Origin of the sequence: Sphingobium terrigena (assembly GCF_003591655.1) — a bacterium.
Lineage (GTDB): Bacteria > Pseudomonadota > Alphaproteobacteria > Sphingomonadales > Sphingomonadaceae > Sphingobium > Sphingobium terrigena.
Genome location: NZ_QVRA01000006.1, coordinates 222,405 through 273,413, shown reverse-complemented (window position 1 = coordinate 273,413; position 51,009 = coordinate 222,405). Strand labels below are relative to the sequence as shown.

Sequence of the window (51,009 nt, the reverse complement as noted above, 5' to 3'; positions counted from 1 at the left end):
GCGCCCGTGAGCGACAATCCCATCGTCATGCTGTCGGCTGTACCCGGCACATGATCGGCTCAAACCGATGCCGAAATCGGCGGTGGCTCCTATAAGCTACACCATCCCGTGGGACACGATCGCGGTCGATAAATGCGAGAAAATGCTCGCTGAGGATAACTGAGCGTCTGCCTTGAGCCATGATACGACAGGCTCTCACAATTTTGAGTTTAATTCAACCAAAGGGCAGCAGCGCATCATAAGCCTCCAACCCCGGCTTCCCCTCGACCATCACGCCCCGCCGCAACAGAAATGCGTGCCGCACAATCTCCGCCTGCTGCTCGATGCCATAGCGCGTGAACGGCTTGCCCGGCACGACATCATAGCCATAGCGGCAGAAGGGATGACGCATCAGCGGCAGCCACCACCGCCCCGATCGCTGGGCCTGCCACACATGGGTCATCTCATGGATGAAATGCCCCTGTATATGCAGCGGGCTTTCGCAAAAATCCGCACAGAACAGCCCGCCGTCAGGATGAAACCACAAGTCGCCATCGGGCGCCATCGTCACGCCCCTGGGCTGCAACGGCCACCATTTGCGCTCATGCACCCGCACCCGGCCATAATCGATCGCTGCGCCGAACACGCCCCGCGCCAGCGCAACCTCATCGCGCGTCAGGTAACGGCTGCTCAATGGCCCTCATGCTCGCCAGCGGGCTTGGCTGCCGCTGCGCCTGTACCCGCCGCCTCCGGCTTGCGGATCACCGCGTCCACCAGCAACCGGTCGCCATTGGCCATCAGGAAGGTCAGCTGCATCTTGCCCCGGCCGATCGCGGTGTCGTTGACCCCCCACAGCATCAGATGCTTAGCCCCAGGCGCGAAGGCGACCTCGCCCTTGGCCGGAATATCGACGCTGTCGATTCGCGCCATCGTCATCATGCCGTCCTTGTCGATGCTTTCATGCATCTCGACCTTGAGCGCATAGTCGGTCAGCACTCCGCGAATCTGCCCGCCCGCGTCGCCGCCATGGGCGACGAAATAACCGGCCGAGGGCGTCTCCTTGTTAGGGCTCAGCCGCACATAGGCCTGGTCGATATAGGTCGGTGCCGGGTCGCCGCACGCGGCCAGCGCCAGTGGAGCCAAAAGGGCGAAAAGGGCAAAGGGCGCGCGCATCAACTGGTTCCTGACTGTCTCGTTTCCGGTCGGTAAGCATAGCTAATCGCCCCAGCTTCTTGTGCCAAGCAAAAGCGCCCCTATATCGCCCATGCAAACCGGCCTTGCCTTGGCGCTTTCGTGAGGTATGGGGCCATCAACCGCTGAATAGAATTTGGGGTTCAAAGAGGACACAATGGCAAAAGTTATCGGTATCGACCTTGGCACCACCAACAGCTGCGTCGCCGTCATGGACGGTGGCAAGCCCAAGGTAATCGAAAATGCGGAAGGCGCGCGCACGACGCCTTCGATCGTCGCCTTCGCCAAGGATGGCGAGCGCCTGATCGGTCAGCCGGCCAAGCGCCAGGCAGTGACCAACCCGGACAGCACGATTTTCGCGGTCAAGCGCCTGATCGGCCGCCGCTTCGACGATCCCATGACCAAGAAGGACATGGAACTCGTCCCCTACGACATCAGCAAGGGTCCGAACGGCGACGCCTGGGTCAAGGCCGGTGGCCAGGATTACAGCCCCTCGCAGATCAGCGCCTTCATCCTGCAAAAGATGAAGGAAACCGCCGAATCCTATCTCGGCGAAACCGTCACCCAGGCGGTCATCACCGTCCCTGCCTATTTCAACGACGCCCAGCGTCAGGCGACCAAGGACGCCGGCCAGATCGCCGGCCTTGAAGTGCTACGCATCATCAACGAGCCGACTGCGGCGGCGCTGGCCTATGGTCTCGACAAGCAGGACGGCAAGACGATCGCGGTCTATGACCTTGGCGGCGGCACGTTCGACATCTCCATCCTGGAAATCGGCGATGGCGTGTTCGAAGTGAAGTCGACCAACGGCGACACCTTCCTGGGCGGCGAAGATTTCGACGCCAAGCTGGTCGAATTTCTGGCCGCCGACTTCCAGAAGTCCGAAGGCATTGACCTTACCAAGGACAAGCTGGCGCTCCAGCGTTTGAAGGAAGCCGCTGAAAAGGCGAAGATCGAGCTGTCCTCGGCCCAGACGACCGAAGTCAACCTGCCCTTCATCACCGCCGACCAGAACGGTCCCAAGCATCTGGTGAAGTCGATCACCCGCGCCGATCTGGAGCGTCTGGTGGCCGATCTCATCAAGCGCACGATGGAACCCTGCAAGAAGGCGATGGCTGACGCAGGCGTGTCCGCCAGCGAGATCAGCGAAGTCGTCCTTGTCGGCGGCATGACGCGGATGCCCAAGGTGCGCGAAGCCGTGAAGGAGTTTTTCGGCAAGGAACCGCATACCGGCGTGAACCCGGACGAAGTCGTCGCCATGGGCGCGGCGATCCAGGCGGGCGTGTTGCAGGGCGACGTCAAGGACGTGTTGCTGCTCGACGTGACGCCGCTGTCGCTCGGCATCGAAACGCTGGGTGGCGTGTTCACCCGCATGATCGACCGCAACACCACCATCCCTGCCAAAAAGTCGCAGGTCTATTCGACCGCCGACGATAATCAGCAGGCGGTGACCATCCGCGTGTTCCAGGGTGAGCGTGAAATGGCGGCGGACAACAAGATCCTCGGCCAGTTCGACCTGGTCGGCATCCCGCCAGCCCCGCGCGGCGTGCCGCAGATTGAGGTCACGTTCGACATCGACGCCAACGGTCTGGTCAACGTGTCGGCCAAGGACAAGGGCACCGGCAAGGAACAGCAGATCCGCATCCAGGCATCGGGCGGCCTGTCCGACGCCGACATCGACCAGATGGTCAAGGACGCTGAACGCTTCGCCGAAGAGGATAAGAAGCGTCGCGAATCGGCCGAAGCCAAGAACAACGCCGAAAGCCTGGTCCACACGACCGAGCAGCAGCTGTCTGAGCATGGCGACAAGGTCGATGCGAGCCTGAAGGGCGAGATCGAAACCGCCATTGCCGACACCAAGGCCGCGATCGAAAGCGGCGATGCTGAAGCGATGAAGGCCAAGGCGCAGTTACTCGCCACGGTCGCGATGAAGCTGGGCCAGGCCATTTACGAGAAGGAGCAGGCTGCGGCCGCCGCTCCGGGTGCCGACGCGCCCAAGGCCGACGATGATGTCGTCGACGCCGAATTCTCCGAAGTGGACGACAACAAGGCGTAAGCCGATGCCTGACCTCCGTCATTCCAGTGCAAGCTGGAATCTCTCTTCTTCTGCCCATGTGTTGAAGGATAAGAGAGACCCCAGCGTGCGCTGGGGTGACGGAAGGGGATCGCCGGGGGCGATATGACGACCGAAATCGACTATTACACGCTGCTCGAAGTCGAGCGCACCGCCGACGCCGGGGTTCTCAAGAGCGCCTATCGCAAGCTGGCGATGAAATATCACCCGGACAAGACCGGGGGATGCACCGACAGCGAAGCGAAATTCAAGGCGGTGTCGGAAGCCTATGAGGTTCTGAAAGACCCGCAGAAGCGCGCCGCCTATGACCGTTTCGGTCATGCGGCCTTCAAGCAGCAGCAACAGGGCGGCGGCGGTGGTTTCCACGGCGGCGGCGCTGGCGGCTTTTCCGACCTTGGCGATATATTCGAGACGATTTTCGGTCAGGGCGGCGGCTTTGGCGGCGGCGGTCGCCAGCAGCAGCGGCGCGGCGCGGACCTGCGCTACGATCTCGAAATCACCCTCGACGAAGCCTATCATGGCAAGCAGACCGAGATTCAGATCGAGGTGTCGGCCGCCTGCGACAGCTGCGAAGGGTCCGGCGCGCAGCCCGGCACCGGCGCCAAGACCTGCCATACCTGCAAGGGGCATGGCCAGGTTCGTGCGCAGCAGGGCTTTTTCGTGGTCGAACGCACCTGCCCCTCCTGTCATGGCGCGGGCAAGGTGATCGAAAGCCCCTGCCGCTCGTGCCGGGGCGAAGGGCGGGTGGACAAGCCCAAGACTTTGTCGGTCAACATCCCGGCGGGCGTCGATGACGGCACCCGCATCCGCCTGTCGGGCGAGGGCGAGGCTGGCGCGCGCGGCGCACCGGCTGGCGACCTCTACATTTTCCTGCACGTCAAGCGCCATGCGCTGTTCGAGCGGGACGGCACGACCCTCTTCTGCCGCTGCCCGGTCAGTTTTACGACCGCAGCGCTCGGCGGCACGATCGAGGTGCCGGGCCTCGACGGCGTGCGCCACGCCATCAAAATCCCGGTCGGCATCCAGTCGGGCAAGCAGATCCGCCAGCGCGGCGCGGGTATGCCGGTCCTCAACGGACGCGGGCAGGGCGACCTCGTCGTCCAGATCGACGTCGAAACCCCGACCAGGCTGACCGCGAAACAGAAGGAACTGCTCGAAGCCTTCCGCGAAACCGAAACCGGCGAAGAATGCCCGGCCTCAACCGGCTTCTTCGGCAAGATCAAGGATTTGTGGGGGGATTAATCTAAAATCCGCTCGCCCTGAGCGAAGTCGAAGGGCACGCCTGAACGCAGTGAAGGCACTTCGCTTCGCTCAGTAGAAGGCTTCGACTTCGCTCAGCCCGAACGGTTGTTGGAACGGTGCGGACTATTCCGCGCCCACCAGTAGAACGGCAGCCCGGCCGCCATCAGCAGCACGCTCGACCCGCTCGCCACAATCCCCGCCCCCCACAGCGTCCACAGCGCGTAGCCCAGCCCCACGACTGCTGCCGGCACCACCACCCGAAACCGCATACTCGCCAGCGCGCAGCCGACATAGAGCCATAAGGTTGCCGACGTCGCCAGCAGCGCCATCGCGGTGAACAGCGCCACCAGCCCCTGCAAACTATTGGCGACCAGCAACAGGCTGGCCAGCGCCGTGGACAATATCAGCCCGCGCACCGGCGTCCCCCTGGCATCGGTCCCCGCCAGCCAGCGCGGCAATTCGCCCGCCCGCGCCATCGCCAGCGGCACTTCCCCCATCAGCAGCGTCCAGCCATTCAGCGCGCCCAGACAACTGATCGCCACGAACAAAGCGATGAAGCGGGCCGGGCCGGGCGACCAATAATGGCTGACAAACGCGCCAAACGGCGACCCGGTCTGCGTTTCCGCCGCAGGCAGGGTCAACGCAATCCCTGAACAGACCAGCAGATAGATCAGCCCCGTCGCTGCCGTGCCGATCAGCGTCGCGCGCGGGATGGTGCGCGCCGGATCACGCACCTTGTCCGCCGCTACGCTGGCCGACTCAAACCCCAGCAGCGCCCATAAAGTCAGCGCCGCCGACGCGGTAATGCCCGCGCCGGTCAACCCCTCCGCCGGGAACGGCGCGACCTGCGCCGTGCCGCTCCCCACCGTCACCATCAGCAGCACCAGCACCACGGCAATAGGGATCAGCTTGATGATGGTCGTGACGATCTGCGTCATCCCCGCCGCCCGCGCGCCGATCAGGTTGATCCCCGTCATCGCCCACAAAAAGCCGATCGAACACAGCGCTCCGACACCCGGCCGCGCCAGCATCGGCATAACGCTCGACAGGTTCGCCGTCGCCGCCACCGCAATCGTGACATTGGTGATGATGATCGACAGCCAGTAAATCCAGCCAATCGCAAACCCCGCCAGCGGCCCATAGGCCCGCGCAATCATCTGCGACGCGCTCGTCCCCGGCAACGCCACCGTCAGCCGCGCAATGACAAAGGCCAGCACCAGCGACCCCGCAATCGTAAACCCCCACCCCGCCACCGCATCCCAGCCAAAGGGCGCCAGCGCGGCAGGCAACAGGAACACGCCCGACCCGATCATATTGCCCATCACCAGCGCGATACAGGCGGCAAGGCCCAGCGTGCGGGTGGGGCTGGGGGCCGCGGCGGTGGGAGGGGTCATATCGTCCTGCACATCTTCCTCCACAGCCGTCGCGCCACGCTATCGCCGCCGGAACGGGATGGCCAGAATGGAAATGGTCGGGCCGGGCAGGAACCAAAAACATTGCCGGGCCGTTTCTGGACCACAATAAAGCTTAGGAGGGACTGATGGTTGACGTTCGCAACGACGGATATGATGATCGCCGCGTGATTGTCGAAAAAAGAGGGTCGGGTCGCACGATCGGCATCGTGCTGATCGCCATATTGGCGATTGTCGGCCTGCTGTTCGCGACCGGCTTCTGGAAAGCGGACGTTTCCGGTGGCGACATGCCCGAAGTCAGCGTCAAGGGCGGTGATCTGCCCAAGGTTGACGTCGATTCCAAGGAAGTCGTTGTCGGCACCAAGAAAACGACCGTTGAAGTCCCCACCGTAGGCGTCAAGGATAATGGCGAGGAATAAGCCCTTCTCTCGCAGAAACGAAAAAGGCTCCCCCGCACCGGCAGGGGAGCCTTTTTTGTTGGGCCTGCAGGCGACTTACGCCGCCAGGAACATGTCCGGGTCCAGCGCCATCAGAGCGTCGGCACCGCCCTCGATCTTGCGCCGCAGCGACCCGGCGTCGGGCATGATCCGCTCGGCAAAGAAGCGCGCCGTCACCAGCTTGGCTTCCAGAAACTTCGCGTCCCCTTCGCCCGCCGCCAGCAGCCCGGTCGCGGCCTTGGCCATGCGCAGCCACATCAGCCCGGTCGCGACGATCCCCAGGATATGCATATAATGATGCGCGCCTGCGCCTGCATTGTCGGGGTTCTTCATCGCATTCTGCATCAGCCACATGGTCGCGGCCTGCAATTGGCCGGTCGCCTTCTCCAGCGCTTCGGCCAGCGCCGCCAGCTTCGGCTCGGCCTTGGCATCAGCCACTTCGGTCGCGATGATCTTCAGGAACGCCTGCAACGCACGCCCACCATTCATCGCCAGCTTGCGGCCGACCAGATCCATCGCCTGCACCCCGTTGGTGCCTTCGTAAATCTGGGCGATGCGCGCGTCGCGGACATACTGTTCCACGCCATTTTCCCAGATATAGCCATGGCCGCCAAACACCTGCTGGCTGGACACCGCGACGTCAAAGCCCTTGTCGGTGCCATAGCCCTTGATCACCGGGATCAGCAGGCCAATCAGGTCGTCGGCCATTTGGCGCTCTTCTTCCGTGGCGGCATAATGCGACAGGTCGACCTGCAACGCCCCCCACAGGATCAGCGCGCGCAGCCCTTCGGTGATCGCCTTGCCCTCCATCAGCATCCGGCGCACGTCGGGATGAACGAACAGCGTATCGGCCTTCTCCTCCGGCTCCTTCGGCCCGGTCAGCGCGCGGCCCTGTCGCCGGTCGCGGGCATAATGGACCGCATTCTGCAAGGCGATTTCCGCCTGCCCAAGCCCTTGCAGGCCCACGCCCAGCCGCGCCGCGTTCATCATGATGAACATCGCGGCCAGCCCCTTATTTTCCTCGCCGACCATCCATCCGGTCGCCCCGTCATAATTCATGACGCAGGTGGCGTTGCCATGGATACCCATCTTATGCTCGATCGAGCCGCAGGACACCGCATTGCGCTCACCCAGCGACCCGTCATCATGCACCATGATCTTGGGGACGACGAACAGCGAAATCCCCTTGCTGCTGTCGGGCGCGCCGGGCGTCTTGGCCAGCACCAGATGGATGATATTGTCCGACAGGTCATGCTCGCCCGCCGAAATGAAGATCTTGGTGCCGGTGATCGCAAAGCTGCCATCGGCATTGGGTACGGCCTTGGTCTTGATGAGGCCCAGATCGGTGCCGCAATGCGGCTCGGTCAGGTTCATCGTGCCGGTCCATTCGCCCGATACCATCTTGGGAATATAGCGCTGTTGCAGCGCGTCGCTGCCCTTGGCGATCAGCGCCGCGACCGCGCCTGCGGTCAGGCCATGATACATTTCAAACGCCTGATTGGCCGACAATATATATTCGTCGACTGCCGTCGCCACCACGGTCGGCAGCCCCTGACCGCCAAATTCGGTCGGCGAATGCAGCGTGGTCCAGCCGCCCGCGACAAACTGGTCGAACGCATCCTTGAACCCCGTCGGCGTGGTCACGCGGCCATCGGGATGGCGGGTGCAGCCTTCCTTGTCGCCCACGGCGTTCAAAGGGAACAGCACTTCCGACGCGATCTTGCCGCCTTCGGTCAGGATCGCCTCGACCAGATCGGGGGTCGCATTTTCAAAGCCGGGCAGGTTGGCATAGCGGTCCAGCCCGACGACATGCTCAAGCACGAAACGTGTGTCACGGACGGGGGGCGTATAACTGGGCATGATCGTCTCCGGGCGTTTTTGTTATCGGGGGGGGGGGAGGGGGGTCAGTCTTTGGCGATGGCGGCGACGAAATTCGCCAATTCGGCGATGGCTGCGTCAATATCGTCCTTCTGCCGGGTCAGCAGTTCAATCCGCGCCTGACATTTGGCGGCGGTCACGCGACGCTGCTCCTCATGTTCCTCATCGGCATCATAGAGGTCGATCATCTCGCGAATCTCGGTCAGGCTGAAACCGACCCGCTTGCCGCGCAAAATCCACGCCAGCCGCGCGCGGTCGCGCCGCGAATAGATGCGGGCCAGACCCTGCCGTTCCGGCGCGATCAGCCCCTCATCCTCATAGAATCGCAGGGCGCGGGCGGTGACGCCGAACTCCTCGGAAAGGTCGGAAATACTATAGCTCTGCTGGTCCCGATGATCGGGTAGCTCGATGCCGGCGATGCTGCTGCGCTTGTCCATGGCAGGTGATGTAATGCAGCTTTACGTTTACGTCAAGGTGAGTGAGGGCAGCGCGACATGGACCAAATGTCCTGGTGACAGGCCGGACGCTTGCCGCTAGGGCGACCGGGTCATGACGGGGGCCATCAGACATTCCAGCACCGCACGCGGCCTGCTTGCCGCATTGGCTCTGCTCGTCTTGGCCGTCCAACTGCTGGTGCCGTCGGGCTTCATGCCGGTGCGCACAGACAAGGGCGTCATTGTGACCCTTTGCACCGGGCAGGGCGCCATCAACATCCTGGTCGATCGCGACGCCGCACCAGGCAAGGGCGATCATGCGCCCGACGACGGCGTGGCGGGCCAAATGCCCTGCGCCTTCGCCGCCTCGCTCCAGCCCGCCGTGCCGCCTTTGCTGTTGGCGGACCTGCCCTTGCCGGCCTGGCAATTGGCTTATGGCCCAATCGCCTTCGCGCTCAAAACCGGCCTGATCGCCCGCCTCGCCGCACCCCCGCCGCCTTCATCAGGTCCGCCTGCGATCATGTAATCCTCCCTTTTGGGGGAGGGCTGTCGCGTATGAGCCGGACCTTAATTTATTTCGTCATGCTGAACTTGTTTCAGCATCCATCGTGCCCCAACAGCCGCCGCTGGGGACGAGAAATGGACCGTGAAACAAGTTCAGGGTGACGAATAAAGAGGGCAGGGCTTCCTATGCAATAGCCCCGCCCCACACGGGGGAGGACGCAATTTGCCCGTCCCCATCCTGACCGAATAATGTCAGGATAAAATACACTATATCAACAGGTTATACCCATGCGTATCACCCATGCCACACGCAGCGCCCCGCTGTGCGCCATCGCCTGCGTTCTGTCCGCCGACCCCGCCTTCGCCGACGAAGCCGCTGATCAGAGCCGCATCATCGTCACCGCCAGCGCGCTTGCCCAGGAAGCCGCCGCCCGCGTCCAGCGCACCCCCGGCGGTGTCGATGTCGTGACTGCCGACGATTATGAAAACAAACTCGCCGTCTCCCTGCGCGACGCGCTGACCTTCTCCCCCGGCGTCTATACCCAGCCCCGTTTCGGGCAGGAGGTCCGCATCTCGATCCGCGGGTCCGGCCTGTCGCGTGGCTTCCATATGCGCGGCCTGACCCTGTTGCAGGATGGCATCCCGATCAACATGGCCGACGACAATGGCGATTTTCAGGAATTTGACCCGCAAGTCTTTCAGCATCTCGAAGTCTATCGCGGCGGCAATGCGCTGCGCTTTGGCGGATCGACGCTGGGCGGCGCGATCAATGCCGTGACCCCGACCGGACGCAGTGCGCCGGGCGTCGAACTGCGCGTCGATGGCGGCAGCTTCGACACCCTTCGCACCAAGGCCGCCTATGGCTATGCCGACGAAACCGGCGATGCTTTCGCCGCGATCACCAGCGACCGGTCGGATGGCGACCGCGACCATGGCAAGCGCAGATCCTATCGTTTCAACACCAATGTGGGCCTCAAGATCAGCGACCGCATCGAAACCCGCTTCTACGCCAGCGCCCAGACGATCCGCCAGAAACTGTCCGGCTCGCTCAGCGAAAAATCCGTCCTGACCGATCCGACCAGGGGCAATTTCATCGGCGATCAGGCGCGCGATATCGATTCGATCCGCCTGCAAAACCGCACCACGATCCAACTCGGCAGCGGCCAACTGGCGGTCGGCGTCCATTACAGCGCCAAGCAGCTCTTCCACCCCATCTTTCAGGTCATCGACCAGAAATCGGAAGATCGCGGCGCTTTCGCCAGCCTCGATCTGGCGGGCGATCTGGGCGGACTGCCGGTGGAGGTGACGCTGGGCAGTCAGGCGCGCTTCGGCAAGGGGACGGCGCGCCAGTTCGTCAATGTCGCGGGCCAATCCGGCGCACCCACTGCTTATGCCAGGGTGCGCGCGCAGACGATCAACAGCTATGGCGAAGTCCGCGTCGCCCCCACGCCCGTCCTGTGGCTGATCGCAGGAGGCCTCTACACCCATGGCGAACGGCGGATCGACAATCGCTTCGCCCCGCAACGCAGCGGCGACGCCAGCTTCGACGCCTTCTCGCCCAAGATCGGCCTGCTCTACCAACCCGACGACACGCTCCAATTCTACGCCAATTATAACCGATCGGTCGAACTGCCCGGCTATAGTGAACTGAGCCAAACGCCCGCAGGCGGCGCGCCCGGCTTCACCCCGGTCGGCGCGCAAAAGGCGTGGACCGCCGAAATCGGCACCCGTGGCCGCATCGGCATCGCATCCTGGGACGTCAGCCTCTACCGCGCCGATATCCGGGGCGAAATGCTGCAATATAGTGTGGTCCCCGGCGTCATTCCCGCTGCGACCTTCAACGCGGACAGAACCCGCCATCAGGGCGTCGAAGCCGGTCTGGACCTCAGCCTCACCCCCTGGGCATCGCTCCGCCAGGTCTATCAGTATAGCGATTTCCGCTTCCGCAATGACGCCATCTATGGCGACAATCGCCTGCCGGTGGTGCCGCGCCACTTCTATCGCGCGCAACTCAGGCTCGGCACTGACCGGCTCAGCATCTCCCCCTCGGTCGAATTGTTGCCGCAGGGTACGTGGGTCGATTATGTCAACAGCAAGCGGGTCGGCAACTATGCCCTGCTCAACCTGGGCGCACAGGCGCAGCTGCGCGATGGCATCACCCTGTTCCTCGATGCGCGCAACCTGACGCAGAAGCGCGCGGTCGGCGACATCAGCGCGCTGGTTCGCTACACGCCCGACGTCGCGGCAACGGCAGCAGACGAAGGCAGCGTTGCCTTCTACCCGCTCGAACGCCGCGCCATCTATGGCGGCGTGCGCGCGCGTTTCTGAACCGGGGGGCAGGACGATGAATGAAACAGGCTTCTACCGGGCGATGTGGCGCTGGCATTTCTATGCCGGTCTCATCGTCCTGCCGGTGCTGGCACTCATGGCGGTGACAGGCGCGCTCTATCTCTACAAGCCGGAGATAGAGGCGATGCTCTATCCGGTGCATATGTCGGGCGCGCCATCGGCCTCGTCTCTCCCGCCTTCACGTCTGATCGCGACGGTTGAAATGGCGGTGGGGGAAAGTGTGACCCAGATCGTCCGCCCTGCCAACCCGTCGGAAAGCTGGCGGGTGATGACGAAGGCGGACGCTGGCCCGTCCACGGTCCATTTCGTCGATCCCCGCAATGGCCGGATATTGGGTGAGATGCGCGGCGGCGGCGTCATGAAGGTCATCAAGGACCTGCACAGCCTCGCGCTCACCGGTCCGGTCGGCAACCGTCTGGTGGAGGTGGTCGCGGGCTGGGCGATCCTGCTCTGCATCACCGGCCTCTATCTGCGCTGGCCCCGGCGCGGCCAGCCCGCCCTGGCGATTCGCGGCCGGGCATCGGGTCGCCTCTTCTGGCGCGACCTGCACGGCACGCTGGGCTTCCTGTCCGCTGCTGTCATCCTGTTCCTGGCCGTCACCGGGATGCCATGGACGGACGTATGGGGTGGCGGGTTACGCGCGGTGGTCGCGGCCAATGACTGGGGCCGCCCGAAAATGGCGGTGACCCCCTGGAGCGCTCCGGCTAAGGACGCGCTGCCTTGGACGCTACGCGAAGGCGGCGCGACAGCGGGCAGGGCAGGCGACATCGGCGTCGGTGAAGCGCTCCGCATCGCCACTACGCGCGGCATGGGTGGCGTCCAGCTGATCCGCCCCGCCACCTCCGGCGCGCCCTATCTGGCCGCCTCCATCGTCACACAGGCGCAGGACGCCCGCGCCATCACCATCGACGCAGCGTCCGGCGCGGTGGTGCAGGACATGGACTGGCGCATGTTCGGTCCCGGCGCAAAAGCAGTCGAATGGGGCATCGCCACCCATCAGGGCCAGCAATATGGAGAGGCCAACCGGCTGCTGATGCTGGCGGGCTGTCTGTGCCTGCTGCTGCTCTGCCTGACCGCGCCGCTGCTGTGGTGGAAGCGACGGAAGGAAGGGCGGCTGACTGCACCGCCCGCCGCCACTCCGGCGGCGCGCCGGATGGTGGCAGGACTGATGTTGCTGATTGGCCTGCTGTTTCCGTTGACCGGCCTCAGCATGGTCGCCGCATTGCTGGGCGAATGGATCATCGGCCAGCGCCGGACGGCCTGACACAGCTTCCGTTTGCCGGGGAGAGGGACTACAGCCCGACCATGATCCGTCTCTCCGGCCTGCAACTCCCGCTCGACCACCCTGCCGAAGCGATCCCCGCCGCCATTTGTGCCCGGCTGGGCATCGCCGCGTCCGACCTTCTGTCCCACAGCCTCATCCGGCGCGGCAATGACGCACGCCGTCGCAGCGCGATCCAGCTAGTCTATACGTTCGACATTGCCGCCACGGATGAACCCGCCATCCTTACCCGCTTCGCCGGTGACAAGGATGTGCGCCCGACGCCCGACACCAGCTACACATTCGTCACCCATGCCCCTGAAGGCGGCCCGGCGCTGCGTCCCGTGGTCATTGGCGCAGGCCCCTGCGGCCTGTTCGCGGGCCTCATCCTTGCGCAAATGGGTTTCCGCCCGATCATCCTCGATCGCGGCAAGGTCGTCCGCGAACGCACCAAGGACACATGGGGGCTGTGGCGCCGCGCCGAGTTGAACCCCGACTCCAACGTCCAGTTTGGCGAGGGCGGGGCAGGCACCTTCTCCGACGGCAAACTCTATTGCCGCGTCAAGGACCCCCGCTTTCTGGGCCGCAAGGTGCTGGAGGAATTTGTCGCGGCGGGCGCGCCCGACGACATATTATGGGAAGCCCACCCCCATATCGGCACCTTCCGCCTCGTCACCATGGTCGAATCCATGCGCCGCCAGATCGAGGCGCTGGGCGGCGAATATCGCTGGCAAACCCGCGTTGATGACATTGCGCTGGAGCCAGCGGGCGACGGCACGCAAAAGCTGCGCGGCCTACATTTACAAGATGGCAGCTTCCTCGAAGCCGACCATGTCGTCCTCGCTGTCGGCCACAGCGCCCGCCCGACCTTCGAGATGCTGCACGCCCGCGGCGTCCATATCGAAGCCAAGCCTTTCTCGATCGGCGTGCGGATCGAACATCCGCAAAGCTGGGTCGATCGCGCCCGCTATGGCCAATGTGCGGGCCACCCGGATCTGGGTGCCGCCTCCTACAGCCTTGCCCATCACTGCGCCAATGGCCGCACCGTCTACAGCTTCTGCATGTGCCCCGGCGGCCGCGTCGTCGCCGCCACGTCGGAGGAAGGCCGCGTCGTCACCAACGGCATGAGCCAATATAGCCGCGCCGAATTCAACGCCAATTCAGGGCTGGTCGTCGGCATCGACCCGGCACGGGATTATCCCGACGGACCATTGGCGGGCATCGAGTTGCAACGCCGCTGGGAATCTGCCGCCTTTGTCGCGGGCGGCGCCTCCTATTTCGCGCCGGGCCAGACCGTGGGCGATTTCATGGCCGGTCGTCCCTCCACCGCGCTGGGAGAGGTCGTCCCCTCCTACAAGCCCGGCGTCACCCCGACCGACCTGTCGCTTTGCCTACCCGATTATGTGGTGGACGCCATCCGTGAGGCACTGCCCGCCTTCGGTCGCCAGATCAGCCATTATGACCACCCGGACGCGGTCATGACCGGCGTGGAAACCCGCACATCCTCCCCCATCCGCACCACCCGCGGCAAGGATTTTCAGAGCCTCAACGTCGCGGGTCTCTATCCGGCAGGCGAAGGCGCGGGCTATGCGGGCGGCATCCTGTCCGCTGCGATCGACGGGATCAAGGTGGCGGAGGCGGTGGCGCTGGGGATGATGCGATAGGCTGGCAAAGCCTGGTGCGCAGTATATGCTCTACCCCGACATCGCATAATGGGAGAGACAGGCATGACCAATGACGTTCGCGCAGCCCTTGATCGGTTCGAGAGTTTTACCGGCCGTTTCAGTCAGAGCGGGATCATCGACCCCATAAGTGGCTTCACCACCAGCGATGCGGCCCTGCTCATTGGCGAAATCGAATTGGCCGACGCCCAACGCCGCATGGAAGATCATTCCCCGCACGACGATGCGTGAGGCGGCTGCCGAATAATCGGCGCTGGAGATAACATCGGTATGGAAAATGGATGCCCGACAAGGACTCGAACCTTGATTGACGGAGTCAGAGTCCGCTCTCTTACCATTAGAGGATCGGGCATCAATCCTTAGCGCCATGCGCTTGGGAGGCCGCAGATAGGCGGGGGCAGGGGGCAGGTCAAGAGCATTTTAGCCCAAAAGATGCCGCAAAAAGAAAAGCCCGCCGGCGCGTCAAACGCATCCGGCGGGCATTTGCATCGCCCGGTCAGGGGCAACGCGCTTGGGAGCCGGTCCATGTACAGGAAACGGCCCCCGCGCTTTCAAAATGTCAGTCCATGTCCTGCGTGGTGAAATCTTCACCCTGCACGGCACCCAGCGGATCGTCGCCGATCGCGGCTTCCGGTCCCTGGCGCAGTTCGGCGGCATGTTCGGCCGCCGCGCTGGCGGGCGCGATCAGGTCGACCTGGCTCGACGCCCGCAGCGCGGCGCGCATCGCTGCGTCCCGCGAGGAGGCGGCGACGCGCAGGCGGTTCATCCCCGCGCCCGTGCCTGCCGGGATCAGACGGCCGACGATGACGTTTTCCTTCAGGCCAACCAGCGTGTCTTTCTTGCCCTGAACCGCCGCTTCCGTGAGGACGCGGGTGGTTTCCTGGAAAGACGCCGCCGAGATGAAGGAGCGCGTCTGGAGCGAGGCCTTGGTGATGCCCAGCAGCACCGGCTTGCCGGCAGCAGGCAGGAAGCCCGGCGCCAGCTTGGCGTTGATCTCGTCCATTTCCTCGCGATCGACCTGCTCGCCCACCAGCAAGGTGGTGTCGCCGGACTCGATGATCTCGACCTTCTGCAACATCTGACGAACGATCGTCTCGATATGCTTGTCGTTGATCTTCACGCCCTGCAAGCGATAGACTTCCTGGATTTCCGCGACCAGATATTCGGCCAGCGGCTCGATGCCGAGAACTTCCAGAATGTCGTGCGGATCGGGCGAACCGCCGATCAGATTGTCGCCACGCTTGACATAGTCGCCTTCCTGAACGTCGATCACCTTGCTCTTGGGGATCAGATATTCGACCGGCTCGCCGCCATCCTCAGGGTTGATGGCGATCTTGCGCTTCGCCTTATAGTCCTTGAGGAACTGGACGCGGCCGGAAACCTTGGCGATGATCGCGTTGTCCTTGGGCTTGCGCGCCTCGAACAGCTCGGCCACGCGCGGCAGACCGCCCGTAATGTCGCGGGTCTTGGCGGCTTCGCGGCTGACACGCGCCAGCACGTCACCGGCCTGCACCGTCTGGCCATCCTCGACCGAAAGCATCGCGCCCACGGCCAGCATGTAGCGGGCTGCTTCGCCCGAACCATCGTCCAGCAGGGTCAGGCGCGGACGCAGATCCTCCTTGGTGCGGCTGGAGCCACGATGCTCGGTGACGACCTTCTGGGAAATGCCCGTCGCTTCGTCGGTCTGCTCGGTCAGCGTCTTGCTGTCGATCAGGTCGACATATTTGACGATGCCCGGACGTTCGGTGATCACCGGCATGGTGAAGGGATCCCATTCGGCGATCCGGTCACCCTGCTTCACCGGCGCATTATTCTCGAAGAGAATGGTCGCACCATAAGGCAGGCGATGCACTGCGCGCTCGCGGCCCTCATTGTCGATGATCGCCAGTTCGCCGTTGCGGGCGAGCGACAGGCGGCGGCCACGGCTGTCCGTGATCGTCGGCATGTCACGCAGTTCCAGCGTCCCGTCGGCAATCGCTTCCAGGTTCGATGTTTCATTGAGCTGCGCCGCGCCGCCGATGTGGAAGGTCCGCATCGTCAGCTGGGTGCCAGGCTCACCGATCGACTGCGCCGCGATGACGCCGACCGCTTCACCGATATTGACCGGCGTACCACGGGCCAGGTCACGGCCGTAGCATTTGCCGCACACGCCCATCTTGCTTTCGCAGATCAGGGGTGAGCGGATCTTCACCGCCTGCGTGCCGATCGCCTCGATCTTGGCGATCATCGGCTCGTCGAGCAGCGTGCCGATCGGGATGATGACGGTGCCATCCTTGCTGTCGACAATGTCCTGCGCCGTGGTGCGGCCCAGGATGCGTTCGCCCAGCGAAGCGATGGTCGAACCGCCCTGGACGATCGCCTTCATCTCCAGCGCGCGGTCGGTGCCGCAATCTTCCTCGACGATGGTGCAATCTTGGCTGACGTCGACCAGACGGCGGGTCAGGTAACCCGAATTTGCCGTCTTGAGCGCGGTATCGGCCAGACCCTTGCGGGCGCCGTGGGTGGAGTTGAAATATTCAAGGACGGTCAGGCCTTCCTTGAAGTTGGAGATGATCGGCGTTTCGATGATCTCGCCCGAAGGCTTGGCCATCAGGCCGCGCATCCCAGCGAGCTGCTTCATCTGCGCCTGGCTACCACGCGCACCGGAGTGCGCCATCATGTAGATCGAGTTGATCTGCGCCAGGCGACCGGTCTGCGGGTCCTTGGGCTGGGCGCGGATCTCGTCCATCATCGCGTTGGCGACGCGATCGCCGCAACCCGACCAGGCGTCGATCACCTTATTGTACTTTTCCTGCTGGGTAATCAGGCCGTCCTGATATTGCTGTTCATAGTCGGCCACCAGCGCCTTGGTCTCGTCAACCAAAGTCACCTTGCTGTCGGGGATGACCATGTCGTCCTTGCCGAACGAAATGCCCGCCTGGAACGCGTGCTTGAAGCCCAGCGCCATGATGGCGTCGGCAAACAGCACCGTGTCCTTCTGGCCGGTGTGACGATAGACCTCGTCGATCACGTCGCCGACGTCCTTCTTGGTCAGCAGGCGGTTGACGACGTCGAACGGCACCTTGTGGTTCTGCGGCAGACATTCGCCCAGCAACATGCGGCCCGGCGTGGTTTCATAGCGCTTGAGGTAGCTGTTGCCCGCCTCATCGGTCTGCGGCACGCGGCTGATGATCTTGCTGTGCAGCGTCACCGACTTGGTGAACAGCGCCTGATGCACTTCCTGCATGTCGCTCAGCAACATGCCTTCGCCCGGCTCGCCTTCGCGTTCCATCGACAGATAATAGATGCCCAGCACCATGTCCTGCGACGGCACGATGATCGGCTTGCCGTTCGCAGGGCTCAGGATGTTGTTGGTCGACATCATCAGCACGCGCGCTTCCAGCTGGGCTTCCAGGCTCAGCGGAACGTGGACGGCCATCTGGTCACCGTCAAAGTCGGCGTTGAAGGCCGAGCAGACCAGCGGGTGCAGCTGGATCGCCTTGCCCTCGATCAGCACAGGCTCGAACGCCTGGATGCCCAGACGGTGAAGCGTCGGCGCGCGGTTCAGCATCACGGGATGCTCGCGGATCACCTCGTCCAGGATATCCCAGACTTCCTTGCGCTCCTTCTCGACCCACTTCTTGGCCTGCTTCAGGGTCATGGACAGACCCTTGGCATCCAGACGGGCGTAGATGAACGGCTTGAACAGTTCGAGCGCCATCTTCTTGGGCAGGCCGCACTGGTGCAGCTTCAGCTCAGGACCGGTCACGATGACCGAACGACCAGAATAATCGACGCGCTTGCCGAGCAGGTTCTGGCGGAAGCGGCCCTGCTTGCCCTTGAGCATGTCGGACAGCGACTTCAGCGGACGCTTGTTCGCGCCGGTAATGACGCGGCCACGACGACCATTGTCGAACAGGGCGTCGACCGCTTCCTGCAACATGCGCTTTTCGTTGCGGACGATGATGTCTGGCGCACGCAGTTCCATCAGCCGCTTCAAACGGTTGTTACGGTTGATGACGCGGCGATAGAGATCGTTGAGATCCGACGTCGCAAAGCGGCCACCGTCCAGCGGCACCAGCGGGCGCAGTTCTGGCGGGATCACGGGAACGACGTCCAGGATCATCCATTCGGGGCGGTTGCCCGAATCGATGAAGCTTTCGACGACCTTCAGACGCTTGATGATCTTCTTGGGCTTCAGCTCCGACTTGGTCGTCGCCAGCTCTTCCAGCAATACCTGCTTCTCGCCCTCAAGGTCGAGGTCCATCAGCATCTGCTTGACCGCTTCGGCGCCGATCCCGGCGGAGAAAGCGTCCTCGCCATATTCGTCCTGCGCGTCGAGCAGTTCGTCCTCGTTCAGAAGCTGATATTTCTCCAGCGGGGTCAGGCCCGGCTCGATAACGATATAGCTCTCGAAATAGAGGACGCGCTCCAGCTGCTTGAGCTGCATGTCGAGCAGCAGGCCGATGCGCGAAGGCAGCGATTTCAGGAACCAGATATGCGCAACTGGGGCTGCCAGTTCGATATGGCCCATGCGCTCGCGGCGCACCTTGCTCACCGTGACTTCGACACCGCACTTCTCGCAGACGATGCCCTTATATTTCATGCGCTTGTACTTGCCGCACAGGCATTCATAATCCTTGATCGGGCCAAAGATGCGCGCGCAGAACAGGCCGTCACGTTCCGGCTTGAACGTGCGATAGTTGATGGTTTCGGGCTTCTTGATCTCGCCGAAGGACCAGCTGCGGATGCGCTCTGGCGAGGCAAGGCCGATCTGGATCTGGTCGAAAGTCTCGGTCTTGGCGACCGGATTGGCGAAGTTGGTCAGTTCGTTCATTTTTCATTCCCTCATGAGGGCAAAATTCTGGTGCGGAAGGGGGCAGGGGCGTCGCTCGCAAGCGACGCCCGCAAAACCCTTATTCCGCCGCTGCCGCGAAGCCGCCTTCGTCCTCTGGGATCTCGTCGAGCGTGTTCAGCTCCACGTTCAGACCCAGCGAGCGCATTTCCTTGACGAGCACGTTGAAGCTTTCGGGGATGCCCGCTTCGAACGTATCGTCGCCCTTGACGATCGCTTCATAGACCTTGGTGCGGCCGACAACGTCATCGGACTTCACCGTCAGCATTTCCTGCAACGTATAGGCGGCGCCATAGGCCTGGAGCGCCCAGACCTCCATTTCCCCGAAGCGCTGGCCACCGAACTGCGCCTTACCACCCAGCGGCTGCTGGGTGACGAGCGAGTAGGGGCCGATCGAACGGGCATGGATCTTGTCGTCGACAAGGTGATGCAGCTTCAACATGTAGATGATGCCGACCGTGACCTTGCGGTCGAACTTGTCGCCGGTGCGGCCGTCGAACAGGTCGCTCTGACCCGACGTGTGCAACCCTGCCAGCTCCAGCATGGTCGACACGTCCGCTTCGCGCGCGCCGTCGAACACCGGCGTTGCCATCGGCACACCGCGTTCCAGATGCTCGGCCAGATCGATGATCTGTTCGGGCGTCCGCGCTTCGATCTCGGCGGCATATTGCGGGCCATAAGCGGTCAGCAGCCGGTCCTTGACCGCGTCGGGCATGTCGCCCGCCGACGGGTTCGGATTGGCCTCGCGCCATTCTTCCAGCGCGTGCTTGAGCTGCTGGCCAAGGCCACGGGCAGCCCAGCCCAGATGCGTTTCGAAGATCTGCCCGACATTCATGCGCGACGGCACGCCCAGCGGATTGAGCACGATGTCGACATGTGTGCCATCTTCCAGGAACGGCATGTCCTCGACCGGCAGGATGCGCGAAATCACACCCTTGTTCCCGTGACGACCGGCCATCTTGTCGCCCGGTTGCAGCTTGCGCTTCACCGCGACGAACACCTTGACCATCTTGAGCACGCCCGGCGGCAGCTCGTCGCCACGCTGCAGCTTGTCGACGCGATCCTCGAACTTGTCGACGATGATCTTCACCGCTTCGTCATATTGCGCCTTGACGGCTTCGATGCCCGCCTGACGGACATCGTCCGCCACCGCGAATTTCCACCATTCATGACGCTCGACTTCGCCCAGCAGAATCTCGTCGATCTCGACGCCCTTGCGCACGCCCTTGGGCGCGGCGGTGGCGGTCTGGCCGATCAGCATTTCCTGGAGGCGGTTGAAGGTCGCACGGTTCAGGATGGCGCGTTCGTCCTCGCGATCCTTGGCCAGGCGGTCGATTTCCTCCCGCTCGATCGCCATGGCGCGCTCGTCCTTGTCGATGCCGTGGCGGTTGAACACGCGCACTTCAACGACCGTCCCGGCAACGCCCGGCGGCAGACGCAGCGACGTGTCACGCACGTCGGACGCCTTTTCACCGAAGATCGCGCGGAGCAGCTTTTCTTCCGGGGTCATCGGTGATTCACCCTTGGGGGTGATCTTGCCGACCAGGATATCGCCCGGCTCGACTTCCGCGCCGATGTAAACGATGCCCGCCTCGTCGAGGTTGCGCAGCGCTTCTTCACCGACATTGGGGATGTCGCGGGTGATATCCTCTGGCCCCAGCTTGGTGTCGCGGGCCATGACCTCAAACTCCTCGATATGGATCGAGGTGAACACGTCATCCTTCACGATCCGCTCGGAGATCAGGATGGAGTCTTCATAGTTGTAGCCGTTCCAGGGCATGAACGCGACCAGCGTGTTGCGGCCCAGCGCCAGCTCACCGAACTCGGTCGAGGGACCATCGGCAATGACGTCGCCAGCCTCGATCAGGTCGCCGACCTTCACCAGCGGACGCTGGTTGATGCAGGTGTCCTGGTTGGAACGCTGGAACTTCTGGAGCGTGTAGATGTCCACGCCCGACTGGCCCGGCGCGATGTCGCCGGTGGCGCGGATGACGATACGGGTCGCATCGACCTGATCGACGATACCCGCGCGCTTGGACGCGACCGCCGCGCCGGAGTCACGGGCAACCGTGCCTTCCATGCCGGTGCCAACGAACGGCGCTTCGGCGCGGACCAGAGGCACCGCCTGACGCTGCATGTTCGATCCCATCAGCGCGCGGTTGGCGTCATCGTTTTCCAGGAACGGAATGAGCGACGCGGCAACCGACACCAGCTGCTTGGGGCTGACGTCCATCAGGGTGATATGGTCGCGCGGCGCCATCAGGAACTCGCCAGCTTCGCGGCTGGAGATGAGATCCTCGACGAAATGGCCCTCGGCATCGACTTCGGCGTTGGCCTGCGCGATCGTGTGCTTGGCCTCTTCCATGGCGGACAGGTACACGACCTCGTCCGTCACCTTATGGTCGATGACCTTGCGGTAGGGCGTTTCGATAAAGCCGTACTTGTTCACCCGGCTGAACGTGGCCAGCGAGTTGATCAGACCGATGTTCGGGCCTTCGGGCGTTTCGATCGGGCAGATACGGCCATAATGGGTCGGGTGAACGTCGCGGACTTCAAAGCCCGCACGCTCGCGCGTCAGACCACCCGGCCCAAGCGCCGACACGCGGCGCTTGTGGGTGACTTCCGACAGCGGATTGGTCTGATCCATGAACTGCGACAGCTGCGAGGAGCCGAAGAATTCACGCACCGCAGCCACGGCGGGCTTGGCGTTGATCAGGTCGTTGGGCATCACGGTCGATACATCGACGCTCGACATACGCTCCTTGACGGCGCGCTCCATGCGCAGCAGCCCGACGCGATACTGGTTTTCCAGCAGCTCGCCGACCGAACGGACGCGACGGTTGCCGAGGTTATCGATATCGTCGATTTCGCCCTTGCCGTCCTTCAGGTTCACCAGTTCCTTGACGACGGCCAGGATATCCTCGGTCCGCAGCGTGGTGACGGTGTCCTCTGCGTCCAGGTCGAGACGCATGTTCAGCTTCACGCGGCCAACCGCCGACAGGTCGTAGCGCTCAGGATCGAAGAAGAGGCCCGCGAACAGCGATTCGGCGGTTTCCTTCGTCGGCGGTTCGCCGGGGCGCATGACGCGATAGATATCGCTCAAGGCCTGGTCGCGCTCTTCGGCCTTGTCGGCCTTGAGCGTATTACGGATCCACGGACCGGTGCCGACATGGTCGATGTCGAGCAGTTCGAGACGGTCGATGCCCGCCTTGTCCAGCTTCTCCAGATTTTCGGGCGTCACTTCGTCACCGGCTTCGATGTAAATCTCGCCAGTGGTTTCGTTGATCAGGTCGTAGGCGCTGTAGCGGCCATAGACTTCCTCGGTCGGGATCAGCAGCGTGGTAAGGCCGTCCTTTTCCGCCTTGTTGGCGGCGCGGGGGCTGATCTTGTGACCGGCGGCGAACACGACTTCGCCCGAATTGCCATCGACAATGTCAAAGGCAGGCTTCAGGCCGCGCCAGGCTTCGGCCAGATAGGGAATCTGCCAGCCGCCTTCGCTGCGCACGAAGGTCACCTTATTGTAGAAGTGACCCAGGATTTCCTCGGCGGTCAGGCCCAGCGCATAGAGCAAAGCCGTGACCGGCAGCTTGCGCTTGCGGTCGATACGGACGTTGACGATGTCCTTGGCGTCGAACTCGAAGTCCAGCCACGAACCGCGATAGGGGATGACGCGCGCTGCGAACAGATATTTGCCCGACGAATGGGTCTTGCCCCGGTCATGGTCGAACAGGACGCCCGGCGAACGGTGCATCTGGCTGACGATGACGCGCTCGGTGCCGTTGACGATGAAGGTGCCGTTGCCCGTCATCAGGGGCATGTCGCCCATATAGACGTCCTGCTCCTTGATGTCCAAAACCGAACGGGTTTCGGTGTCCTGGTCCACCTCGAACACGATCAGGCGCAGGGTAACGCGCATCGGCGCTGCATAGGTGATGCCGCGCTGACGGCATTCCTCGGTGTCGTATTTCGGGTCTTCCAGCTCGTAATGGACGAAATCCATTTCGGCGGTGCCGGCGAAATCGCGGATCGGGAACACGCTGCGCAGCGTCTTTTCCAGGCCCGACACATAGCCGATCGACGGGTCCGACCGCAGGAACTGTTCATAGCTTTCGCGCTGAACCTCGATCAGGTTCGGCATCTGCACCACTTCGTGGATGTCGCCGAACACCTTTCTGATGCGCTTCTTCGCGCCGGTGTTGCTGATGGAGGGAGCCTTGGTCGCCATGCGTTGTCCTTGCCTTCGTTCGTCGCGTATTTTTCGCATCGCAGCGAAAATTCAGCCTGAACGCGAATGGGAAGGGGTGATTCGCACCCCTGCATCCACGCAAAAAAGTGCGGGTCGGGACTGTCCGAACCGCACTGTCAGCGTCTTGTAACCCGCCAAATTCGCCCCATACTGCCAGTGATCGTGCGCAATGCGACCCTGTACCCCGGACGATTCGGGAGACGGTTCCTGCCATGCCGTAAAGCTGCCTGAACCGGATTTCGAAGGGCGCATATAGGACAGGCTCCACCCTTTGTGAAGGGGGTAAGCGCCGCCGCTGCGCCAGAGTCATGGCCCCGTTTTTGCCCGCACCTTCCCTTTTGCTGCAACAGCTGCTATATGGAATTTGCTTACGTCGCCTTTTGACGGATATCGGACTGCCTCAAGGCTTCTCCTCTTGTCCCCCATCGCGCCTCATAAAGCCGGGATGTGCGAATAGTCGCGCATCCCTCTCATATCATGCGCAATGCAGGACAGATTAGAACGAATGCTGAAATATAAGGAACCCGATTTTCAGGAACGCAGGGCGCTCGCCACCCAGGCGCGTGACAAGGCGCTTGCCAAGCTGCGGGCCAAGCCCCCGGTTGATCCGGTGCTGGCGGCCGAACGCGCCGCCGCTGCAGAGGCGAAGGCCGCTGCCGAACAGGAAAAGCGTCGGCTGGCCAAGCTCGCCCGCGAAGAAGAACGCGCCGCCAAGGTGGAACGCGCGCGTCTGGAGGCGGAAGCTGCCGCTGCTGCGATCAAGCCGGAACTGACCGACGAAGAACGCAAGGCTGCGCGCGACGCGCGCTACCTGGCCCGCAAGAGCCGCAAAGGCGGGCGCTGACAGCGCCCCAGGTCGCGCCCGATGGCGCGCGGCTGACATACTTATGGTCGCATGGCCGGCATGGTGCCGCCATGGACCCAAATCACTTGTTACGCGGCATTGGCCGCGAGGAATAATTTTGCATAACCATTCACCCAGAAGCCCACGTCCCACGCTCTCGCTGTTCGACAGGAAGCGCCCTTATCATCCCGGCCTGACGCCGGGCGGCACCCTGTCCGCTAACCAGCTCAAGCAGATCGTTGCGGATATGGTGGGCTAAATATCGATCATGTCGGGGGAGCGCCGGTTGGCGCTCCCCTTTTTTCTGTCATTTACAAGGAGGCATTATGAGCCGCGCAGCAATCCGACCCTTCCTGATCAGCAAAGATGAAGAAGGCCATTTCCGCCTGACCGTGCGGGAAACCCGCTATAATTCGCAGGGCTATCCGCTGACCTCGTCACTGCTCCAGGACGAGAAATTCAAGACCGCGACCGCCGTCCGCGCCTTCGCGCGCGACATGTTCAAGGCCGAAGCCGGCCAGTTCGCGACGAAATAATCATTGGTTTTCAGGGCTGGCCGGCGTCGCTTGTCGACGTTTCCGGCATTGGCGCAATCTTTACCGTTTCAAAACGGTCCATGCGCCGCACCCCGGCCAGTCCGGTTGGCGCTGGCGGCACCGGCATGGCGACCGGCACCCGCCGACGCATACAGTCGCCTTTGTCGGTGCGCGGGATCTTGTCGCAGTTCCACAAGGCCCGCTGCAATCCATTCTGCGTATCGTGAATGTAGGAAAACCGCATTGCGGCCAGATTGGCCAGCGTCAACGGCAATTCCTTCGGCGCGTCATGTGCCGTCCACCCCATGATCCGGCATTGTGATCGCCCCGCGCAGAAGGTGCGGGCGCTTTCGGGCCAGCTGTCGGGTCTGCTGCCGCGTGGTAATTCGACCAAAAAACTGCGGATGTCAGCCAAAGCGATCAGCCTGACGCCGCCCACGCTCTTGCCGATCTGGTCAAGACCGATCGCCTGCCGCGCCTGCGCGGCGATCGCGTCGGCGCTGTCGGCCATCGGCGTGATGGCGCTGGGCAGCGGCAGGCCCGCAATGCCGTGCGCAGGAGACAGGCGCGCAATCCGCTCGATCAGCGGTTCGCCACCGCTGGTGCCATAAGCGCGAAAGGCAGGCGCCGTCCCCCACCAGCCGCGCCAGCGGAAGAAGAGATGCGTGCCGACGCGTGCCAGCTTGTCCAGGCTGCCGCTCCAATAGGGAACGACCCAGTCGGTATGATAATGGGTAGCATAGCCCACCGGCGCGAACACGTCGCCCGCCAGCGCGCCGCGCGCAATGGCCCGCGCCCGATCCCAGACAGCGGGGGAGGGCGTGCGGGCCAGTGCGCCGTCGCAACTGAAGGTGAACTGGCAACCAGTGGCCCGTTCCTGCCCCTGAAAGACGACGCCGCACACTGTTTTGGGGAAGGCGGGATGGCGTACGCGATTGAGCACGACCTGCGCGACAGCCCGCTGCCCGACGGCATCATCACCCGCTTCATAGATTTGCGCGGCGGCCAGGCAATCCACGGCGCGGGCCAGGTCGGTGGCAGACCCTTCAAACCGGAATGGTCGCGCCGCCGGGTTGGACAGTCGGGAAAAGGGGATGGTGGCATTGAGCGCCCGCGCGCGATCGGCAGGCAGCGCATAGACGGCAACCGGTTCGACGGTCGGGGGCGGGGTAGACGGCCTGATCGCGCGGGATGAGGCCGCATGGGCAAAACGCGCCGCCGTCCCCTCGCGCGGCGCACGCGGTTCCCATCCCGCCACAGCGGCCGGCAGGCCGACGAACAGCGCCAGCCAGACGAGCCACACCCAGGGATGCGGCTCGTTGGAAACGGATCCATTCGTCATAATGTGATGATCATTCCGGCAGGAAATCGGGCACGGACAGATAGCGTTCGCCCGTATCATAGTTGAAGCCCAGCACCCGGCTGCCCGCAGGCAGTTCCTTCAGCTTCTGCGCAATCGCCGCCAGCGTCGCGCCCGAAGAAATGCCCACAAGGATACCCTCCTCGCTGGCCGACCGCCGCGCATAGTCCTTCGCATCGGCCGGATCGACCTGGATCACCCCGTCGAGCAACTGGGTATGCAGGTTGGCCGGAATGAATCCCGCGCCAATCCCCTGGATCGGGTGCGGGCCGGGCTGGCCGCCGCTGATGACATGTGACAGGGTCGGTTCGACCGCATAGACCTTGATCCCCGGCCAGGCCTTTTTCAGCACCTCCGCCGTGCCGGTAATATGCCCGCCAGTGCCGACGCCGGTAATCAGCACGTCGATCGGCGCGTCGGCAAAGTCGGCCAATATCTCCTGCGCGGTGGTGCGGGCATGGATCGCGATATTGGCGGGATTCTCGAACTGCTGCGGCATCCAGCTATTGGGGGTCTGCGCCACCAGCTCCAGCGCGCGCTCGATCGCGCCCTTCATCCCCTTTTCGCGCGGGGTCAGGTCGAAACTGGCGCCATAGGCCAGCATCAGCCGCCGCCGCTCGATCGACATGCTTTCGGGCATGACCAGCACCAGCTTATAACCCTTGACCGCCGCGACCATGGCCAGTCCCACGCCGGTATTGCCCGAAGTCGGCTCGATGATAGTGCCGCCCGGTTGCAGATCGCCCGAAGCCTCCGCCGCCTCGATCATGGCCAGCGCGATCCGGTCCTTGATCGACCCGCCCGGATTGGAGCGTTCCGACTTGATCCAGACTTCTGTGCCCTCAGGCGCATCGCCAAACAGCCGGTTCACCCGGACATGGGGGGTATTGCCGATGGTTTCGAGTATCGTGGCAGCTTTCATGGGGCTTTCTCCTGGCTGAGGTCCGCCGCCCTTATGTCGGGTGGGTCGAAGGTGCGTGCAAGGCGCAATTCGGGAAAGAGCCGCGCCCAGAACAGGGTGATGACGATAGCACCGATGCCGCCGCCAATGACAGCGGCAACCGGCCCGACCAGCGCGGCAAGGAAGCCACTTTCCGCCTCGCCCAGCTCGTTGGAGGCCGAAATCGTCAGCTGCGACAGGCTCGACACCCGCCCGCGCATGGCGTCGGGGGTATGGAGCTGGACCAGCGACTGGCGCACGAACACTGAAATCATGTCCGCCGCGCCCAGCACGACCAGCGCGCCGATGCCAAATTCCATCGCGATGCTGCGCGGCAGGAAGGCGGTGCAACCGAACGCTATGGTGGCCATGCCGAACAGGATGACTGCCCCCAGCATCTTGACGCCGACGTCATTCTTCAATGGCCGAAACGAGAACCACAACGCCACCAGCCCCGCGCCAATTCCCGGCGCCGCGGCCAGATGCCCCAGTCCCGCCGATCCCACATGCAATATGTCGCGGGCATAAACCGGCAACAGCGCGGTCGCCCCCGCCAGCAGCACCGCGAACAGGTCCAGCGTGATCGTCGCCAGCACCAGCCGGTTGGTTCGCACATAGGTCAGCCCGTCGATCATCTGGCGGATCGGGTGGCGGGTGATGTCGCGTTCGGGCTGCGGCACGGGGCCGATCAGCATCATCGCGCCCAGCGCCACGGCATAGAGGATCGCCGCCAGCGCATAGGCGCCCCAGGGCGTCGCCGCATAGGCGTATCCGCCCAGCGCTGGTCCTACGATCGACCCGGCCTGCCACACTACGCCCGATATGGCGATGGCATTGGGCAGCACCTCGCGCGGCACCAGATTGGGGGCCAGCGCGCCATAGGCCGGGCCATTGAAAGCACGGGCTATGCCGACGATGACCGCAATGCCAAAGATCAGCGGCAGGCCAACCCAGCCCTCAAAGGTCGCAAAAGCCAGCACTGCCGCCGCAGCGGTCAGCAATGTCAGCGTCAGCCGGGTGATGATCCGCCGGTCATAATGATCCGCGACCCATCCGGTCAGCGGCGTCAGGAAAAACAGCGGCAAAAATTGCGCCAGACCGATCAGCCCCAGCTGCGCCGACGCGCCCGCCGTCGTCATCGTTTCCCGCGCGATATTATAGGCTTGCCAGCCCAGCACGATCATCATGCTGTACTGCGCCAGCACCGCCGTCATCCGCCCGATCAGATAGGCCCGAAAATCGCTGAAATGCAGAGGATGGCGATGCGGGGAGGGGGCTGTCATGCCAAAGGCTTTAGCCGCTGTCCCCGCAAACAGGCAACCATGGCGCCAGGCAAAGGACGCAGCTTTTCTTGGCGGTGCGATGCCATGGCTTTACCTGAACAAGCTGCCCAAAATCCCCCGCACCAGCTTCCCCGCAATCCCGCCGCCCGACGATTTGCGGCTTGATCCGCCGAACACCGCGCGGCCCAGTTCGTTGGCGACCTGCCGTCCGACCGAGGAACCGGCGGCGCGGGTGGCGGACTGGATCGCCTTGTCAATCGCCGATGGCTTGGCGGCCTCGCGCGCAGCGGCAGCGTCCGCGCGCGCCTGTTCCTTGATCTGCTGTTCGCGTTGCTTGGCTTCGGCCTTGGCCTGCACGGCGGCGGTCCGCTCGGCCTCATCCTGCGCCTTCTTCGCCTCCGCGGCCGCCGCTGCGGCATTGCCGCGCGCAGCTAATATCTCCTCCGCCGATTCCCGGTCGATCGCCTCGTCATATTTGCCTGTCACTGGCGAAATCGACTGGATGATCGCCCGCTCTTTGGGCGAGACCGGCCCCAGTCTTGATCGCGGCGGCGCGATCAGCGTGCGCTGGACGATGCCGGGCGATCCATCCTCCTGCAACAGCGACACCAGCGCCTCGCCGACCTTCAATTGCGTGATCGCCGTCTCGACATCCAGGTCGGGATTGATGCGGAACGTCTCCGCCGCCGCCTTGATCGCGCGCTGGTCGCGCGGGGTGAAGGCGCGCAGCGCGTGCTGTACCCGGTTGCCCAATTGCCCGGCGACTTCCTCTGGTATGTCTATCGGGTTCTGGGTCACGAAATAGACGCCCACCCCCTTCGACCGGATCAGCCGCACCACCTGCTCGATCTTGTCGGTCAGCGCCTTGGGCGCCTCGTCGAACAGCAGATGCGCCTCGTCAAAGAAGAAGATCAGCACCGGCTTGTCGGGATCGCCCACTTCGGGCAGCGTCTCGAACAGTTCGGACAAGAGCCACAGCAGGAAGGTCGCATAGAGCTTGGGACTCTGCATCAACTTATCGGCGGCCAGCACATTGATATAGCCGCGCCCCTGATCGTCCACTTTCAGAAAATCATGAATGTCGAGCGCCGGTTCGCCAAAGAAATGGTCGCCGCCCTGCGAATCAAGTTGCAGCAACTGCCGCTGGATCGCGCCGACGCTCGCCTTGGTGACATTGCCGTAGCGGGCAGACAGCGTATCGGCATTCTCCGCGCAATAGGCCAACATCGACTGCAAATCGCCAAGGTCGAGCAGCAGCAACCCCTCCTCATCGGCATATTTGAAGGCGATGGTCAGCACGCCTTCCTGCGTTTCGTTGAGGCCCATCAACCGCGCCAGCAGCAGCGGTCCCATCTCGCTGACGGTGGTGCGAATGGGGTGACCCTGCTCCCCGTACAGATCCCAGAAGATCGCCGGATTATCGGCATAGCTATAGTCGGAAAGGCCAATCTCCGCTGCCCGCGCAACCAGCTTGTCGGCATTTTTGAAAGTCGGGGAGCCTGCCATGGCAATGCCGGACAGGTCGCCCTTCACGTCGGACAGGAACACCGGCACGCCCAGCGCGGAAAAACTCTCGGCAATGCCCTGCAACGTCACGGTCTTGCCCGTGCCGGTCGCCCCAGCGATCAGCCCGTGGCGATTGGCCCGGCGCAGGTTGAGCAACTGGCGGACCCCGCCATCCTTGTCCGGCGCGCCCAGACCAATGAAAATGCCGTCGCTCATCCGCCCAATCCCCTGACAAAAAACACCCGTTCGCCCTGAGCCTGTCGAAGGGCCGTTCTTCTTGAGAAGAAAGACAAGGCTTCGACAAGCTCAGCCCGAACGGGTCTGATATGGCTGCATCCACCCTACAGAGCGGAAGCACGTTCCGGCAAGCGCGGCGCTTATTTATCGCGCAAACGCACCGGCAGGAAAATCGGCTGCTGGCCGCGACGCAGCACCTGGAGCAGGATGGCGTTGCGGTTCTGTGCCGCCACCGCCTTGACCTGCGCGTCCAGCTCCGCCTGGCTGGTGACCGGGCGGTTGTTGGCGCTGATGATGACATCGCCACGCCGCAGCCCCTTGGCCCCGGCATCGGTCGAACCGTCAACGGCAGTGATCACCACGCCGCGCGTATCGGCGGCCACGCCCAGCTGGCGGATGATGCTCGGCGTCAGCGGGATCGCCGAAATGCCCAGCGATTGCTGCGCTGCCTGACCCGGATTCTGGTCCTGCTGGCTGAAATCCTCATCCTGTTGCGGGGCGAAGTTGTTCAGTTCATCTTCGGTTGGACGCTCACCGACGATCGCGGTCACCGTCTGGCGCTGACCGCTACGGATCAGGACGATCGGCACCTTGCTGCCGATCGGCTGGCTGGCGACGATCGAGGACAGATTCTGGTCCGGGTTCACTTCCTGACCATTGACCGCGACGATCACGTCGCCAGCCTTGATCCCGGCCTTGTCCGCACCCTTGCCCGGCTCGACGCCCTGGACGAATTCGCCGCGATTCTTGGCCAGACCCAGCGAGTCGGCCAGATCCTCGCCCAGCGGGCTGATCTGCACGCCCAGATAGCCGCGCTTGACGCTCTGCCCCTGACGCAGGGTCGCGACGATCGGCGCAGCCTGTTCGGACGGAATGGCAAAGCCGATGCCGACATTGCCGCCCGACGGCGACAAAATCTGGCTGTTGATGCCGATCACATTGCCGCGCATGTCGAACATCGGGCCACCGCTGTTGCCCTGATTGATCGACGCATCGGTCTGGATAAACTTGTCATAAGTGCCGCCAGTGCCGCGATGCAGGGCGGAGATGATGCCCGCCGTCACCGTGCCGGACAGGGCGAAGGGATTGCCGATAGCGACGACCCAGTCGCCCACGCGCGCCTTGCTGCTGTCGCCGAACTTCACGAAGGGCAGGGGCTTTTTCGCGTCGATCTTCAGCACCGCCAGATCGGTCGCGGGATCGCGGCCCACCAGCTTGGCGCTATATTCTTCCTTGTTGGTCAGCGTCACCGTGATCGAATCGACGCTGGCGCCTTCCGCGCCTGCCGACACGACATGGTTGTTGGTGACGATATAGCCATCAGCCGAAATCAGGAAGCCTGATCCCAGCGACTGGGCCTGCCGCGTCTGAGGCCGTCCGCCCGGCGCCTGGCCCTGGCCGAATAGGTCGCCAAAGGGGGTGCCGGCAAAGGGGTTTTGTGGAACCGCCACCCGCTGCTTGGTGGAAATGTTGACGACCGCGGGTTGCAGCTTTTCGACCATGTCGGCCAGGCTTGCGGGCGCGCCCGCCGGGGCGGCGGCCTGCAATCCTTCATTCTGCGCAGTCTGCGCGCCGACGATGGGGGATGTGATGGCTATGGCGGTGCCGCCCAGCAACAGGGCGCCGGTAATGGCATAAGCGTAACGCACTCGTGACGGTCCTCTCATGATCTTCAGGAAATGGAAGGCGGGACTCTCGATGGAGAGCCGGACATGCGCCGCCTTGCCTTAACCCTCATTGAATGATGCTGGTTCCGAAATGATCCGGCATGATTAGTTTCGCGCGACATTATCAATCCTCCCCTGCAAGGGGAGGGGGACCGTCGGCGTAGCCGATGGTGGAGGGGTGTCACCCTCTCGATAGCTTGACACCCCTCCGTATGGCCTGCGGCCATCCACCTCCCCTTAAAGGGGAGGATGATTTCGGGCAGATCAGCCCCTGTCACTTACGTCCCTGAAATTGTTGCAGAAACTCGTTGTTCGGCGACAGGATGATGTTGGTCTGCCCGGTGCGATCGGGCGAGAAGGTATAGCGATAGCTCTGCATCGCCCGATAGAAATCATAGAAGGACGGGTCTTTCCCGAAACTTTCGGCATAGATGCGCGCGGCGTTGGCGTCCGCTTCGGCGCGGATGATCTGCGCCTGCTTGGCCCCCTGCGCGCGGATCGTCAGCGCTTCCTGCTCACGCGCCGTCCGCATCCGGGTGAAGGCGCTTTCCAGCGGCGTGCCATCGGGCAGGTCGGCGCGCTTGATCCGCACATCGACAATCTCCGCCCCATATTGGCGCGCGACCCGGTCCAGCCCGGCCTCGATATTCTGCATCACCTGGCCCCGTTCGGGGCTGAGCAGCGCGGCAAAGGGCCGCTTGCCCAGTTCGTTGCGCAGCGCCGACCCCAGGATCGGGCGCAGCGCGTCCGACACCCGTTCCTCATTGCCCGCGGCAATATACATGCGCAGCGGGTCGACGATGCGATAACGGGCGAAGGCATCGACCTGCAAACGCAGCTGGTCGGTGGACAGCACCTGCTGCCGCTCCATCTCGACCGACAGCACCCGCTTGTCGATCCACACGATCTGGTCGATAAACGGCCAGCGCAGGATGATGCCGGCACCGGTATTGCCGAACGTCTCATTCTGGCGATAGCGGTTGATGATCGCCTTGGGATCGCCAAAGCGCACGATCACGCCCTGCCGGGTTTCCGGCACGATCGTCACCGTGCTGCCGACCACGATCAGCAGGAACAGGGCGATCAGCGCAAGCGCTATGGGCTGGCGAAATAGGACTGGCATCACTGGCCTCCCGTAACGGTCGTCGCGCCGGGGGCAGGCGTCGCCTCCGCGCGGCGTTTGATTTCGGGCAGCGGCAGATAGGGCGTTACATTGCCGCCTTCCACAATCGTCTTGTCGACGTTCGACAACACGCCCTCCATGGTTTCATAATACATGCGGCGGCGGGTCACGTCGGGCGACAGGCGATATTGCTCATAGACCTTGTCGAACGACGCAGCCTCGCCCTGCGCCTTGGCCGTCACCTGCTGGGCCGCAGCGCGCGCTTCGTTCAGATAGGTTTGCGCGGTCTGCTGCGCCGCCGACACGGCCTTGAACGCATCATTGACCGCGCTTGGCGGATCGGCCTGCTTGATCGCGACACCCTGAATACGGATGCCCGAACGGTAGCCGTCGAGTATCTCTTGCATCCGCTGCTCGACCTGCTGTTCGATTGCGGTGCGGCCCGCGCCGAGCGCATCGTCCAGGCTGACGCTTGCCAGCACGGACCGCATCGCGCTTTCGGCGACTTCACGCACGGCGGCGTCCGGGTCCGACAACTGGAACAGATACAGCTCCGGGTTGCGGATATTCCAGCGCACCGAATAAGCGAGGTCGATGATATTCTGGTCGCCGGTCAGCACCAGATTTTCGCTTTCCGCATTAGTCGATCCGACGTCGATGGTGCGGATTTCTTCCACGTCCACCGTCGACACCGTCTCGAACGGGGCGGGCATGGTCAGGCTGATACCCGGCGACAGCGTGCGGCTATATTTACCAAGGAAGGTCACAACGCCGCGTTCCTGCGGGCCGACCCGATGGAAACTGGTCAGCACCAGCCACAATACCACCAGCAGCGCGACCGCCGCAGGCCACAACGCCTTGCCATTGGCGCGCGGGGGCAGGCCGCCAAAGCCGCCACCGCCGCCGCCCTGGCCAAAGCTTTCGCGCCCCCGCCGCAGCAGTTCGTCGATCGCCGACGGACCTTTCTGGCCGGTGGGCCGGCTGGGCTGGGTCCATGGGTTGCGCGGGCCGCCATCGCCGCCCGGACCTTTCCCGTCATTGCCATCCGGCCCGTCGCTTTTTCCGCCCCAAGGCCCTTGAGCCATGCTCATGATGCCGGGCATCCACCCGAAAATTCTTTTCATCGCTCTTCTATAGGAAGGCTTATCCACGAAAAACAGTGCCAATGGCTGCGATTATTTCCTACAGGGCGTCGCCATGACCGATATCGCCGATTTTACCGCCCGCCTGACCGCTCTGACCAATGGCCGCGCCAGCGCGCCGCGCGTCAAGGACGGCATCATGACCCTCGCGCTCGACGTGGGCGGGCTTGGTCCCGACCAGCGTGACGCGATCCTCGCCGCGATCCGCGACGGCGGGATGACCGTGCCGGGCGTCACCGATGTCCGCATCGCCCAGACGGCTGAACGCCGCCCGCTGCGCATCATCGCGGTCGCGTCGGGCAAGGGCGGGGTGGGCAAATCCACCCTCTCGGCCAATCTGGCAGTCGCGCTCCACCGCCTTGGCCACAAGGTCGGCCTGGTCGACGCCGACATTTACGGTCCCTCGCAAGCCCGGCTGATGGGCAGCGAGGACCAGAAGCCCCAGGCGCGCGAAAAGAAACTGATCCCCGTCACCGGCGTGGCCGGCATCCCGATGCTGTCGATGGCGCATCTGGTCGAACCGGGCAAAGCGCTGGCGTGGCGCGGGCCTATGGTTGGCAATGCCCTGTCGCAACTGATCGACGCCGACTGGGGCGAAACCGAATTGCTGGTCGTGGACATGCCGCCCGGCACCGGCGACATTCAGCTGACCATGGTGCAGAAGCATAAGCCGGCGGGCGCGGTGATCGTCTCCACCCCGCAGGATCTGGCCTTGATCGACGCGACCCGCGCGGTCAGCCTCTTTACGCAGGTCGGCGTGCCGATGATTGGGCTGGTTGAAAATATGGCGGGCTATGCCTGCCCCCATTGCGGCGAAATCTCCGATCCGTTCGGGACTGGCGGGGCGGAAACCGCAGCGGGCGAGATGGCGATGCCGTTCCTCGGCCGCGTCCCGCTCGCCATCGACATCCGCCGCCAGTCAGACGCTGGCGATCCTCCCGCTGCTGGCGAAGGCATCCATGCCGATGCCTTCCGCGCCATCGCGCAAAAGGTCGCCGACTGGCTCGGTCGCACGGTTTGACTGTCCTACAGGCGGACGGCGCTGTATAATCTGACTGACATTGCGATAGGATCAGCGCCACGTAACATTATGTCGCATTTGCCGGGAAATATGCGAAGTTAAGCGATAATTCCCCTATCGCCGGGAACGCCGCTGCCGCCTGCTTCGTCCTAGCCGCAAAGGAGAAAACCCATGCCGCTGACCGCCCCGCAGGACATTGCCTCCCTGCTCAACGAAACCCGCACCATCGCTTTGGTCGGCATATCCGACCGGCCCGACCGCGCCAGCAATCATGTCATGCAAGTCCTTCAGGCCCATGGCTATCGCGTCCTGCCGGTCAACCCGCAGATAGCGGGCGAGCATGTCCATGGCGAATTTGTCTGGGGCCGCCTGTCCGACATCGGTGTCCCCATCGACATGGTCGACATCTTCCGCAACAGCGCGGCTGCTGGCGAAGTCGTGGACGAAGCCATCGCCGCCGGGGCCAAAGCGGTCTGGATGCAGCTCGGCGTCATCAACGAAACCGCCGCCGCCCGCGCGGAAGCCGCAGGCCTCAAGGTCGTGATGGACCATTGCCCGGCGATCGAAATCCCCCGTCTCGGCATCGCGCCGATCGCCGCGGAATAACGCTTTCCAGCCCGCGCCTGCCTCTCTATCAGGCGGCTATGGCCCGCTTCCCGCGAAAGAAAACAGACCGGATCAAGGGCATCGACCGACGCACGCTGCTGGTTGGCGGCGGCGCTGCGGCAGGCCTGCTGATAGCCTGGGGCGCATGGCCCCGCCGCTACGCGCCCAACCTCAACGCCGCGCCCGGCGAAACCATCGTCAACGCCTTCCTCAAGATTGACCGCTCCGGCCAGATCATCGTCATCGTGCCGCAGACCGAGAGCGGGCAGGGGGTCACCACCATATTGCCCCAGATCGTCGCCGACGAACTGGGTGCAGACTGGCGCACCGTCGCGGTGCAGAGCGCGCCGATCAGCCCGCTCTACGCCAACACATTGCTGGCTCGCGATTGGCTGGCGAGCGACTGGACCCGGCTGCTGGGCGATGCAGGCGACTGGGCGCTCGGCCAATATGCTACCCGCAATGCGCTGATGCTGACTGGTGGTGGCACGTCGGTCCCCATGTTCCATGACGCCTGCCGTGACGCCGGGGCAGCGGCCCGCATATTGCTGTGCAAGGCGGCGGCGGCGAACTGGGACATCCCTTGGGAAAGCTGCGACATCCAGAATGGCCTCATCACCGACGGTGGCGACCGGAGGATGAAGATCGGCGATGTGGTAGCGGACGCGGTAGGATTCGACCTGCCCGCCATCTTGCCGTTGCGGCAGGGGCAGGACGGGCGCCTGTCGGGGCAGGATCTGCCCCGGCTCGACACGCCGTCCAAGATTGACGGCAGCCATAATTTCGCCGCCGATATCCGCCTGCCCGACATGGTCTATGCCTCGATCCGGCAGGGACCGATTGGCGACGCGACCCTCGCCGGACTGGACGAGCGGTCCGCCAGCAGCGTCACCGGTTTCCTCAAGCTGATCCGGCAGGACCGCTGGCTCGCCGCCGTCGCGACCAACTGGTGGGCGGCGAACAAGGCGCTCGACCTTGCCGACCCGATCTTCACCCTGCGCGGCACCCCCGTCAGCAGCGCGACCATAGACGATACGCTGGAGGCAGCTTTCTCCAGTTCATCGGGCCGCCGCCTCTATGCCCAGGGCGATCTGTTGCCGGTGTTCGAGGGCGCGACCATCCTGGCCAGCGAATATCAGGTCGATGCCGGGCTGCACCTCGCCCTCGAACCGCTCTGCGCCACCGCCCGCGTGACTGATGAGGGCGCGGAAGTCTGGATGGCGACGCAGGCACCCGGCTTTGCCATCGCCGCCATTGCCGATGCGCTGGACCTGCCGGAAAGCGCCGTCACCCTCTATCCGCTCCACGCCGGTGGCTCCTTTGGCCGCAAAATGGATTGGGACGTCGGTGTGCAGGCGGCATTGATCGCCCGCGGCATGGGCCGCCCGGTGCAACTGCTCTGGTCGCGGCTGGAGGACGTCATTCAGGACCGCCCGTCCGCGCCAGCCCATGCCCGCATGGCGGCAAAACTCGGCCGCAACGGCGCGATCGAAGGCTGGCTGGCCAAGGTCGCCGCCCCCTGCGCCATGACGCAGACATGGGCACGCATCGCCGACGGCGCGCTTCCCCATGAAGCGGCGGCCGCCTCAGCGGACAAGGCGACCCGGCTGGCGATAGCGGGCATGGTGCCCCCCTATGCGATTCCCAACTGGGCAGTGGATCATTATCCTTGCGATGTCGGCCTCCCGCTCGGCTTCACCCGCGGCAACGCCCATCTCCACGGCACTTTCTTCACTGAAAGCTTCGTCGACGAACTTGCCCATCTGGCGGAGATCGAGGCCATGTCCTTCCGCATCCAGATGCTCGGCGGCAATCCGCGCCTCGCCCATTGCCTGTCGACTGCTGCCGCCATGGGCGGCTGGCAGGGCGGGATAGCGGGCAGCGGGCAGGGGATCGCCACCCATATGATGAACGGCGCCTATGCTGCCGTGATGGTCGAAGCCGCCATGCGCGGCAACCGTCTGAGCGTCGGCCGGATCATCGCTGCCGTCGATGTCGGCGATCAGGTCAATCCCGACATCGCCCGGCAACAGATAGAGGGCGGCCTGATCTATGGCCTCGCCTATGCCATGGGCGCATCCGTCCCCTATGAGCGCGGCCTGCCGACCCGCGCCATATTGGGCCGTATGAACCTGCCGCGTCTGGCCGATATTGGCGAAGTGACAGTGGAACTGATCCGCAGCACCGCGCCGCCCGCTGGCGTGACCGATCTTGCCGCGCCGCTGGTCGCGCCTGCCATCGCCAACGCCCTGTACACATGGACAGGTCAGCGTTTGCGCAGCCTGCCGCTACTGGGAAGCTCATGACCCTGCCACCAGACCATCCCGCCATCCCCGCGCCCAAAGTCGGCGTGCTCCTCATCAACCTTGGCACGCCCGATGCGCCCGACGCCAAATCGGTGCGGCGCTATCTCGCCGAATTTCTGTCCGACCGCCGCGTGGTGGAAATCCCGCCCTTGCTGTGGCAGCCGATCCTGCGCGGCGTCATCCTGACCACCCGACCCAAAAAATCCGCCCATGCCTATCAACAGGTGTGGACCGATCAGGGATCGCCGCTCGCCTTCCACACACGCGATACCGCCCATGCGATGCAGGCGGCGATGGGCGATGGCGTGGTGATCGACTGGGCGATGCGCTACGGCAATCCCTCGATCGCCTCGCGCCTTGCCGTGATGAAAGCGGCAGGCTGCGACCGCATCCTCCTCGCGCCGCTCTATCCGCAATATAGCGGCGCGACCACCGCCACCGCCAATGACGCCGCCTTCGCCGCGCTCAGGGCGATGCGCTGGCAACCGGCCATCCGCACCCTGCCGCCCTATCATGACGATCCGGCCTATATCGCGGCGCTCAAAGTCTCGATCGAGGGCAGCATCGCCGCGCTGGACTTCACCCCTGACGCCCTGCTCGCCAGTTTCCACGGTATGCCCGAACGCACCCTGCATCTGGGCGATCCCTATCATTGCCAGTCGGTCAAGACGGTGCGCTTGCTGCGCGATGCGCTCTCGCTACCGGTGCATATGAGCTTCCAGTCGCGTTTCGGCCGGGCCAAATGGCTGGAGCCGGAAACCGAGGCAACCCTCGCCAAACTGGTACAACAGGGCGTCCGAAACATTGCCGTAGCAACGCCCGGATTCTCGGCCGATTGCCTTGAGACACTAGAGGAAATCGCCCTGCGCGCGAAAGAGGTTTTTTTGTCCGAAGGGGGTGAAAATTTTGCCTATTTGCCCTGTCTAAACGCCTCTGCGGCGGCTATCACTCTGTACCAGAGGCTGTTGGACCGTCAGCTTGCGGGCTGGATCAACCAGCCCGGTTAGTCAGGGAAGGATGCGCATATGTCGAGAGTAGCGATCGTGACGGGCGGGACACGCGGCATCGGCGAGGCGATCAGCCTGGCGTTGCGCGACATGGGTTATACCGTGGCGGCCAATTATGGCGGCAATGATGCCAAGGCGCAGGCCTTTACCGAAGCCACCGGCATCGCAGCCTTCAAATGGGATGTGGGCGATCATCAGGCCTGTCTGGATGGCTGCGCGGCGGTCGCCGACGCTCTTGGTCCGGTCGATATCGTCGTCAACAATGCGGGCATCACCCGCGACGGCGTGCTGGCCAAGATGAGCTTTGACGACTGGAACGAAGTCATGCGCATCAATCTGGGCGGTTGCTTCAACATGGCCAAGGCGACCTTTGGCGGGATGCGCGAGCGTGGCTGGGGCCGGATCGTCAATATCGGTTCGATCAACGGCCAGGCGGGGCAATATGGCCAGGTCAATTATGCCGCCGCCAAATCCGGCATCCATGGCTTTACCAAGGCACTGGCGCAGGAAGGCGCCAAGGTCGGCGTCACCGTCAATGCCATCGCACCCGGCTATATCGACACCGACATGGTGGCCGCCGTACCGCCCGCGGTGCTGGAAAAGATCGTCGCCAAGATTCCTGTCGGCCGTCTGGGCCAGGCGCATGAAATCGCGCGCGGCGTCGCCTTTTTCTGTAGCGAGGATGGCGGCTTCGTGACCGGCAGCACGCTGTCGATCAACGGCGGCCAGCATATGTATTGATGATGAAGGGCGACGCCATGGACGGGCCGGAAGGCGGCCCCCTGGCGTCGCCCTTCGCCCCGCCGGTCAAGCGCAGCGTGACCATTGCGGGCCATCAGACCGCGATCAGCCTGGAACCGATTTTCTGGGACGCGCTGCGCGACCACGCCCAGCGTGACGGCCTGCCGATCAACGCCCTCATCGCCCGCATCGACCTTGCCCGCATGGGCGCTCCCGATCCGCCCAATCTGGCCAGCGCGATCCGCTGCTGGCTTTTTTGCGCAGGCAGGTTGCGACAAAGATAATAATTATTCGCAATAGCGTTGACTCTGAGAAGGGTTCGCAATAGCAGCTTCCCCAACATCAAAGGGGATTTGCTGCATATGTCCAACTCACTGTCGCGTTCGTCTTTCCTCGCTCTCGGCTGCGTCGGCGCCATGGCCTTTGCGACCGGGGCCCATGCCCAGCAGGAAGCCCCTGCACCCAAGCTGGGCGGCATGACCGTCACCGACACCGCGATCGACGAGCCGACCGTCAAGGTCGAGAAGGCGGAATCGCCCAAATATGTCCGCGACCTGCTGAACACGCCCCAGACGATCACGGTCATCGGCAACCAGACTATCAGCAAGCAGAATCTGCTCACCCTGCGCGATGTGCTGTCCACCATTCCGGGCATCACCTTCGGCGCGGGCGAAGGTGGCGGCGGCTATGGCGACAGCATCAACCTGCGCGGCCAGAGCGCCAATACCGACATCAGCATCGACGGCGTCCGCGACAGCGCGCAATATAGCCGCACCGATCCTTTCAATGTCGAACAGATCGAAGTCACCAACGGCTCCAACTCCGTGTTCGGCGGCTCCGGTTCGATCGGCGGCAATATCAACATCGTGACCAAGCGGCCCAAGGGCTATGACGAAACATTGGTCCAGGCAGGCGTCGGCACGTCCGACTATTATCGCGCGACCATCGACAGCAATGTCCGCGTCTCCGACTTCATCGCCGTGCGCCTCAACGCCATGTATCATGAAAATGACGTGCCGGCCCGCGACGTCGATCGCTACGAGCGCTGGGGCGTCGCCCCGTCGGTCAAGTTCGGCGTGGATGGCCCGACCTCGCTGACATTGCTTTACACGCATCAGGAGGACAAGAATACGCCGCTCTATGGCGTGCCTTATTATAAGAACGCGCTCTATGACGGCCCGCTGCCCGGTGCGATCTACAGCGGCTATTATGGCTATAAAAATCTGGATCGTCAGGATCAGACGATCGATCAGGCCACCGCCATTTTCGATCATCGTTTCAGCGACCTGCTGGCTGTTCGCAACCTGTCGCGCTGGCAGCGGGTCGAACAGAAGCTGATCGTCAATCCGCCGCAGGGCGCCTTCTGCCTTGCCAATGGCCAGACCCCCACGGGGCTCGCTTGCGCGGCCGGGCAGGTCCCCGGCACCTATTATCCCAGCGGACCGCGCGGTGGCTTCCGCAATTCGGTCAACGACACGCTCTATAACCAGCTCGACCTGACCTTCACGATTCCCGGTGGCCACTCGCTGGTCCTCGGCACGTCGATGTTGCAGGAAGATTATGCGCTGGATAATGGCAATGTCCTGCGCAATGCGGGCGGCGCGCTGCCCAACCCTGTGCTGGACCCGATCAGCATCAGCAACCCCAACGGCATCTATACCGGCCCGGTCAACGCGATCCGTTCCGGCCATCAGGATGGCGACCTGTTCAACATCGCGGCTTATGCCTTCGCCGCGGTCAAGATCGTCGATCAGCTGGAAATCAATGGCGGCGTCCGCTACGAACATAATCGCGCCCGCTTCCGCACCGATACGATCGCAACCCCGGCAACGGGCGGTGCCTACACGACCGGGGTGTCGCAGAACGCAACCGACAATCTCTTCTCCTACCGTATCGGTCTGGTCTACAAGCCAGCAGAGAATGCCAGCCTTTATGTGGCCTATGGCAACAGCAAGAACCCGACCGCCACGACCGTCCGTGCAGGCTGCGGCCTGGCAACCGCAGCAAATATGTTCAACGACCCGTGCGAGGCGAAGCCCGAACAGGCCGTCAATTACGAGATTGGCGGCAAAATCGACCTGTTCGATGCGAAGTTGCAACTGACGGCTGCCCTGTTCCGTAACGAGCGCACCAATTACCGCGTCGCCACCAACGACATTCTCGTCGGGACGCTGCCGGTCAATGACGGGCGCAACCGGGTGGATGGCATTACGCTGGGCGCATCGGGAAATATCACGGATAGCTGGACTGTGTTTGCCAACTATACCTATCTGGATACTAAGGTGATCCAGAGCATTTCCAACGTCCAGAAGGCGGCGGGCGTGGTGGATACTCAGGCGGGCAACCCGATGACGAACAATCCGAAACATTCGGGCAGCCTGTTCACCACCTACAAGCTCCCCTTCGGTCTGGAGCTGGGTTACGGCCTGACCTATCAGGGCAGCTGGTATCTCGCCAACGTCACCGGCGCACCGATGTACAAGGCGGACGATTATCTGGTCCACCGCGCCATGCTGTCCTACCCGATCACGGAAAAGTTCAGCGCCCAGTTGAACGTCCAGAACTTCACCAACGAAAAATATTATACCAGCGTCCGCAACAATGGCTGGGCCAATCCCGGCGAGGGGCGCTCCTGGGTGCTGACCCTGGGCTACAAGCTGTAACCTGCAAATCCCTTTCCCCCGGCATTTGTCCCTTGCCGGGGGTAGCGGACGGGCGGCGATACACTCCATCCTCCTCGGATCGCCGCCCGTCCCACCCTTAAGTAAATAACGCAATTGATTCGCATTATGGTTCGCGTTATCGAGGCGGTGATCGGGTCAAGGGAAGGAAGGCGCTGCCATGCTCCATGCTGCAAGTCGGCCAGCCGACGATTTCCTGCCCGACCTGACGCATGATCATGTTCGCCCGTCCGTCATCGACATTGCCAGATCGCAGCCGCAACAGCCCGCACCCGGCCGCTACGGCGCACGATCACGTCCCAACATCCCCGTCATCGCAGCCATCCTGATCCTGCATATCCTGCTGATCGGCGCGCTGATCCAGATGCGCAGCCATGCCCAGCGCGTGCAGGAGGCCAAGTTGACGGTGGTTAACCTCTCGCCACCCCCGCCACCGCCATCGGCAGAAACCCCGCCACCGCCGCCCTCGACCCCCGAAATCGTCGCCCCGCCGCCGATCGTCCAGACGCCGGTGCCGCCGGTCCAGACCGTGCAGACGACGCCCGATCCGGTGCCGGTGCCAACGCCGCAGCGCGCTGTCGCGGCAACGCCCACCCCGTCACCCGCCGCTGTGTCGCCAGCCCCGCCCAGCCTGATCCAGGGCGGCGACCTTAGCGCCCAGATGATTGCGGGCAAACCGCCGCGCTACCCCATCGAAAGCCGCCGCAAGCGGGAGCAGGGGACAGTCGTGCTGACGCTGACACTGGGCGTCGATGGCGCGGTCGACAGCATCACCGTGTCCCAGAGCAGCGGCTTTGCCCGGCTGGACGAGGCAGCGCGCGACGCGGTGCGTAAGTGGCGCTGGTCGCCCGTCATCCGCAATGGTCAGCCGATGCGGGTCAAGGGCGTGGTCGAAATCCCCTTCGTCCTGCGCAGCGACGCGGCCTGAAACGCGGCGCCAATCATGCTCATTGCCATTCCCGACCTGATCGACGCTGCCGGTGTCGCCGCGATCCGCGCCCTGATCGACGGCGCGGAATGGGTCGACGGAAATGTCACCTCCGGCCCGCAATCCGCGCTCGCCAAACGCAACCTGCAATTGCCGGAGGAGGCACAAGCCGCCAAACAGGCCGGGCAGATGGTGCTGGACGCGCTGGGCCGATCGCCCCTGTTCATCGCCGCCGCGCTTCCGCTCAAAATATTCCCGCCCTTGTTCAACAGCTATGCGGGCGGGCAGGCATTCGGCGTCCATGTCGATAATGCGGTGCGGATTCAGGCGGGGACGGGCTTTCGCGTCCGGTCCGACCTGTCGATCACCGTCTTTCTGGAACAGCCGGACGCCTATGATGGCGGCGAACTGACGATCGAAACCAATTTTGGGGTGCAAAGCGTCAAGCTGCCCGCGGGCCATGCGGTCCTCTACCCGTCATCCTCCCTCCACCGGGTCGAACCGGTCACGCGCGGGCGGCGGGTGGCTAGCTTCTTCTGGCTCCAGTCGATGGTCCGCGACGATGCCGCCCGGCAGATACTGTTCGACCTGGATCGCAGCGTGCAGGAACTGGGAGGTACGCTGGGGCAGCAGCATGGCGAAGTCATCCGCCTGACCGGCATCTACCACAACCTGCTCCGCCGCTGGGCCGAAAGCTGACGCCTAATTGCCGTCGGCATCAACCGTGAACACCATCGGCTTGCCGCGCGATGCCGGTTCCCATCCGGCCAGCAAGGCGGCGCGGATGCCTCTCGCGATAATGGCATCGTTGATCTGGAGGCGGCCCCGCTGCAAGCCTTTGAGCAGACGCTTGGGCGGCGGAAATTCCAGCACCGCGCCGCGCTGGCAATCCTGCTGCGACAGGGCGACAGTCATGCCCTTCCAGCCTTCGGCATCACTCCATTGCGGCTCGCGCCGGAGTTCCCATTCATATATGTCCCCATCGACGGAGACGGTCCCGGCCAGATTCTGCATCAGGCTCGCATAGCAGCCTTGCGCCCGCACACCACCCCTTCATTCCAGCATCGCGGCCAGCACGGGGGTCATATATTCCTGCGCGCCATCCCCCGTGCGCAGCACCAGCCGGGCGGGTAGGGCGTGGCGGGTAGCTAGCGTCATGCCTTGGTCCGCCCCCAGCACAGTGATCGTGGTCGCCCATGCGTCGGCCTGCATCGCGCTGTCATGCAACACGGTGACCGACGCGACCCCCGCCGCGATCGGCGTGCCACGCGCCGGGTCTATGCTGTGCGACAGCCTGGCCTCGCCCTCCATGCGGAAGCGGCGATAGTCGCCAGATGTCGCGACCGACAGGCCACATAATGCGATCCGCAGCATGGGAATGGCAAGGCCGGGGGGCGGCTCGACATCGACCCACCATGGCTGCATGTCGGGCTTCACCCCTTCGCCACGTAATTCGCCGCCGATTTCGATCAGGAAGTTGGCAACGCCCAGTGTGCGTAGCTCCGCCGCAACGGCATCGACCGCAAACCCCTTGGCAATGCCCGAAAAATCAAGCGCGACATCGGCGAGACGGCAGGCCTTGTCACCCTCCAGCGCAATCGTCTGCCATGGTGAACGGTCAAGCAGCTGGGCAGGGCGGGGCAGGGTGGCGGGACCAAAACCCCATTGATCGACCAGATGGCCAATCGCCGGATCAAATGCGCCGTCCGACAGTCGCGCCATCTCCAGCCCCGCCCGCAACACCGTCAGCATGTCCGGCGGCAGGGTCATCCATTCCCCTACCGGTGCGCGGTTGAAGCGGCTGATGGCGGACTGCGCCTCCCAATTGCTCATCTGGTCGATGATGCGGGCCAGCACATCCTCGATCGCGGCGAGGCAATGGGCGGGTGGATCGACCAGATGCGCGGACCAACTGGTCCCCATGGTCGGCCCGCCCAGCGTCACAACGCGACCCGCCCGCGCCCGCCCGGCAAACTGGTCGGGCGACAGGTCGGGCGGGATCGCGATGCGGATGGCGGCGGTCAGGGTGCCAGCACTTCCAATGTGCTGACATAGGCCGCGCGCCGCTGCGGCGGACCAGCCGGGCGGGCAGGGCGTGGTCCGGGCGCTGCGCCCGGCGCTGCACCGGGACCACCAGCACCACCGCCTCCGCCGCCCTCACGACCGCCGCCGACACTGGCGTTCAGCCAGTACATGCCCGGCTGCGGCCAGGTGATCGCGACCTTGCCATCCTGATCGGCAACCAGATCCATCTGGCCCAGCGCATCGCGATAACGGATGCCGCCGGGAATGACGGTGACCTTCAGGCCCGCCGCAGGCTTGCCGTCCAGCAGGAACTGGAAGGTCGCGGCTTCGCCCGATACCAGATCATTGGGGTGGGTCACCGGGACCAGCTCGATGCCCGATCCGGTCGGCTTGAATATGCCGGTGCTGGGCGCGCCCAGCGTCACGAAAATCTCGTTGCGGTTGGACGCTTCAGCCACCTGCACATCGGTCGCGCCTGCGGGGATGACACTGGCCAGTCTGTCCTTGGTCGTGCCGCGCGGCAACCGCTCCTGCTTGCCGTTCAGCATATAGCTGCCCATCACATTCGTTGATGCGCTGCCGATACGGTAGGTGCCGGGCTGGGTCAGATGCACGTCGAAGGTGGAGCGATATTTGCCGGTCGCGGCATTTTCGATCTTGCCTGTGCTGCCGTCCGGCTGGGTCACGACGATGCCGTCAGTCCGCATCGGCACATGCTCGAAATAGAAAAGGTCGTTGGACACCGCCGCATCGACCGTGATCCAGCTTTCGGTGCCGGACAGGGTGGTGGAGGAAGGCATCATCCACTGGCGGTGCGCCTGCGCGGTGGCGGGCAGCATCAGGGCGGCCAAGGCGCCCGCGATCATCAGTCTGGCTTTCATCATCCTATCCCCTTATTTGCCGAAATTCAGGGCGACGGCGCCCAATTCTGCGCTGCCCTGCGCCTTGACGCTCGCGCCGGGCTTTGGCGGCCAGGCGAAGGGCAGGCGGACGACTTCGCGACCACCGACTTCGCGCGCGGCTTCCACGATCAGCGTGTAATTACCGGGGCTGAGCGTACCGAGCGGTCCCTTGCCCGCCACGAAGGCAATCTTGTTGTCACCCGGTGCGCGGGTCGCACCCGTCACGCCATCGGCCGGAAAGCTCATCGTCCGCCCTGACGCGCGCCACCATTGCCGCACGTCGCGCAGCCATTTGGTGCCTTCGCCCTTCTTCATGTCATAATCATACCAGACCGACAGGGTGCGCGGGGTCGCCCCCTCCTTCTCGACCCAGATCGCCACATAGGGGCGGTGATATTCGGCGACCGACAGGCGCGGGATGCCGACTGACAGGTTGAGCGTCTGCGCGACGGCGGGTGCCGCCATCGTCCCCAGCGCGGCGGTGCCGGTCAGCAGCAGGCGATAGCTGATCTGCATGGAAAATTCCCCTTAATGGATGAAGATGATGGCCAGCACCGCTGGCAGGGCCAGGCCGATGGCGACCAGTGGCCAGGTGCTGGGGCGCTTCTTGGCGTGCAACTGGAGCAGGAGCAGCCCGGTCAGCGCGAACAGGAAACAGGCGACCGAGAAGATGTCGATAAACCACTTCCACACCGTGCCGGTATTGCGGCCCTTGTGCAGATCGTTGAGGTAGCTGACCCAGCCCCGGCTGGTCGCCTCGCTGGTCACCGCGCCGTCATTCCGGTCGATCGAGACCCAGCCATCGCCGCCGGGGCGGGGCAGGGCCAGATAGATTTCGTCAGCAGTCCATTCCGCCTCTCCCGTCCCGCGCTGGCCGACCGCCTTTTCAACCCAGGCCGCGACCGGCGCAGGCAGCGGCTTTTTGGCGTCGGGCGCATCGTCAGGCGTAACCAGCCTGCGCAGGTCGGCGGGCAGGGTCGCGCTCTTCTCGATCGTCTGGGGCGATCCTTCGACATCGGCGGCATGGTTGAGCGTAATGCCGGTGAAGGCGAACAGCAGCAGGCCGATCAGGCTGACGGCCGAGCTGATCCAGTGCCAGCTATGCAGCTGCTTGAGCCAGAAGGATTTGGCGCTCTTTTTCTTCTGCTGCTGAATGCGGGCGGTTCCGTGCATCGGAAGGGGGACTGGTCCTGCGAGAATGGGTGTCGATCGCATACCGCGAACGATTCGCAATTGCAAACGAGTCGCAGGAAGAAATTTGTATCAAAATGTATGGGTCGGCAAAGGACCGGTCAGTCGTCGCTGTTCGGCTCCGCCAGCGCGATGTCCATGTCCGCCAATGCCAGCCGCAGCAGCTCCGCCATGGTCGCCCGCGCCGCTGCCGTGTCACGCGCGGCGATCGCCTGAAATACGGCGCGATGATCGGGCAGGGGATCGCGTGGCAACAGCTTCTTGCGATGCTTGAAGGTGGTCGTCCAGCTGACCGCCGCGCCGACCGAACTGGCCAGCGCCTCCAGCGCGTCGTTGCGGGTCGCGGCCAGGATCATATTGTGGAAACGCTGATCGGCGGCGCGGCCTTCGGGGGTGGAAAGCCCATAGCGGCCCATTTCGGCGAGCGCCGCCTCCATCACCGCCAGTTGCTCATCGGTGCGGCGGCGCGCGGCAAACTCCGCTGCGGCAGGCTCTATGACGCCGCGCAGCTCGAACAGGTCGCGGATGAAATTGGCGTCCGGCTCACCCGCAAACATCCAGGCGAGCATTTCGGGGTCCAACACGTTCCAGCGATTGCGCGGCAGGACGCGGGTGCCAGCCTTGGGGCGACTTTCCAGCATCCCCTTGGCGATCAGGATACGCACCGCCTCACGATAGGCGGTGCGCGATACGCCCAGGCGGTCGGACGCCTCAATCTCGCCTTCGAACAATTCGCCGGGCTGGTGACGGCCGGTCAGGATAGCGGTGCCCAGATCGCGCGCGATCGTCTGGTGGATGCGCAGCCCGCTCTCTTCCGATCCGACCTTGCGCCCGCTAGCCACTATTCCCGCTCCCGTTTCAGTCCTCGAATATAGCCGTAGGGCAATGCCGCCCGCAAAGGAAGGCATCCGCTACCAGCCGGAGCGGCGCAGTATCGGCGTCGATCGCGCGGGCCGCGACCAGATCGACGAAACGGCGATACATGGCCGGATATTCTTCGTCCGGCGCTTTCAGTTGCACTTCGCCGTCCAGCCGCAATGTGTTGCCGCCTTCGGACAGGAGCAGCGCGCCATTGTCGGTATCGACGGCAATATCCCATGTCTGCGGCCCGGTCTGCCGCCAGTCGAACACGGTATCGATCGGTGCGCCCGACGCGGTCGCCATCGCCAGCGTCGCGCCGATCGGGGCGTCCTTGTTGGACGGCACTTCCAGATTGGCCGATAGCAGGGTGACGGGTTCCGGCACGATTTCGGTCAGGATCGACAGCGCATTGATACCCGGATCGAACACGCCGAAGCCGCCCGCTTCCCATATCCACGGCTGGCCGGGATGCCAGTGGCGGACATCCTCGCGCCACTGGATCGAGATGCGCTCGATCCTGCGCTGCGCGATCCACCCCTTGGCCTGCGCCACGGCGGCGGCATAGCGGCTGTGCCAGCTGGCATAGAGGGTGACATTCTGCGCCTTGGCCAGCGCGATCAGCGCCTCCACTTCGGACACGGTCGCGCCCGGCGGTTTTTCCAGAAACACATGCTTGCCCGCCAGCAGCGCCTGCCGCGCCGCATGATAGCGGGCCTGGGGCGGCTGGCACAGGATGACGGCGTCCAGGTCCGGCTCACCCGCCAGCATCGCGCCGAGGTCGGGGTAATTATTCACCCCTTCCCCCTGCGCGTTGCGGCTGGCGATAGCGACCAGATCAATGCCGTCCGTCCTGGCCATCGCGGGCAGATGCTGGTCGCGCGCGATTTTACCCAGCCCTACCAGACCTGCCCTGATGCTCATGCCGCGACGACCAGCTTGCCGTCGATCCGGCGATTGAGGCCGAGCGGATTGGATGCCTGCAACGCGGCAGGCAGCAGCGCGTCGGGCACGTCCTGATAGCAGACGGGCCGCAGGAAGCGCATCATCGCCAGCGTGCCGACCGAGGTGGAGCGGCCATCAGCGGTCGAGGGGAAGGGACCGCCATGGACCATGGCATGGGTCACTTCGACGCCGGTGGGCCAGCCATTGGTCAGGATACGGCCAACCTTGCGCGACAGCACAGGCAGCAGCTTGGCGGCGTCTGCACTATCGGCATCGGTCAATTGCAGCGTCGCGGTCAGCTGGCCTTCGAGGCCCGCGATGGTGGCGATCACTTCCTCGATGCTGCTGCACCGGATGAGGACGGACGATGATCCGAACACTTCCTCCGCCAGCAGCGGATTGGCACCGAAGGTCGCCGAATCGGTCGCAAAGAAAGCGGCCTTGCCCCGGTTGCAGCCTTCCGCCTCTATACCGCGCGCGATGGTGGTGACGCCATCTGCGCCCTCCAGCGCCGCGACGCCCTTTTCATAGGCTTCGTGGATGCCCGGCGTCAGCATGACCTGCGGCGCTGCGCCGGACAAGGCTTCCGCTGCTGCGGCCACGAACGTGTCGAGGTCCGGTCCGTCGAGCGCGATGACCAGACCGGGGTTGGTGCAGAACTGGCCCGACCCCATGGTCAGCGACCCGACGAATGCTGCGCCCATGGCAGCGGCGCGGTCGGCCAGCGCGCCGGGCAACAGGACGACGGGGTTGATCGATGACATTTCAGCATAGACCGGGATCGGTTCGGCCCGGTCGGCGGCGATCTTCATCAGTGCGACGCCACCGCCGCGCGATCCGGTAAAGCCCACCGCCTTGACGCGCGGATCGGCGACCAGCGCGCCGCCCAGTGCGCGGTTGGCGCCGGGCAGGTAGGAAAACACGCCTTCATGCAGGCCGCACGCCTTGACCGCCGCCTGAATGGCGCGGGCGACCAGTTCGCCCGTGCCGGGGTGGGCGCTATGGCCCTTGACGATGACGGGCGATCCGGCGGCAAAGGCCGACGCGGTGTCACCGCCCGCGACCGAGAAGGCGAGCGGGAAGTTGGACGCGCCAAACACGGCGACCGGGCCGACCGAATGGTTGACGCGGCGCAGGTCCGCGCGCGGTAGCGGCGCACGGTCGGGCAGGGCCGGGTCGATCGTGGCATCAAGCCAGTCACCGAGCCGGACATAGCTGGCGAACAGACGCAACTGGCCGACGGTGCGGCCACGCTCGCCCTCCAGCCGGGCACGCGGCAGGCCGGATTCGGCCATCGCGGTTTCGATCAGCAGGTCGCCAATGGCGATGATATTGTCGGCAACCGTTTCCAGGAAGGTGGCGCGGGCGTCAGGCGTCAGCGTCGAAAAACTGTCGAACGCCGCATCGGCCAGGGCTGCGGCTTCCGTGACCTCGGCTGGCATGGCGCTGGAAAAGGCGACTTTGCCCTTTTCGCCGGTCGCCGGATGAATGGCGTAAAAAGGATCGCCGCCCTGGCGCTCGCTTGCGCCGATGAGAATGGCTCCGTTGAATAGGACTTCGCTGGACATGGGACGTCTCCTGAAAATGACCGGACTGCTGGCTAGCCGATCGGGCGCGGACGCGCTGATCGTTTTCCG

Annotated in this window: 41 protein-coding genes and 1 tRNA gene; 19 read left to right on the top strand and 23 right to left on the bottom strand. The window is 63.9% G+C overall.

All coding sequences use genetic code 11. From position 1 onward, the window contains the following. Positions 1–214 precede the first annotated feature (214 nt). Together D0Z70_RS09520 and D0Z70_RS09515 are read right to left on the bottom strand one after the other, a co-directional pair. Positions 215–673 carry a vgr related protein gene (locus tag D0Z70_RS09520; RefSeq protein ID WP_119745685.1) on the bottom strand — a complete coding sequence of 153 codons (459 nt, stop codon included), beginning with the start codon at positions 671–673 and terminating at the stop codon, positions 215–217. Beyond that, positions 670–1,152: a copper chaperone PCu(A)C gene (locus D0Z70_RS09515; protein WP_119745683.1), complete on the bottom strand. Its 483-nt coding sequence runs from the start codon at positions 1,150–1,152 to the stop codon at positions 670–672. The genes D0Z70_RS09520 and D0Z70_RS09515 overlap by 4 nt, the downstream gene beginning before the upstream one ends. Before the next feature lie 175 nt (positions 1,153–1,327). Here D0Z70_RS09515 and dnaK point away from each other — a divergent pair, with 175 nt between their 5' ends. Both dnaK and dnaJ read left to right on the top strand, forming a co-directional pair. After that, positions 1,328–3,226 carry a molecular chaperone DnaK gene (gene dnaK / locus D0Z70_RS09510; protein ID WP_119745681.1) on the top strand — a complete coding sequence of 633 codons (1,899 nt, stop codon included), beginning with the start codon at positions 1,328–1,330 and terminating at the stop codon, positions 3,224–3,226. A 123-nt stretch (positions 3,227–3,349) separates the two neighbouring features. Further along, positions 3,350–4,486, top strand: coding sequence for a molecular chaperone DnaJ (gene dnaJ, locus D0Z70_RS09505; RefSeq protein ID WP_119745679.1), 1,137 nt, complete (start codon positions 3,350–3,352; stop codon positions 4,484–4,486). A 92-nt stretch (positions 4,487–4,578) separates the two neighbouring features. Here dnaJ and D0Z70_RS09500 read toward each other — a convergent pair whose 3' ends face one another. Further along, positions 4,579–5,880 (bottom strand): amino acid permease, encoded by a 1,302-nt coding sequence (locus D0Z70_RS09500; protein ID WP_119745743.1) that lies wholly within the window; start codon positions 5,878–5,880, stop codon positions 4,579–4,581. 146 nt (positions 5,881–6,026) lie between these two features. Between D0Z70_RS09500 and D0Z70_RS09495 the strand changes: the two genes are divergently transcribed. After that, on the top strand, positions 6,027–6,317 hold the full coding sequence (locus tag D0Z70_RS09495) for a hypothetical protein (protein ID WP_119745676.1): 291 nt from the start codon (positions 6,027–6,029) through the stop codon (positions 6,315–6,317). Positions 6,318–6,392: 75 nt separating this feature from the next. Here the strand turns inward: D0Z70_RS09495 and D0Z70_RS09490 are convergent, their stop codons facing one another. Together D0Z70_RS09490 and D0Z70_RS09485 are read right to left on the bottom strand one after the other, a co-directional pair. Beyond that, complete coding sequence (locus D0Z70_RS09490) at positions 6,393–8,195, bottom strand: acyl-CoA dehydrogenase C-terminal domain-containing protein (protein ID WP_119745674.1); 1,803 nt, start codon at positions 8,193–8,195, stop codon at positions 6,393–6,395. A gap of 44 nt (positions 8,196–8,239) precedes the next feature. Then, positions 8,240–8,650 (bottom strand): MerR family transcriptional regulator, encoded by a 411-nt coding sequence (locus D0Z70_RS09485; RefSeq protein WP_017180887.1) that lies wholly within the window; start codon positions 8,648–8,650, stop codon positions 8,240–8,242. Between the two features lie 112 nt (positions 8,651–8,762). Here D0Z70_RS09485 and D0Z70_RS09480 point away from each other — a divergent pair, with 112 nt between their 5' ends. From D0Z70_RS09480 to D0Z70_RS09460, 5 genes are all read left to right on the top strand, one after another. Next, entirely contained in the window at positions 8,763–9,173 is a 411-nt protein-coding gene (locus D0Z70_RS09480) for a hypothetical protein (RefSeq protein WP_119745672.1), read from the top strand. Between the two features lie 266 nt (positions 9,174–9,439). After that, the gene (locus D0Z70_RS09475; protein ID WP_119745670.1) at positions 9,440–11,479 is read left to right on the top strand and encodes a TonB-dependent receptor family protein; all 2,040 of its coding nucleotides are present in this window, start codon (positions 9,440–9,442) and stop codon (positions 11,477–11,479) included. Positions 11,480–11,495: 16 nt separating this feature from the next. Then, a complete protein-coding gene (locus tag D0Z70_RS09470; RefSeq protein ID WP_239018867.1) occupies positions 11,496–12,764 on the top strand; it encodes a PepSY-associated TM helix domain-containing protein in 1,269 nt (422 codons plus the stop codon). Between the two features lie 41 nt (positions 12,765–12,805). Further along, complete coding sequence (locus D0Z70_RS09465; RefSeq protein WP_119745739.1) at positions 12,806–14,425, top strand: NAD(P)/FAD-dependent oxidoreductase; 1,620 nt, start codon at positions 12,806–12,808, stop codon at positions 14,423–14,425. Between the two features lie 63 nt (positions 14,426–14,488). After that, the gene (locus D0Z70_RS09460) at positions 14,489–14,674 is read left to right on the top strand and encodes a hypothetical protein (RefSeq protein ID WP_119745668.1); all 186 of its coding nucleotides are present in this window, start codon (positions 14,489–14,491) and stop codon (positions 14,672–14,674) included. 47 nt (positions 14,675–14,721) lie between these two features. Here the strand turns inward: D0Z70_RS09460 and D0Z70_RS09455 are convergent. The 3 genes from D0Z70_RS09455 to rpoB form a co-directional block, all read right to left on the bottom strand. After that, positions 14,722–14,795 (bottom strand) — tRNA-Gln (locus tag D0Z70_RS09455). A gap of 207 nt (positions 14,796–15,002) precedes the next feature. Continuing rightward, on the bottom strand, positions 15,003–19,259 hold the full coding sequence (gene rpoC / locus D0Z70_RS09450; RefSeq protein WP_119745667.1) for a DNA-directed RNA polymerase subunit beta': 4,257 nt from the start codon (positions 19,257–19,259) through the stop codon (positions 15,003–15,005). A 79-nt stretch (positions 19,260–19,338) separates the two neighbouring features. Then, the gene (rpoB, locus tag D0Z70_RS09445; protein ID WP_119745666.1) at positions 19,339–23,502 is read right to left on the bottom strand and encodes a DNA-directed RNA polymerase subunit beta; all 4,164 of its coding nucleotides are present in this window, start codon (positions 23,500–23,502) and stop codon (positions 19,339–19,341) included. A gap of 526 nt (positions 23,503–24,028) precedes the next feature. Here rpoB and D0Z70_RS09440 point away from each other — a divergent pair. Further along, on the top strand, positions 24,029–24,367 hold the full coding sequence (locus D0Z70_RS09440) for a DUF6481 family protein (RefSeq protein ID WP_182913911.1): 339 nt from the start codon (positions 24,029–24,031) through the stop codon (positions 24,365–24,367). A gap of 326 nt (positions 24,368–24,693) precedes the next feature. After that, on the top strand, positions 24,694–24,903 hold the full coding sequence (locus D0Z70_RS09435; protein ID WP_006950609.1) for a hypothetical protein: 210 nt from the start codon (positions 24,694–24,696) through the stop codon (positions 24,901–24,903). A gap of 10 nt (positions 24,904–24,913) precedes the next feature. Here D0Z70_RS09435 and D0Z70_RS09430 read toward each other — a convergent pair whose 3' ends face one another. The 7 genes from D0Z70_RS09430 to hflK all read right to left on the bottom strand — a co-directional run bounded on the left by D0Z70_RS09430 (position 24,914) and on the right by hflK (position 34,143). After that, positions 24,914–26,245: a cell wall hydrolase gene (locus D0Z70_RS09430; protein ID WP_182913910.1), complete on the bottom strand. Its 1,332-nt coding sequence runs from the start codon at positions 26,243–26,245 to the stop codon at positions 24,914–24,916. 10 nt (positions 26,246–26,255) lie between these two features. Then, on the bottom strand, positions 26,256–27,185 hold the full coding sequence (cysK, locus tag D0Z70_RS09425) for a cysteine synthase A (RefSeq protein ID WP_119745662.1): 930 nt from the start codon (positions 27,183–27,185) through the stop codon (positions 26,256–26,258). After that, positions 27,182–28,486 (bottom strand): MFS transporter, encoded by a 1,305-nt coding sequence (locus D0Z70_RS09420; RefSeq protein WP_119745660.1) that lies wholly within the window; start codon positions 28,484–28,486, stop codon positions 27,182–27,184. The genes cysK and D0Z70_RS09420 overlap by 4 nt, the downstream gene beginning before the upstream one ends. A gap of 90 nt (positions 28,487–28,576) precedes the next feature. Next, positions 28,577–30,208 carry a helicase HerA-like domain-containing protein gene (locus tag D0Z70_RS09415; RefSeq protein ID WP_119745658.1) on the bottom strand — a complete coding sequence of 544 codons (1,632 nt, stop codon included), beginning with the start codon at positions 30,206–30,208 and terminating at the stop codon, positions 28,577–28,579. 161 nt (positions 30,209–30,369) lie between these two features. Continuing rightward, complete coding sequence (locus D0Z70_RS09410; protein ID WP_119745656.1) at positions 30,370–31,878, bottom strand: Do family serine endopeptidase; 1,509 nt, start codon at positions 31,876–31,878, stop codon at positions 30,370–30,372. A 292-nt stretch (positions 31,879–32,170) separates the two neighbouring features. Continuing rightward, positions 32,171–33,019 carry a protease modulator HflC gene (gene hflC / locus D0Z70_RS09405; protein WP_119745654.1) on the bottom strand — a complete coding sequence of 283 codons (849 nt, stop codon included), beginning with the start codon at positions 33,017–33,019 and terminating at the stop codon, positions 32,171–32,173. Beyond that, positions 33,019–34,143, bottom strand: coding sequence for an FtsH protease activity modulator HflK (hflK, locus tag D0Z70_RS09400; protein WP_182913909.1), 1,125 nt, complete (start codon positions 34,141–34,143; stop codon positions 33,019–33,021). The genes hflC and hflK overlap by 1 nt, the downstream gene beginning before the upstream one ends. Positions 34,144–34,216: 73 nt before the next feature. Here hflK and D0Z70_RS09395 point away from each other — a divergent pair, with 73 nt between their 5' ends. The 9 genes from D0Z70_RS09395 to D0Z70_RS09355 all read left to right on the top strand — a co-directional run bounded on the left by D0Z70_RS09395 (position 34,217) and on the right by D0Z70_RS09355 (position 44,150). Further along, positions 34,217–35,182, top strand: coding sequence for an Mrp/NBP35 family ATP-binding protein (locus D0Z70_RS09395; protein ID WP_119745650.1), 966 nt, complete (start codon positions 34,217–34,219; stop codon positions 35,180–35,182). Positions 35,183–35,353: 171 nt separating this feature from the next. Continuing rightward, entirely contained in the window at positions 35,354–35,788 is a 435-nt protein-coding gene (locus tag D0Z70_RS09390; RefSeq protein ID WP_119745648.1) for a CoA-binding protein, read from the top strand. A gap of 38 nt (positions 35,789–35,826) precedes the next feature. Continuing rightward, positions 35,827–38,094 (top strand): molybdopterin cofactor-binding domain-containing protein, encoded by a 2,268-nt coding sequence (locus tag D0Z70_RS09385; RefSeq protein WP_119745645.1) that lies wholly within the window; start codon positions 35,827–35,829, stop codon positions 38,092–38,094. Continuing rightward, complete coding sequence (hemH, locus tag D0Z70_RS09380; protein WP_119745643.1) at positions 38,091–39,101, top strand: ferrochelatase; 1,011 nt, start codon at positions 38,091–38,093, stop codon at positions 39,099–39,101. The genes D0Z70_RS09385 and hemH overlap by 4 nt, the downstream gene beginning before the upstream one ends. A gap of 18 nt (positions 39,102–39,119) precedes the next feature. Next, on the top strand, positions 39,120–39,842 hold the full coding sequence (gene phbB / locus D0Z70_RS09375) for an acetoacetyl-CoA reductase (RefSeq protein WP_119745641.1): 723 nt from the start codon (positions 39,120–39,122) through the stop codon (positions 39,840–39,842). After that, positions 39,842–40,126, top strand: a complete 285-nt coding sequence (locus D0Z70_RS09370; protein WP_182913908.1) for a ribbon-helix-helix domain-containing protein — start codon at positions 39,842–39,844, stop codon at positions 40,124–40,126. Before phbB ends, D0Z70_RS09370 begins: the two co-directional genes overlap by 1 nt. A 78-nt stretch (positions 40,127–40,204) precedes the next feature. Further along, positions 40,205–42,505, top strand: a complete 2,301-nt coding sequence (locus D0Z70_RS09365; RefSeq protein ID WP_119745637.1) for a TonB-dependent receptor — start codon at positions 40,205–40,207, stop codon at positions 42,503–42,505. A gap of 178 nt (positions 42,506–42,683) precedes the next feature. Beyond that, positions 42,684–43,451 (top strand): energy transducer TonB, encoded by a 768-nt coding sequence (locus D0Z70_RS09360; protein WP_119745635.1) that lies wholly within the window; start codon positions 42,684–42,686, stop codon positions 43,449–43,451. Between the two features lie 15 nt (positions 43,452–43,466). After that, entirely contained in the window at positions 43,467–44,150 is a 684-nt protein-coding gene (locus D0Z70_RS09355) for a Fe2+-dependent dioxygenase (protein WP_119745633.1), read from the top strand. Positions 44,151–44,153: 3 nt separating this feature from the next. Here the strand turns inward: D0Z70_RS09355 and D0Z70_RS09350 are convergent, their stop codons facing one another. From D0Z70_RS09350 to D0Z70_RS09315, 8 genes are all read right to left on the bottom strand, one after another. Then, complete coding sequence (locus tag D0Z70_RS09350) at positions 44,154–44,465, bottom strand: hypothetical protein (RefSeq protein ID WP_119745735.1); 312 nt, start codon at positions 44,463–44,465, stop codon at positions 44,154–44,156. Between the two features lie 39 nt (positions 44,466–44,504). Further along, positions 44,505–45,374 (bottom strand): FAD:protein FMN transferase, encoded by an 870-nt coding sequence (locus tag D0Z70_RS09345; protein ID WP_119745733.1) that lies wholly within the window; start codon positions 45,372–45,374, stop codon positions 44,505–44,507. A 98-nt stretch (positions 45,375–45,472) separates the two neighbouring features. Next, the gene (locus D0Z70_RS09340) at positions 45,473–46,357 is read right to left on the bottom strand and encodes a DUF4198 domain-containing protein (RefSeq protein WP_119745731.1); all 885 of its coding nucleotides are present in this window, start codon (positions 46,355–46,357) and stop codon (positions 45,473–45,475) included. 12 nt (positions 46,358–46,369) lie between these two features. After that, on the bottom strand, positions 46,370–46,894 hold the full coding sequence (locus D0Z70_RS09335) for a DUF2271 domain-containing protein (RefSeq protein WP_119745631.1): 525 nt from the start codon (positions 46,892–46,894) through the stop codon (positions 46,370–46,372). Positions 46,895–46,906: 12 nt separating this feature from the next. Further along, entirely contained in the window at positions 46,907–47,551 is a 645-nt protein-coding gene (locus tag D0Z70_RS09330; protein ID WP_119745629.1) for a PepSY-associated TM helix domain-containing protein, read from the bottom strand. Positions 47,552–47,670: 119 nt separating this feature from the next. After that, positions 47,671–48,411: a FadR/GntR family transcriptional regulator gene (locus D0Z70_RS09325; protein ID WP_119745627.1), complete on the bottom strand. Its 741-nt coding sequence runs from the start codon at positions 48,409–48,411 to the stop codon at positions 47,671–47,673. A gap of 16 nt (positions 48,412–48,427) precedes the next feature. Continuing rightward, on the bottom strand, positions 48,428–49,351 hold the full coding sequence (locus D0Z70_RS09320) for a Gfo/Idh/MocA family protein (RefSeq protein WP_119745625.1): 924 nt from the start codon (positions 49,349–49,351) through the stop codon (positions 48,428–48,430). After that, a complete protein-coding gene (locus D0Z70_RS09315; RefSeq protein WP_119745623.1) occupies positions 49,348–50,940 on the bottom strand; it encodes an aldehyde dehydrogenase (NADP(+)) in 1,593 nt (530 codons plus the stop codon). The genes D0Z70_RS09320 and D0Z70_RS09315 overlap by 4 nt, the downstream gene beginning before the upstream one ends. Positions 50,941–51,009 lie beyond the last annotated feature (69 nt).

Bases quoted from the DNA above. Each gene is read 5' to 3' on its own strand.
- D0Z70_RS09515 (WP_119745683.1), bottom strand. From the start codon at position 1,152: ATGCGCGCGCCCTTTGCCCTTTTCGCCCTTTTGGCTCCACTGGCGCTG.
- dnaK (WP_119745681.1), top strand. From the start codon at position 1,328: ATGGCAAAAGTTATCGGTATCGACCTTGGCACCACCAACAGCTGCGTC.
- dnaJ (WP_119745679.1), top strand. From the start codon at position 3,350: ATGACGACCGAAATCGACTATTACACGCTGCTCGAAGTCGAGCGCACC.
- D0Z70_RS09500 (WP_119745743.1), bottom strand. From the start codon at position 5,880: ATGACCCCTCCCACCGCCGCGGCCCCCAGCCCCACCCGCACGCTGGGC.
- D0Z70_RS09495 (WP_119745676.1), top strand. From the start codon at position 6,027: ATGGTTGACGTTCGCAACGACGGATATGATGATCGCCGCGTGATTGTC.
- D0Z70_RS09490 (WP_119745674.1), bottom strand. From the start codon at position 8,195: ATGCCCAGTTATACGCCCCCCGTCCGTGACACACGTTTCGTGCTTGAG.
- D0Z70_RS09485 (WP_017180887.1), bottom strand. From the start codon at position 8,650: ATGGACAAGCGCAGCAGCATCGCCGGCATCGAGCTACCCGATCATCGG.
- D0Z70_RS09480 (WP_119745672.1), top strand. From the start codon at position 8,763: ATGACGGGGGCCATCAGACATTCCAGCACCGCACGCGGCCTGCTTGCC.
- D0Z70_RS09475 (WP_119745670.1), top strand. From the start codon at position 9,440: ATGCGTATCACCCATGCCACACGCAGCGCCCCGCTGTGCGCCATCGCC.
- D0Z70_RS09470 (WP_239018867.1), top strand. From the start codon at position 11,496: ATGAATGAAACAGGCTTCTACCGGGCGATGTGGCGCTGGCATTTCTAT.
- D0Z70_RS09465 (WP_119745739.1), top strand. From the start codon at position 12,806: ATGATCCGTCTCTCCGGCCTGCAACTCCCGCTCGACCACCCTGCCGAA.
- D0Z70_RS09460 (WP_119745668.1), top strand. From the start codon at position 14,489: ATGACCAATGACGTTCGCGCAGCCCTTGATCGGTTCGAGAGTTTTACC.
- rpoC (WP_119745667.1), bottom strand. From the start codon at position 19,259: ATGAACGAACTGACCAACTTCGCCAATCCGGTCGCCAAGACCGAGACT.
- rpoB (WP_119745666.1), bottom strand. From the start codon at position 23,502: ATGGCGACCAAGGCTCCCTCCATCAGCAACACCGGCGCGAAGAAGCGC.
- D0Z70_RS09440 (WP_182913911.1), top strand. From the start codon at position 24,029: ATGCTGAAATATAAGGAACCCGATTTTCAGGAACGCAGGGCGCTCGCC.
- D0Z70_RS09435 (WP_006950609.1), top strand. From the start codon at position 24,694: ATGAGCCGCGCAGCAATCCGACCCTTCCTGATCAGCAAAGATGAAGAA.
- D0Z70_RS09430 (WP_182913910.1), bottom strand. From the start codon at position 26,245: ATGACGAATGGATCCGTTTCCAACGAGCCGCATCCCTGGGTGTGGCTC.
- cysK (WP_119745662.1), bottom strand. From the start codon at position 27,185: ATGAAAGCTGCCACGATACTCGAAACCATCGGCAATACCCCCCATGTC.
- D0Z70_RS09420 (WP_119745660.1), bottom strand. From the start codon at position 28,486: ATGACAGCCCCCTCCCCGCATCGCCATCCTCTGCATTTCAGCGATTTT.
- D0Z70_RS09415 (WP_119745658.1), bottom strand. From the start codon at position 30,208: ATGAGCGACGGCATTTTCATTGGTCTGGGCGCGCCGGACAAGGATGGC.
- hflC (WP_119745654.1), bottom strand. From the start codon at position 33,019: ATGCCAGTCCTATTTCGCCAGCCCATAGCGCTTGCGCTGATCGCCCTG.
- hflK (WP_182913909.1), bottom strand. From the start codon at position 34,143: ATGAAAAGAATTTTCGGGTGGATGCCCGGCATCATGAGCATGGCTCAA.
- D0Z70_RS09395 (WP_119745650.1), top strand. From the start codon at position 34,217: ATGACCGATATCGCCGATTTTACCGCCCGCCTGACCGCTCTGACCAAT.
- D0Z70_RS09390 (WP_119745648.1), top strand. From the start codon at position 35,354: ATGCCGCTGACCGCCCCGCAGGACATTGCCTCCCTGCTCAACGAAACC.
- D0Z70_RS09385 (WP_119745645.1), top strand. From the start codon at position 35,827: ATGGCCCGCTTCCCGCGAAAGAAAACAGACCGGATCAAGGGCATCGAC.
- hemH (WP_119745643.1), top strand. From the start codon at position 38,091: ATGACCCTGCCACCAGACCATCCCGCCATCCCCGCGCCCAAAGTCGGC.
- phbB (WP_119745641.1), top strand. From the start codon at position 39,120: ATGTCGAGAGTAGCGATCGTGACGGGCGGGACACGCGGCATCGGCGAG.
- D0Z70_RS09370 (WP_182913908.1), top strand. From the start codon at position 39,842: ATGATGAAGGGCGACGCCATGGACGGGCCGGAAGGCGGCCCCCTGGCG.
- D0Z70_RS09365 (WP_119745637.1), top strand. From the start codon at position 40,205: ATGTCCAACTCACTGTCGCGTTCGTCTTTCCTCGCTCTCGGCTGCGTC.
- D0Z70_RS09360 (WP_119745635.1), top strand. From the start codon at position 42,684: ATGCTCCATGCTGCAAGTCGGCCAGCCGACGATTTCCTGCCCGACCTG.
- D0Z70_RS09355 (WP_119745633.1), top strand. From the start codon at position 43,467: ATGCTCATTGCCATTCCCGACCTGATCGACGCTGCCGGTGTCGCCGCG.
- D0Z70_RS09350 (WP_119745735.1), bottom strand. From the start codon at position 44,465: ATGCAGAATCTGGCCGGGACCGTCTCCGTCGATGGGGACATATATGAA.
- D0Z70_RS09345 (WP_119745733.1), bottom strand. From the start codon at position 45,374: ATGGGGACCAGTTGGTCCGCGCATCTGGTCGATCCACCCGCCCATTGC.
- D0Z70_RS09340 (WP_119745731.1), bottom strand. From the start codon at position 46,357: ATGAAAGCCAGACTGATGATCGCGGGCGCCTTGGCCGCCCTGATGCTG.
- D0Z70_RS09335 (WP_119745631.1), bottom strand. From the start codon at position 46,894: ATGCAGATCAGCTATCGCCTGCTGCTGACCGGCACCGCCGCGCTGGGG.
- D0Z70_RS09330 (WP_119745629.1), bottom strand. From the start codon at position 47,551: ATGCACGGAACCGCCCGCATTCAGCAGCAGAAGAAAAAGAGCGCCAAA.
- D0Z70_RS09320 (WP_119745625.1), bottom strand. From the start codon at position 49,351: ATGAGCATCAGGGCAGGTCTGGTAGGGCTGGGTAAAATCGCGCGCGAC.
- D0Z70_RS09315 (WP_119745623.1), bottom strand. From the start codon at position 50,940: ATGTCCAGCGAAGTCCTATTCAACGGAGCCATTCTCATCGGCGCAAGC.